This window comes from Aeromonas sp. QDB39 (genome assembly GCF_027707585.1).
GTDB lineage: Bacteria > Pseudomonadota > Gammaproteobacteria > Enterobacterales > Aeromonadaceae > Aeromonas > Aeromonas hydrophila.
In genome coordinates, this window is the sequence record NZ_JAPCIV010000002.1 from 178,837 (window position 1) to 236,507 (window position 57,671).

At 64.1% G+C, this 57,671-nt stretch carries 41 protein-coding genes and 1 tRNA gene (1 of these 42 running past the window's edge); 24 read left to right on the forward strand and 18 right to left on the reverse strand.

The features are described from left to right. Positions 1-112: 112 nt before the first annotated feature. Both nhaB and dsbB read left to right on the forward strand, forming a co-directional pair. Positions 113-1,693, forward strand: coding sequence for a Na(+)/H(+) antiporter NhaB (gene nhaB / locus PG899_RS02000; RefSeq protein ID WP_190284222.1), 1,581 nt, complete (start codon positions 113-115; stop codon positions 1,691-1,693). 85 nt (positions 1,694-1,778) lie between these two features. After that, positions 1,779-2,300, forward strand: coding sequence for a disulfide bond formation protein DsbB (gene dsbB / locus PG899_RS02005; protein WP_016350563.1), 522 nt, complete (start codon positions 1,779-1,781; stop codon positions 2,298-2,300). Positions 2,301-2,387: 87 nt separating this feature from the next. On the opposite strand, the gene PG899_RS02010 is transcribed toward dsbB, so the two are convergent. From PG899_RS02010 to uvrB, 3 genes are all read right to left on the reverse strand, one after another. Then, positions 2,388-3,041: a DedA family protein gene (locus PG899_RS02010; RefSeq protein WP_011706279.1), complete on the reverse strand. Its 654-nt coding sequence runs from the start codon at positions 3,039-3,041 to the stop codon at positions 2,388-2,390. 157 nt (positions 3,042-3,198) lie between these two features. Further along, positions 3,199-3,468 (reverse strand): YkvA family protein, encoded by a 270-nt coding sequence (locus tag PG899_RS02015; RefSeq protein WP_190284221.1) that lies wholly within the window; start codon positions 3,466-3,468, stop codon positions 3,199-3,201. Beyond that, a complete protein-coding gene (gene uvrB / locus PG899_RS02020; RefSeq protein WP_011706281.1) occupies positions 3,465-5,477 on the reverse strand; it encodes an excinuclease ABC subunit UvrB in 2,013 nt (670 codons plus the stop codon). The genes PG899_RS02015 and uvrB overlap by 4 nt, the downstream gene beginning before the upstream one ends. Positions 5,478-5,612: 135 nt before the next feature. Here uvrB and PG899_RS02025 point away from each other — a divergent pair. From PG899_RS02025 to PG899_RS02050, 6 genes are all read left to right on the forward strand, one after another. Next, a tRNA-Asn gene (locus tag PG899_RS02025) sits at positions 5,613-5,688 on the forward strand. A 775-nt stretch (positions 5,689-6,463) separates the two neighbouring features. Continuing rightward, complete coding sequence (locus PG899_RS02030) at positions 6,464-8,149, forward strand: aspartate:alanine antiporter (RefSeq protein ID WP_011706282.1); 1,686 nt, start codon at positions 6,464-6,466, stop codon at positions 8,147-8,149. Positions 8,150-8,351: 202 nt separating this feature from the next. Then, entirely contained in the window at positions 8,352-9,884 is a 1,533-nt protein-coding gene (locus PG899_RS02035) for a lytic transglycosylase F (protein WP_190284220.1), read from the forward strand. Between the two features lie 230 nt (positions 9,885-10,114). Continuing rightward, positions 10,115-11,080, forward strand: coding sequence for a tripartite tricarboxylate transporter substrate binding protein (locus tag PG899_RS02040; protein WP_190284219.1), 966 nt, complete (start codon positions 10,115-10,117; stop codon positions 11,078-11,080). A gap of 42 nt (positions 11,081-11,122) precedes the next feature. Then, positions 11,123-11,584, forward strand: coding sequence for a tripartite tricarboxylate transporter TctB family protein (locus PG899_RS02045; protein WP_190284218.1), 462 nt, complete (start codon positions 11,123-11,125; stop codon positions 11,582-11,584). Between the two features lie 9 nt (positions 11,585-11,593). Next, the gene (locus PG899_RS02050) at positions 11,594-13,126 is read left to right on the forward strand and encodes a tripartite tricarboxylate transporter permease (RefSeq protein ID WP_190284217.1); all 1,533 of its coding nucleotides are present in this window, start codon (positions 11,594-11,596) and stop codon (positions 13,124-13,126) included. A gap of 78 nt (positions 13,127-13,204) precedes the next feature. On the opposite strand, the gene PG899_RS02055 is transcribed toward PG899_RS02050, so the two are convergent. From PG899_RS02055 to PG899_RS02070, 4 genes are all read right to left on the reverse strand, one after another. After that, complete coding sequence (locus PG899_RS02055; protein WP_011706286.1) at positions 13,205-13,870, reverse strand: response regulator; 666 nt, start codon at positions 13,868-13,870, stop codon at positions 13,205-13,207. Continuing rightward, positions 13,871-15,454, reverse strand: coding sequence for an ATP-binding protein (locus PG899_RS02060; RefSeq protein WP_190284216.1), 1,584 nt, complete (start codon positions 15,452-15,454; stop codon positions 13,871-13,873). It lies immediately after the preceding gene. Continuing rightward, positions 15,451-16,662 carry an ROK family transcriptional regulator gene (locus PG899_RS02065; protein WP_024944477.1) on the reverse strand — a complete coding sequence of 404 codons (1,212 nt, stop codon included), beginning with the start codon at positions 16,660-16,662 and terminating at the stop codon, positions 15,451-15,453. Before PG899_RS02065 ends, PG899_RS02060 begins: the two co-directional genes overlap by 4 nt. Positions 16,663-16,793: 131 nt before the next feature. After that, complete coding sequence (locus tag PG899_RS02070; RefSeq protein ID WP_190284215.1) at positions 16,794-18,461, reverse strand: methyl-accepting chemotaxis protein; 1,668 nt, start codon at positions 18,459-18,461, stop codon at positions 16,794-16,796. A gap of 131 nt (positions 18,462-18,592) precedes the next feature. On the opposite strand from PG899_RS02070, the gene PG899_RS02075 reads away from it, so the two are divergent. The 13 genes from PG899_RS02075 (at position 18,593) to pbpG (ending at position 33,827) form a co-directional block, all read left to right on the forward strand. After that, positions 18,593-19,048 (forward strand): YchJ family protein, encoded by a 456-nt coding sequence (locus PG899_RS02075; RefSeq protein WP_190284214.1) that lies wholly within the window; start codon positions 18,593-18,595, stop codon positions 19,046-19,048. Positions 19,049-19,241: 193 nt separating this feature from the next. Beyond that, entirely contained in the window at positions 19,242-20,921 is a 1,680-nt protein-coding gene (gene glpA, locus PG899_RS02080; protein WP_139389436.1) for an anaerobic glycerol-3-phosphate dehydrogenase subunit A, read from the forward strand. Beyond that, complete coding sequence (gene glpB, locus PG899_RS02085) at positions 20,911-22,188, forward strand: glycerol-3-phosphate dehydrogenase subunit GlpB (protein WP_190284212.1); 1,278 nt, start codon at positions 20,911-20,913, stop codon at positions 22,186-22,188. The genes glpA and glpB overlap by 11 nt, the downstream gene beginning before the upstream one ends. 190 nt (positions 22,189-22,378) lie before the next feature. Then, positions 22,379-23,581: an anaerobic glycerol-3-phosphate dehydrogenase subunit GlpC gene (glpC, locus tag PG899_RS02090; protein ID WP_190284211.1), complete on the forward strand. Its 1,203-nt coding sequence runs from the start codon at positions 22,379-22,381 to the stop codon at positions 23,579-23,581. Positions 23,582-24,177: 596 nt separating this feature from the next. Beyond that, positions 24,178-25,623, forward strand: a complete 1,446-nt coding sequence (nrfA, locus tag PG899_RS02095) for an ammonia-forming nitrite reductase cytochrome c552 subunit (RefSeq protein WP_029301047.1) — start codon at positions 24,178-24,180, stop codon at positions 25,621-25,623. 51 nt (positions 25,624-25,674) lie between these two features. Next, entirely contained in the window at positions 25,675-26,274 is a 600-nt protein-coding gene (gene nrfB, locus PG899_RS02100) for a cytochrome c nitrite reductase pentaheme subunit (protein ID WP_139749794.1), read from the forward strand. Further along, positions 26,271-26,963, forward strand: a complete 693-nt coding sequence (gene nrfC, locus PG899_RS02105) for a cytochrome c nitrite reductase Fe-S protein (protein ID WP_016350544.1) — start codon at positions 26,271-26,273, stop codon at positions 26,961-26,963. Before nrfB ends, nrfC begins: the two co-directional genes overlap by 4 nt. 87 nt (positions 26,964-27,050) lie before the next feature. Continuing rightward, positions 27,051-28,004 carry a cytochrome c nitrite reductase subunit NrfD gene (nrfD, locus tag PG899_RS02110; RefSeq protein WP_190284210.1) on the forward strand — a complete coding sequence of 318 codons (954 nt, stop codon included), beginning with the start codon at positions 27,051-27,053 and terminating at the stop codon, positions 28,002-28,004. A gap of 162 nt (positions 28,005-28,166) precedes the next feature. Continuing rightward, positions 28,167-30,128 carry a heme lyase NrfEFG subunit NrfE gene (gene nrfE / locus PG899_RS02115; RefSeq protein WP_190284209.1) on the forward strand — a complete coding sequence of 654 codons (1,962 nt, stop codon included), beginning with the start codon at positions 28,167-28,169 and terminating at the stop codon, positions 30,126-30,128. After that, on the forward strand, positions 30,125-30,724 hold the full coding sequence (locus PG899_RS02120) for a DsbE family thiol:disulfide interchange protein (protein ID WP_190284208.1): 600 nt from the start codon (positions 30,125-30,127) through the stop codon (positions 30,722-30,724). Before nrfE ends, PG899_RS02120 begins: the two co-directional genes overlap by 4 nt. After that, entirely contained in the window at positions 30,721-31,911 is a 1,191-nt protein-coding gene (nrfF, locus tag PG899_RS02125) for a heme lyase NrfEFG subunit NrfF (protein ID WP_190284207.1), read from the forward strand. Before PG899_RS02120 ends, nrfF begins: the two co-directional genes overlap by 4 nt. A 137-nt stretch (positions 31,912-32,048) precedes the next feature. Further along, the gene (locus PG899_RS02130) at positions 32,049-32,504 is read left to right on the forward strand and encodes an NUDIX hydrolase (RefSeq protein ID WP_190284206.1); all 456 of its coding nucleotides are present in this window, start codon (positions 32,049-32,051) and stop codon (positions 32,502-32,504) included. A gap of 402 nt (positions 32,505-32,906) precedes the next feature. Next, entirely contained in the window at positions 32,907-33,827 is a 921-nt protein-coding gene (pbpG, locus tag PG899_RS02135; protein WP_190284205.1) for a D-alanyl-D-alanine endopeptidase, read from the forward strand. A 93-nt stretch (positions 33,828-33,920) separates the two neighbouring features. On the opposite strand, the gene amoH is transcribed toward pbpG, so the two are convergent. The 7 genes from amoH to amoC all read right to left on the reverse strand — a co-directional run bounded on the left by amoH (position 33,921) and on the right by amoC (position 49,534). Then, the gene (gene amoH / locus PG899_RS02140; protein WP_190284204.1) at positions 33,921-35,483 is read right to left on the reverse strand and encodes an amonabactin biosynthesis glycine adenylation protein AmoH; all 1,563 of its coding nucleotides are present in this window, start codon (positions 35,481-35,483) and stop codon (positions 33,921-33,923) included. Next, positions 35,480-41,758 (reverse strand): amonabactin biosynthesis non-ribosomal peptide synthetase AmoG, encoded by a 6,279-nt coding sequence (gene amoG / locus PG899_RS02145; protein WP_270696897.1) that lies wholly within the window; start codon positions 41,756-41,758, stop codon positions 35,480-35,482. The genes amoH and amoG overlap by 4 nt, the downstream gene beginning before the upstream one ends. A 14-nt stretch (positions 41,759-41,772) precedes the next feature. Continuing rightward, positions 41,773-42,522, reverse strand: coding sequence for an amonabactin biosynthesis protein AmoA (gene amoA, locus PG899_RS02150; RefSeq protein WP_190284202.1), 750 nt, complete (start codon positions 42,520-42,522; stop codon positions 41,773-41,775). A gap of 20 nt (positions 42,523-42,542) precedes the next feature. Then, positions 42,543-45,659 (reverse strand): amonabactin biosynthesis non-ribosomal peptide synthetase AmoF, encoded by a 3,117-nt coding sequence (amoF, locus tag PG899_RS02155; protein ID WP_190284201.1) that lies wholly within the window; start codon positions 45,657-45,659, stop codon positions 42,543-42,545. Beyond that, a complete protein-coding gene (gene amoB, locus PG899_RS02160; RefSeq protein WP_190284200.1) occupies positions 45,656-46,579 on the reverse strand; it encodes an amonabactin biosynthesis bifunctional protein AmoB in 924 nt (307 codons plus the stop codon). Before amoB ends, amoF begins: the two co-directional genes overlap by 4 nt. 23 nt (positions 46,580-46,602) lie before the next feature. Beyond that, positions 46,603-48,264: an amonabactin biosynthesis (2,3-dihydroxybenzoyl)adenylate synthase AmoE gene (amoE, locus tag PG899_RS02165; protein ID WP_190284199.1), complete on the reverse strand. Its 1,662-nt coding sequence runs from the start codon at positions 48,262-48,264 to the stop codon at positions 46,603-46,605. 76 nt (positions 48,265-48,340) lie between these two features. Further along, positions 48,341-49,534, reverse strand: a complete 1,194-nt coding sequence (gene amoC, locus PG899_RS02170; RefSeq protein WP_270696900.1) for an amonabactin biosynthesis isochorismate synthase AmoC — start codon at positions 49,532-49,534, stop codon at positions 48,341-48,343. Between the two features lie 325 nt (positions 49,535-49,859). On the opposite strand from amoC, the gene PG899_RS02175 reads away from it, so the two are divergent. Together PG899_RS02175 and PG899_RS02180 are read left to right on the forward strand one after the other, a co-directional pair. After that, complete coding sequence (locus tag PG899_RS02175) at positions 49,860-50,411, forward strand: lipoprotein (RefSeq protein ID WP_024944003.1); 552 nt, start codon at positions 49,860-49,862, stop codon at positions 50,409-50,411. A gap of 145 nt (positions 50,412-50,556) precedes the next feature. Continuing rightward, on the forward strand, positions 50,557-52,557 hold the full coding sequence (locus PG899_RS02180; RefSeq protein WP_043165837.1) for a hypothetical protein: 2,001 nt from the start codon (positions 50,557-50,559) through the stop codon (positions 52,555-52,557). Positions 52,558-52,634: 77 nt separating this feature from the next. On the opposite strand, the gene glgC is transcribed toward PG899_RS02180, so the two are convergent. Next, a complete protein-coding gene (gene glgC, locus PG899_RS02185) occupies positions 52,635-53,909 on the reverse strand; it encodes a glucose-1-phosphate adenylyltransferase (protein ID WP_270696902.1) in 1,275 nt (424 codons plus the stop codon). A 188-nt stretch (positions 53,910-54,097) separates the two neighbouring features. Between glgC and PG899_RS02190 the strand changes: the two genes are divergently transcribed. Beyond that, positions 54,098-55,738 carry an EAL domain-containing protein gene (locus PG899_RS02190; protein ID WP_043165838.1) on the forward strand — a complete coding sequence of 547 codons (1,641 nt, stop codon included), beginning with the start codon at positions 54,098-54,100 and terminating at the stop codon, positions 55,736-55,738. On the opposite strand, the gene PG899_RS02195 is transcribed toward PG899_RS02190, so the two are convergent. From PG899_RS02195 to PG899_RS02205, 3 genes are all read right to left on the reverse strand, one after another. Continuing rightward, a complete protein-coding gene (locus PG899_RS02195; protein WP_017408190.1) occupies positions 55,701-56,195 on the reverse strand; it encodes a hypothetical protein in 495 nt (164 codons plus the stop codon). The two genes, PG899_RS02190 and PG899_RS02195, sit on opposite strands and share 38 nt — an antisense overlap. A gap of 169 nt (positions 56,196-56,364) precedes the next feature. After that, positions 56,365-56,727 (reverse strand): DUF2750 domain-containing protein, encoded by a 363-nt coding sequence (locus PG899_RS02200; RefSeq protein WP_010674427.1) that lies wholly within the window; start codon positions 56,725-56,727, stop codon positions 56,365-56,367. Between the two features lie 187 nt (positions 56,728-56,914). Beyond that, positions 56,915-57,671 carry the 3' portion of an inosine/guanosine kinase gene (locus PG899_RS02205; RefSeq protein ID WP_042067042.1) on the reverse strand. It continues 548 nt past the right edge of the window, so only the last 757 of its 1,305 coding nucleotides appear in the window; the start codon falls outside the window, past its right edge — the gene reads right to left on this strand; it ends in the stop codon at positions 56,915-56,917.

Below are 57,671 nucleotides of genomic sequence, written 5' to 3' on the forward strand. Positions count from 1 at the left end.
GATTAAAATCATGAGGAATCAATCTGATAAGGGACAACATCCGGATGTTCTGGTCGAGCCTGTCTTGACTGCATAGACGCAGATACCAACCACAACACAGAGACCCACTATTATGCCAATCAGCTTAGGGCAAGCCTTTGCCAGGAACTTTCTGGGCAATGCGCCCCAGTGGTACAAGGCCGCTATTCTTCTATTCCTGCTGATCAACCCGATCGCCTTTTACCTTGATCCCTTCATCGCCGGCTGGCTGCTGGTCGTCGAGTTCATCTTCACGCTGGCCATGGCGCTCAAGTGCTATCCGCTGCAACCCGGTGGCCTGCTGGCCATCGAGGCGGTGTTGATCGGCATGACCTCGGCCGAGCAGGTCAAACATGAGCTGGTGGCCAATATCGAGGTACTGCTGCTGCTGGTCTTCATGGTGGCCGGTATCTATTTCATGAAGCAGCTGCTGCTCTATGTGTTTACCAAGCTGCTGATCCGGATCCACTCCAAGACCCTGCTTTCCTTGGCATTTTGTCTGGTCTCCGCCTTCCTGTCAGCTTTCCTCGACGCCCTCACCGTGATCGCCGTGGTGATCAGCGTCGCCACCGGCTTCTACGCCATCTATCACAAGGTCTCCTCCGGCAAGGAGTTCGGCAACCCGCACGATCACACCGATGATGACGCCGTCAACGAACTCAATCGCCAACATCTGGACGATTTTCGCGCCTTCCTGCGCAGCCTGATGATGCATGCCGCCATCGGTACCGCCCTCGGCGGTGTCTGCACCCTGGTAGGAGAACCGCAGAACCTGATCATCGGCGAACAGGCGGGCTGGAACTTCGGCGAGTTTGCCATTCGCATGTCTCCGGTCACGGTACCGGTGTTCATCTGTGGTCTGCTCACCTGTGTTCTGGTCGAAAAGTGCCGCTGGTTCGGCTACGGCGCCAAGCTGCCGGACGCGGTACGCCGCATCATGGAAGATTACAACCGCTATGAAGAGGCCGGACGTACCGCCCAGGACAAGGCCAAGCTCATAGTGCAAGCAGCGATCGCCCTCTGGCTGATCCTGGGGCTGGCCATGCACCTGGCGGCGGTGGGCCTCATCGGCCTGTCGGTCATCGTGCTGGCCACCTCACTCACCGGCATCACCGAGGAGCACTCCCTCGGCAAGGCATTCCAGGAGGCGCTGCCCTTTACCGCCCTGCTGGCCGTCTTCTTCAGCGTGGTCGCAGTCATCATCGATCAGCAGCTGTTCAAGCCGGTGATCCAGTGGGTGCTGGCCGCCGAGCCGGATGCCCAGCTCGCGCTCTTCTATCTGGCCAACGGCCTGCTCTCCATGGTCAGTGACAATGTCTTCGTCGGTACCGTCTACATCAACGAGGTGAAGACGGCGCTGCTCAACAACGCCATCAGCCGCGAACAGTTCGAACTGCTGGCCGTGGCCATCAACACCGGCACCAACCTGCCGTCGGTGGCCACTCCCAATGGCCAGGCCGCCTTCCTGTTCATGCTGACCTCGGCGCTGGCACCGCTGCTGCGCCTCTCCTACGGGCGCATGGTGTGGATGGCGCTGCCCTATACCCTGGTGCTGGGACTGGTGGGTTTCTTCTCGGTAGAGATGCTGCTCGGGCCGCTCACCGACTGGTTCTATCAGGCTGGCTGGTTGGTACTCGACAACGTCACGCCGACGGCGCTGCCCGCCCTGCATTGATGCCATAAGGGCCCATGCGGGCCCTTTCCTTTTGGCCCCTGCTCTGCTCTAATTCAGCCACTGTTTTTTCTGTGAGATCAACCAGATGATAGAGTTTCTGCGCCGTATTGCCGCCCATCGCCTGGCCTGGAGTCTGCTTGCAGCCTCTGCCCTGTTCCTCGAGTTGAGCGCCCTCTTCTTCCAGCATGTGCTGGGCCTGCATCCCTGCGTCATGTGCGTCTATGAGCGGATCGCCACGCTGGGAGTCCTCACCGCAGGGCTGCTCGGCATGGTGGCACCGCAGAAATGGTACGTGCGCTGGAGCGCTCTGCTGTTGTGGGGCTCCAGTGCCTTCTGGGGCCTGAAACTGGCGCTCAAGCATGTGGATTATCAGGTCAATCCCTCCCCCTTCAACGTCTGCGAAGGCTTTGTCGACTTCCCGAGCTGGGCGCCGCTGGATCAGTGGATCCCCTGGATGTTCTACCCGGATGGCGATTGCAGTGAGGTCACCTGGCAGTTCCTGAGCTTCTCCATGCCTCAGTGGCTGGTGGCCATCTTCGCCGCCTACCTGCTGGTGTTCGTCGTGGTGGCCATCGGTAATCTGGTCAAGGGTCGCTGCTGCAGCTAAGCCCGATAGCAGTACAAATAAAGAAGGGAGCCAGCGGCTCCCTTCTTTATTATGTCATTTTGCTTCATCAGCCAGGCAGCAGGGTGCTCAGGACGCCGCCTTGCTGGCGTTCATTCTGGCCTTCACCATGCCGATCACCATGGGCAGCAGCGAAATGCCGATGATGCCGAAGATGAGCAGGGTAAAGTTCTGACGCACCACCGGCAGATTGCCGAAGAAGTGGCCGGCATAGACGAATGAAAGGACCCACAACAGACCGCCCACCAGATTGAACGCCAGGAAGCGCGGGTAGGTCATGGCACCCATGCCCGCCACGAAGGGCGCGAAGGTGCGCACGATGGGCAGGAAGCGGGTGATGATGATGGTCTTGCCGCCATGCTTGGCGTAGAAGGCATGGGTCTTGTCCAGATAATCCCGCCGGAAGATCTTGGAGTCAGGATTGCGAAACAGCTGCTCGCCGAAGAAGTGACCTATGGTGTAGTTCACCACGTTGCCGAGCACCGCAGCGATGATCAGCACGGCGGCCAGGGTATGCACATCCAGCACACTGCCCACGGTGAGCGCACCGGCGGCAAACAGCAGGGAGTCACCCGGCAGGAAGGGGGTTACCACCAGTCCGGTCTCGCAGAAGATGATCAGAAACAGGATGGCGTAAACCCAGATCCCATAGTTTTCAAACAGCTCTTTCAAGTGCACGTCGACGTGCAGGATAAAATCAATCGCAAACAGGATCAGATCCATTTTCTCATACCCATAAAGTGAACGGCGTGGAGTCTACGCCAATGCATTGAGCGCCACAATCTCCCCCACCATGCTCTTTCTTATCACGCCCAAACACAACCAGCATGACACTTTTCATCAAATCAACGGGCGATGCAGCGGGCACGGCCAAGGCGGCCTACTCCCGTTCGGCGAGCACCGCCCTCACAGCACCGGGCAGGCATAACTCCCAACCCCACAACAGGAGCAGCAGCAGGGTCGCATCGTCGAGCCAGCCAACAAATGGCACCACATCGGGGATGAGATCCAGCGGGCTGATACCGTAGAGCAGGACCAGGATCACCAGTCCCCTGGCCCACCAGGGGGTATCAGGGTGGCGAAAACCCTGATAGAGGCGGCGCAAACGCCGCCAGATCAGCCAGCGTCGGGTGCCCGGCAAGGCGCTCAACTCTCGATCAACTCGTTGCGCAGCCGCTGGATCTGGTCCCGCAGCGCTGCCGCCTGCTCGAACTCCAGATCCCGTGCATGCTGGAACATCTGCTCTTCCATCCGCTTGATCTCCTTGCTGATCTCGCTGGCGGAGCGGGCATGGTACTCCCCTTGCGGCTCGGCGGCCTTGCGACTGCCCCGCCCGCTCTTGCCCGCACTGCGACTGCCACCCATATCCATCACATCGCCCACCGACTTGTTGAGCCCCGTCGGGGTGATGCCATGTTCTAAGTTGTGAGCATGCTGCAGAGCACGGCGCCGCTCGGTCTCTTCGATCGCCACCTGCATGGAGTTGGTGATGGTATCCCCGTAGAGAATGACCTTTCCGTTGAGGTTGCGCGCCGCCCGGCCGATGGTCTGGATGAGGGAGCGGGTGGAGCGCAGGAAACCCTCTTTATCCGCATCCAGGATCGCCACCAGCGAGACCTCCGGCATATCGAGCCCCTCTCGCAACAGGTTGATCCCCACCAGCACGTCGAACTTGCCGAGGCGCAGATCGCGAATGATCTCCACCCGTTCGACAGTGTCGATGTCGGAGTGCAGATAACGCACCCGCACCTCGTGATCCGCCAGGTATTCGGTCAGATCCTCCGCCATCCGCTTGGTGAGGGTGGTGACCAGCACCCGCTCCTCCACCGCCACCCGTTTGCGGATCTCGGAGAGCAGGTCGTCCACCTGGGTAGTGACCGGACGCACCTCGATCTCGGGGTCGAGCAGGCCGGTGGGGCGTACCACCTGCTGCACCACGTCGCCGCCGGACTTCTCCAGCTCGTAGGGGCCGGGGGTGGCCGAGACAAACACCGTCTGCGGCATCAGCGCCTCGAACTCGTCAAACTTGAGCGGCCGGTTATCGAGCGCCGAGGGGAGCCGGAAGCCGTACTCCACCAGAGTCTCCTTGCGGGATCTGTCCCCTTTGAACATGGCGCCGATCTGCGGCACCGTGACGTGGGATTCATCGATGATGAGCAGGCCGTCCCCTGGCAGATAGTCAAACAGGGTGGGCGGCGGCTCGCCGGGCGCGCGACCGGAGAGGTAACGGCTGTAGTTCTCGATGCCCGAGCAGTAGCCCAGCTCCTGCATCATCTCGATGTCGAACTGGGTACGCTGGCTGATACGTTGCTCCTCCACCAGCTTGCCCAGCGACAACAGCTGCTCACGGCGGCTCTTGAGCTCCTCCTTGATGTGCTCGATGGCCCCCAAAATAGTCTCGCGCGGGGTGGCGTAGTGGGTCTTGGGGTAGATGGTGTAGCGCACCACCGTCTGCTCGATGGCGCCGGTCAGCGGATCGAACAGAGAGAGTCGCTCCACCTCCTCGTCAAACAGCTCCACCCGCAGGGCCAGCTTGTCCGATTCGGCGGGGTAGATGTCGATCACTTCGCCCCGCACCCGGAAGGTGCCGCGCTGGAAGGCCATGTCGTTGCGGGTGTACTGCAGCTCGGCGAGACGGCGCAGGATATCCCGCTGATTGATCAGGTCCCCCACTTTCAGATGCAGCATCATGCTGAGGTAGGCTTGCGGATCCCCCAGACCGTAGATGGCCGACACCGAGGCGACGATCACCACGTCGCGGCGCTCCAGCAGTGCCTTGGTGGCCGACAGCCGCATCTGCTCGATGTGATCGTTGATGGAGGCATCCTTCTCGATGAAGGTGTCGGTGGTCGGCACATAGGCTTCCGGCTGGTAGTAGTCGTAGTAGGAGACGAAATACTCCACCGAGTTGTCTGGGAAGAACTCCTTCATCTCGCCATAGAGCTGGGCCGCCAGGGTCTTGTTGGGAGCCAGGATCATGGTGGGGCGATTGAGGGTGGCGATGACGTTGGCCATGGTGAAGGTCTTGCCCGAGCCGGTTACCCCGAGCAGGGTCTGATGGGCAAGGCCGGATTCGATGCCATCGAGCAGCTGGGCGATGGCCCTTGGCTGATCCCCGGCGGGTTGAAACTGGCTGGCCAGCTGGAATAACTTGCTCATGACGACTCCCGGCAAAAAAACGCAAGAGCAGAAGTGTACTCCGAGATGGGGTGGACTGGGTATCCACTCTGCCGGAAGAAGCGGCTATTGACCTCGAAATACGACCTCTGTATGATGCTCCTCCTTGCCTGATGTTCCCCCGTAGTTCAGTCGGTAGAACGGCGGACTGTTAATCCGTATGTCACTGGTTCAAGTCCAGTCGGGGGAGCCAATCTCCTCACCATCTCGGTGCAAGTTATCCACTTTAGTGCTTTCCTCTGCCAATTTTAATGCACAAGCCGCATCCCGCGGTGACGCCTCCCTTTTGATTCCGCATCCGCCCCGGCAGCGTTTTGTTCTGCTGCGCCTAACTATTTGATTTTTATAGAAACAATTTATCTCAGGTATTTTTTGAACAGTCCTTGCAGCCCAGTATTGGCGCGGGATACAGCCTGATCACCAAGTTTCATGAACAGGGTTATCCACAGATTCTGTGGGTAAGTAGAGCAAAGCCAATGACGGCCTAGGCTGGCAGGCCATTGCCAGCGACGGGCGATGTTTTTCCCTGTCGACCTGATTTTCTGCTGTTTTTGAGCGCCCCCCTGAATGGGTTGCCATCGCCGCCGACAGATGCCTTTTGCAGATATCTTTTCGCCATCCCGCACAACATGGGTCACTCCCTCTCGACACCCACCGATCAGCTCCCGGACTCATGCCCCCCCCTTCAGTCAGATGTGCTGAAAAACCAGGAAACCGCCCTGCCAAACAGCAGAGAATAAATTTTCAAGCAGAGCGGAAAGACGAGGATCACAGATAGCAGGAATCACTAATTGACAGCGGGGCTGGCAGAGGGAAATAGAGGTCATCACCAGACCCGCCCCGCAGTTTCCCTCACACAGGCGGGCTGCGTGGCGGGTTAGTGCCGATTAATCCTCCTTTGACGCTTCTTTATTGGTGAGGGATCCGGCACAATATCGGCCCCACTTTTTTCCTCGGTTTTTCCGGGCATGACCATAGATTTTGTGACACTGCTACATCAAAGCGACTCCCTGCTGCTGTTCGTGGTACTGGCCTTCGGCCTGCTGCTCGGTAAAGTCAGGTTCGGCAACTTCCAGATCGGCAACACCATCGGCGTGCTGTTTACCGCCCTGCTGTTCGGCCAGATGGGCTTCGAATTCACCGCCACTACGGAGAACGTCGGCTTCATGCTGTTCATCTTCTGCGTGGGGATCGAAGCGGGGCCGCACTTCTTCAGCGTCTTCCTGCGTGACGGCATCCACTACATCACCCTCACCCTGGTGATCCTGCTGACCGCCCTCTTCCTCACCGTGGGGCTGGCCAAGTTCTTCAACCTGGGGCCGGGCATGGCCGCCGGCATCCTGGCCGGCTCGCTCACCTCGACCCCAGCGCTGGTGGGCGCGCAGGATGCCCTGCGCAGCGGCCTGCTCAACCTGCCCCATCAGACCGACATGCAGTCGGTGCTCGACAACATGGGCATCGGCTATGCACTGACCTATCTGGTGGGGCTGGTCGGCCTGATGCTGGTGGTGCGCTACCTGCCTTCGCTGGCACGGCTCGACCTCAACACCGAGGCGCAGAAGATCGCCCGCGAGCGCGGCCTCTCCGACAACGAGAGCCGCAAGACCTACCTGCCCATCATCCGTGCCTACCGGGTCGGCCCGGAGCTGGCGGCCTGGATCGGTGGCCGTACCCTGCGCGAGACCGGCATCTACCCCCACACCGGCTGCTACGTGGAACGGATCCGCCGCAACGGCATCCTGGCGAGCCCGGATGGCGACGCCGTCATTCAGGAAGGGGACGAGATCGCCCTGGTGGGCTACCCCGAGAGCCACGAGAAGCTCGACGTCAACTACCGCAACGGCAAGGAGGTGTTCGACCGCAACCTGCTTGACCTGCAGATCGTCACCGAAGAGATAGTGGTGAAAAACGATGCGGTGGTGGGTCGCCATCTGGTGGAGCTCAACCTCACCGAGAAGGGCTGCTTCCTCAACCGGGTGGTGCGCTCCCAGATCGAGATGCCGTTTGATCGCAACATCATGCTGCAAAAGGGTGACGTGCTGCAGATCAGCGGCGAGAAGCAGCGGGTCAAGCTGCTGGCCAACAAGATCGGCTTCATCAGCATCCACAGCCAGACCACGGATCTGGTGGCCTTCACCACCTTCTTCGTGCTGGGGCTGCTGATAGGTTCCGTCTCCCTGGTGTTCGGCCAGCTGGAGTTTGGGCTGGGCAACGCCGTCGGCCTGCTGCTGGCGGGGATCCTGATGGGCTACCTGCGCGCCAACCACCCCACGGTCGGCTATGTGCCACCGGGCGCCCTGCGTCTGGCCAAGGATCTCGGTCTGGCGGTGTTCATGGTGAGCACCGGCCTCAAAGCCGGCGGCGGCATTCTGGATCACCTGAGCCAGGTCGGTGCCGTGGTGCTCTTCTCCGGCATGCTGGTGACCACCCTGCCGGTGCTGGTGGGCTACCTGTTCGGGGTCTGGGTGCTGAAGATGAACCCGGCTCTGCTGCTCGGCGCCATCACGGGGGCCCGCACCTGCGCCCCGGCCATGGACGTGGTGAACGAGGCGGCCAACAGCTCCATCCCGGCGCTCGGCTATGCCGGCACCTATGCGGTGGCCAACGTCATGCTGACTCTGGCGGGCTCCTTCATCATCGGCTTCTGGTTCTAGCGCCGACGATCTCGCACCAAGTACACCAACTCAAGGGGAGCCGTTATGGCTCCCCTTTTCGTTTATGGCTCCCAAACACCCATTCGTTCGCTCCCGCCGGATAGGGCCTATCGTGCTATGTGCCCCTCACCGACCAAACCCAATGAGCTAAAGCGCCCGCCCCATGCCGCTTACACTCAATGAAACACACGAGGGCATCGTCATGATACGGTTATGGATCCTTCTGGGCTGGCTGCTGTGCGGCCCGCTGCAGGCCGCCACGGCAGCGCAAACCTCCCCCGCAGAGGAAGCCGAGCCCGAGCCGGCCGCCCTGGCTTTTAGCAGCGACCAGCTGGCCCAGCCCCTGCTTGGCGATCTCGATGCCATGCTGGCACGGCGCACCATCCGGGTGCTCACCACCTACAACAAGACTGGCTATTTCATCTACAAGGGGGTGCAGCGGGGCGTCACCTACGACGCCTTCATCGAGGTGGAGAAGCGGCTCAACGAGCAGTTGCGCAAGCAAAAGAGCCTCAAGCGCCATCTCAAGCTGCACATGGTCTTCATCCCGGTAGCGCGCGAAGCCCTGCTGGAAGCCCTCATCGCGGGCAAGGGCGACATCGCCGCCGCCAATCTCACCATCACCGAGCGGCGCAAACTGCAGGGGGTGCTCTTTACCGATCCTCTGCTGGAGAACGTGCGGGAACTGCTCATCTCGGGACCGGCCTCTCCCAAGGTGGAGAGCGCCGCCGATCTGGGGGGCAAGACCGTCTACGTCAGGCCCTCCTCCAGCTACTTCGAGAGCCTCACGGCCTACAACCAGGCGCGCAAGGCGGCGGGAGAGCCGCTTGTCGACATCCAGCCGGCCCCGGAGGCGCTGGAGGATGAAGATCTGGTGGAGATGGTCAATGCCGGCCTGCTGCCCTTCATCGTCATGGATGAGCACAAGGCCCGGTTCTGGCAGAAGATCTTCCCCGCCATCCGCATCCATGAGCAGCCAGTGTTCCGCCAAGGGGGGGTCATCGCCTGGGCGGTGCGCAAGGAGAGTCCGCAGTTGCTGGCCATGCTCAATGAACAGATAGCCGCCCTGCGCGGCAAACACAGCGGTGACGCCATCCTGGCCCGCTATCTCAAGCAGAACAAGTTCGTCAAGAGCGCCGCCGCCGATGCCGAGCGCCAGAAGTTTCTGCAGGTGGTGGATCTGTTTCGCGAATATGGCGAGAAGTACGAGGTGGACTGGCTGCTGATGGCGGCCCAGGGCTATCAGGAGTCGGCCCTCAATCACAAGGCGCGCAGCCACGTCGGCGCCATCGGCATCATGCAGATCATGCCCGCCACCGGCAAGGGGCTCAAAGTGGGCGACATCCGCCAGCTCGAGCCCAACATCCACGGCGGTGTCAAATACATGCGCTGGATGATCGACCACTACTATGCAGACGAGCCCATGACGGCCCTCGACAAGGCACTCTTCTCGTTCGCCTCCTACAACGCCGGCCCCGCCCGGGTGGCGCGGCTGCGCACCGAGGCCAAGAAACGGGGGCTGGATCCCAACGTCTGGTTTCACAACGTCGAGTATGTGGCGGCGGAGAAAATAGGGCCGGAAACCGTCACCTACGTCGGCAACATCTACAAGTACTACATCGCCTACAAGCTGGTGATGGAGCAGTTGCAGCGCAGGCAACAGGCGACCGAGGCCATCAAGCAGCAGGGCTCCGGTGGCGACAAGGTCTCCGCCGCTCCCGCATCACAGGGATAAGCCAGCCCGTCATCCGCGAGGCTCCCCGTCAGACGGGGAGCCTCGCGCCTTTTCAGCCGTCACCGTAGTACCATTCTGGCGACCTTCAGCCCCGTCATGACCCTGCCTCACCCTGCCGTGACCAGAATGCACACAATGACCACAACAGCCTTAATAGCCATTACGGTCAGATTGTTTGCCGACCAGTCACGATTAATTAACCTTCCCGCAACAATCACAAGAAGTACACCATGTTGCAAGGAACCCTCAAACGCACGTTGCTCTGCTGCCTGCTGGGCGCCAGCCTCGGCGCCCAGGCCAAGATCGACGAAATCCACTTCCTCATTCCGGGCGGCGCCGGCGGCGGCTGGGACAACACCGCCCGCGGCACCGGCGAGGCGCTGACCAAATCCGGCCTCATCACCACCGCCTCCTACCAGAACATCTCGGCCGGTGGCGGCGCCAAGGCCATCGCTCACCTCATCGAGACGTCGGCCCAGTCCGACAAGACCCTGATGGTCAACTCTACCCCCATCATCGTCAAATCCCTCTCCAAGGAGCTGCCGCAATCGTTCCGGGATCTCACCCCGGTGGCCGCCATCATCGCCGACTACCAGGCGCTGGCCGTGCCGCTGGACTCCCCCTATCAGAGCTGGCCCCAGCTGCTGGCCGCCTATCAGGAGAACCCCGCCAAGGTGAAGATTGCCGGCGGCTCCGCCCATGGCAGCCTGGATCATCTGGTGGCGGCCATGACCTTCAAGAATGCCGGGGCCGATGCCGGCAAGCTGCGCTACGTGGCCTATGATGCCGGCGGCAGCGCCATGGCGGCGGTGCTGGCAGGGGAAACCCAGGTGCTCTCCACCGGCTTTGGCGAGGCGATGGAGGCGGTCAAGTCGGGCCAGATGCGGATCCTAGGCATGACGGCACCGACCCGGATGCCGGATGCGAGCGAGGTGCCCACCTTCAGCGAGCAGGGCAACCCCACGGTCTTTGCCAACTGGCGCGGCTATTTCGCCTCCCCCGCCGTCAGCGCCGACAAGTCGGCCGAATTCGCCGCCCTGCTCAAGCAGATGTATGACAAGCCGGAGTGGGAGACGGTCCGTGCCCGCAACAACTGGACCAATCTCTATCAGGCCGGCCCCGAGTTCACCGCCTTTCTGATCCAGCAGGAGCAGCAGATAGGCGGCCTGATGCGCGAACTCGGCTTCATCAAGTAATCCCACTGTCGGCGGGCCTGGCCCGCCCATCGGAGTCATCCCATGCATTTGACCAAGGAGCGACTCGGGGGGCTGCTGTTTTTGCTGCTCTCCCTCGCCTACGGCTATCACGCCACCCAGATCCCCGGCTACCCCGGGGATGAATATGAACCCTTCACCGCCAGCACCCTGCCCTATGCCCTGGCCGGCGCCGGCGCCCTGCTCTCCCTGCTGCTGATCTGCTTTCCGGGCGGCGAGCATCTGCAACGAGAAACCGGCAACTGGCGGCTGGTGTTCGCCCTGTTGCTGCTGATGCTGGCCTACGGCCTGGCCCTTGGCTGGCTCGGCTTTCTGGTCGCCACCACCCTGTTTCTCATCGGCGGGATCCGGCTGATGGGCGAGCAGAGCCTCGCCTTCGCCTGCAAGGTGAGCCTGCCGTTCACCCTCATCTTCTGGGCCCTGCTCACCAAGGGGCTCAACGTCTACCTCGAGCCAGGCCGGCTGTTCACCCAGTTGCTGGGATAAGGAGAACCCATGTTAGACGGTATTTTGCAAGGACTGGGCACCGCCATGATGCCCATCAACATCTTCATGGTGATCGTCGGCTGTTTCGTCGGCACCTTCATCGGCATGCTGCCGGGCCTTGGGCCCGTCACCGCCATCGCCCTGATGATCCCCATCACCTACGGGCTGGATCCCGCCTCCGGCATCATTTTGATGGCCGGGGTCTATTACGGCTCCATGTTCGGCGGCTCCACTTCCTCCATCCTGATCAACACCCCGGGCTGCTCCGCCAGCATGATCACCGCCATCGACGGCTATCCGCTGGCCTGCAAGGGGCAGGCGGGCAAGGCGCTGGCCATCGCCGCCTATGCCTCCTTCACCGGCGGCACCCTGTCCGCCATCTTCCTGATGGTGGCGGCGCCGCTGCTGGCCAAGGTCTCCCTCTCGTTCCAGTCGGCGGACTACTTCGCCTTGATGGTGCTGGGGCTCTCGGCGGTGGCGGCCTTTGCCGGCAAGGGCCAGGTGCTCAAGGCGCTGATCATGGCGCTGTTCGGCATCATGCTCTCCACCGTCGGCATCGACCGCAGTGTCGGGGTAGACAGGTTCACCTTCGGTCTGCCGGACTTGCGCGACGGCTTCTCCTTCCTGCTGCTGGCCATGGCCACCTTCGCCCTGGCGGAGATCCTGATGACGGTGCTGCGCCCGGGCAAGGACACCAGCAAGGAGGAGGCGCGCAAGATCCAGCAGCTCGGATCTCTCAAGCTGAGCAGGGACGAGGTCAAAGAGATAGCGCCCCCCATCGCCCGCTCCTCGGTGATGGGTTTTCTCATCGGCGTGCTGCCGGGGGCTGGCGCCACCATCGCCTCCTTCATGGCCTATGGCGCCGAGCGCAACTTCGCCAGCAAGCGCAGGCAGGAGGAGTTCGGCAAGGGCAGCCTGACCGGCATCGCCGCGCCGGAGGCGGCCAACAACGCTGCCTCCAGCGGGGCCTTCGTGCCGCTGCTGACCCTGGGGATCCCGGGCTCCGGCACCACGGCGCTGATGCTGGGGGCCCTCATCGCCTACGGCATCCAGCCGGGCCCGCGCCTGTTCATGGAGCACCCGGACGTGTTCTGGTCGGTGATCATCTCCATGTACCTGGGCAACGTGGTGCTGCTGATCCTCAACCTGCCGCTCATCCCCTATCTGGCCAAGATCCTGCAGGTGCCGCGCCCCGTGCTCATCCCCATGGTGCTGCTGTTTTCGCTCATCGGGGTCTATCTGGTCTCCTTCAACACCATGGACATCTATGTGATGGCGCTGGTGGCGCTGATCGCCATCGGCCTGCGCCTGCTGGACTTCCCGATGGCGCCCATGCTGCTCGGCTTCATTCTGGGGGGCATGCTGGAGGACAACCTGCGCCGGGCCTTGGTGATCAACGACGGCTCCCTGAGCTTCCTGTGGGAGCGCCCCATCACCCTCGCCTTCACTCTGGTCACCCTGGTGATGCTGCTGTTGCCGGTGTGGCAGTGGTGGCAGGCGCGCCGCGCACCGGCCGCCAAGCTGCAATCCGAGCCGAGCTGAGTTGGCGGATCTCACTCAGCAAAAGAGCGCCGACAGGCGCTCTTTTTTATTGGCAAGACGAGATGGGTGGCAATTCGCTCAGGGCTGGCGATAACGTCGCTCCGGCCGGCCCACTGTGCCGTACTCCAACTCCGGGCTCGCCAGTTGCTGGCCCACCAGAAATTCCAGATAGCGGCGCGCCGTGGTGCGGCTCACCCCGACCCGGCCGCCTATCTCCTCGGCACTGGCCCCCTGCGACCCCAGCGCCGCCAGCACCCGCTGCAGGGTAAGCCCGTCAATCCCCTTGGGCAGGCCGCCCGCCGCCACCTGCTGCAACGGTGTCCCCAGCAGGGCATCCACCGCCTGCTGATCGATGTCGGCCAGCGCCGCCAGGGCGGCGCGGTTCTGGCAATATTTGTCGAGGGTGTCGCGCAGCCGCTCGAACACCACGGGTTTGAGGATGAAATCCACCACCCCGAGCCGCATCGCCTCCTGCAGGGCGCCGGCCTCCCGCGCCGCGGTGAGCAGTATCACGTCGAGGGAAGCCCCCGCCTGGCGCAGCTCCCGCAGCAGGGCAAAGCCCTCGCCATCGGGCAGCCAGACGTCCAGCAACACCAGATCGGGTTTGAGGATCTCTATCTGCTCCCTGGCATCGAACAGGGTGAGCGCCACTCCCAGCACCTCGAACCCCGCCAGCCGCTGTACAAAGCGGCGGTGGATCTCGGCAATGGCCGGGTCATCCTCGACGATCAGGATCTTGATCACTCACACCTCCTTGGGAATGTAACAGACGACGCAACTTCCCTGCGCCGTGGCTTCGATGGTGATGGTCCCCTGCAGGGCATCCAGGGTCTTGCGCACCAGCGCGAGGCCGATGCCGTGATCCGGCTCCGCCTTGCTGCTGACCCCCCGCTCGAACAGGCGATCCGCCAGCGCGGGATCGATCCCCCCCGCCCCGTCTTCCACCTCCAGGATCAGATCCTGGCCGAGATCGCTCAGCGCCACCCGTACCGGCTGGTAGGGGGCACCGTGGCGACGGGTCGCCTCGAAGGCATTGTCGATGAGATTGCCCAGTACCGTCACCAGCTGGGAGCCGCTGACGCGAAGGGGAATGTCGTGCAGGCGGGAATCCGGGTCCACCTCCAGCACCAGCCCCAGCTCGTGCGCCCTGTGGTATTTGCCGAGCAGCAGGCCGGCCACCTTGGGCTTGGCGATGGCGCGCAGCAGGAAGCTGAGCAGGCTCTGCTCGGTGGCCGCCTCCCGCCCGATGAAGGCAAGCGCCTCGCGGGTGGCCCCGAGCTCGATGAGCCCGGCGATGGTGCCGAGCTGGTTGTGGTGTTCGTGGGTCTGCACCCGCAACAGATCGCTGTAGGCCTGCACCTGGGAGAGCTGGGCACTCAGTTCGGCCAGCTCGTCCTTGCGCCGAAAGCTCGACACTGCACCGATCAGCTTGCCATCGCGCACCAGCGGCAGCCGGTTGACGATGAGGGACTGGCCGTTGAGCACTATCTCCTCGTCAAACTGCGGGCGCGGATCCTGAATCAGGGAGAGCATGCGACTCTCCGGCAGCAGCCGGGTGACAGGCTGGCCGATGGCGGCCCGGGCCGTCTGTTCGTCAAGGCGCAGCAGGCGGATGCCATTGGGATTGAGGGAGGTGAGCCAGCCCTGCTCGTCGATGGTGAGGATCCCCTCGCGCACGCTGCGCAGGGTGCAGTCCAGTTCGGCATAGAGGCGGCCGATCTGCTCGGGTTCGAAGCCAAGGATGGCCCGTTTGTAACGGCGGGCCAGCCAGGCGGCGGCCAGGCTGTTGAGCAGCACGATGAGCAGGGTCATGGCGAGGCCGAAACGCAGGAACCCCTGCAGATCCGCCTCGATATCCCGCACCAGATAACCGACCGAGACCACCCCGATGATCTGGCCAAGCTCATCGCGGATGGGGCTCTTGCCGCGCACCGAGACCCCGAGTGACCCTTGCGCGCGGGAGATGTAGGCTTCCCCCTGCAGCGCCCGCTTCGGATCATCCCCCATCATGGGTTGGCCGATGCGATCCGCATTGGGGTGCACCAGCCGGCGCGCGTCTTTATCGCCGATGACGATGTAGCTGGCACCCACCTCGGCGCGGATCCGCTCCACCAGCACGTTGAGGCGGGCGGTATCGGCCCGCTTCACCCCGGCCAGCACGCCAGGCTCGCGGGCCACCAGCCGCGCCACATCGAGGGCTTGATCCCCCACCTCGCGGTAGCGCTGTTCGGACACATAGTAATAACTGGCCCCGCTCAGCAGCACCAGCTGCAGCAGACTGACCAGACAGAGCATGAGGAGGATGCGTCCTTGCAACCCCAACTTCATGCCTCCTTGTCGCCTCGCAACAAGTCGAGCAGCAGGCTGCCGTCGCGCAGGGCCTTGTGCACCTGCACCGAGGTGGGCTTGGTGGGATCTTCGTAGAAGTGGGTGGATTCAATCTGCAGCCGCACCAGGTATTCGGCCGGCAACTGGCTTGCCAGCGACTGGTGCAGCATGGGAAACAGCAGCCGATCGGCGCGGGTGATTTCCCCCCCCAGCAGCAGCTTGCCCGGATTGAGCAGGCAGATGAGGTTGGAGAGCACCCGGGAGAGCCGCCCCGCCGCCTGATGGAGGATGTCCTGACAGAGGCTGTTGCCCGCCAGCGCCAGCTCGCACAGCTCGCGGATGGTGACGCTCTCGGGCAGATCGTACTCCTGCATCCGCTCGCGCAGATCCCGGTACTGGGCTTCGAGCGCCTGATTGGTCACCAGGGTGCAGGCACAGCCAAAGCCGCCGCAATAACAGCGCTGACCGTAGGGTTCGAGCTGCAGGTGACTGAGATCGCCGAGCAGGGCCGACTCGCTCTCGATGAGCTGGCCGTTGACCACCATGCCGACCCCGATGTCGTTGTGCACGAACACCAGCACTGCATCGGCGCAGTTCTTGGCGGCGCCCCACTCGCGCTCGGCCTGGATCCAGGTGCGCACGTCGCCACTCACCAGCACGGGCACCGCGAAGGCCTCCTGCAGGGTGGGGCCAAGCGGCCAGTTGCGCAGATCGTAGAAGGGGAAGTGCTTGACCATGCCGGAGTGGCGCTCCACCTGCCCCGGCAGACAGAGGGCGATGCAGGCGAGGCGCAGCGCCTTCTTGGGCAAGAAGCCCTCGATGGCCCGCACCAGACTGGCCAGCAGGTCGGCGCGCTCCCCTTCGCTGAAGACATGGCGATGACGGGCAAGCGAGCGACCGGCCAGATCGAACAGCGCCATGTCCACATAACCGCGACCAAGGCGCATAGAGAGAAACTGGAAGCGGCGCTCGTTGATGCGCAGCAAGGTCTGGCGGCGACCGCGCCCCACCGAGCTCTCGCCACAGGTGACCACCAGACCGCCGTCGAGCAGCTCGCGGGTGATCTTGGTGATGCTGGCAGGCGAGAGGCCGGTCAAGCGGGAGAGATCGGTACGGGACAGCTCCTTGTGCTCCTCCAGGCTGGCATAGACCAGGCCATAGTTGAGCTGACGGATCAAATCGATACTGCCTTTCACGATCTCATTCATAGGGTACGGGGCAAGGGCTGACACAGAGGGGGGCAATTTTCACATATTATTGGTCAATCCCCAAATAAAGTGCGGCCCGAACCGGGGTTCAGGCCGCATCTTGTGAGGGACATCCCCCTCTTGTCACCCCATCAGTAGCGGAACTGGGAAACCAGCTTGCGCAGTTTGTCGCCGGTGCTGGCGAGATCGCGGGTGGTGCTGTTGGACTCGACCGCCGCGTCGGTCAGCTCGCTGACGATCTGCTGAATGGCCACCAGGTTCTTGTTGATCTCCTCGGAGACCGCGTGCTGCTCCTCGGCGGCGGTGGCTATCTGGATGTTCATGTCGTTGATGGTGCTGACCGCCATCACCATGCTGTCGAGGGAGGTGGCGATGTGGCTCGCCTCCTGCACCGTCTCCTGACTGCGCTCCTCGCTCGCCTGCATCACGTCCACCGCCTGTTTCACCCCGCCCTGCAGGCGCTGCAGCATCTCGTTGATCTCCTTGGTGCTCTGCTGGGTGCGACCGGCGAGCGAGCGGACTTCGTCCGCCACCACCGCAAAGCCGCGTCCCTGCTCGCCAGCCCGGGCCGCCTCGATGGCGGCGTTGAGCGCCAGCAGGTTGGTCTGCTCGGCAATACCGCGAATGACCTCCACCACGGACCCTATCTTGGCGGTCTCCTGCGCCAGCTGCTCGATGACGCCGGAGGCGGTGTGCACCTCGCCCACCAGCCGGTTGATGCTGTTGATGGCGGTGCCCACCACGCCGCGAGCCGCATCGGATTCGCGCGCCGCGTCGCTGGTGGCGGTGGCCGCGTTGGAGGCACTGGCCGCCACTTCCTGGGCGGTGGAGCTCATCTCGGTCACCGCGGTGACCACCTGATCGGTCTCCCGGCTGTGGCCGTGCATCTGATGGTCATAGTGCTCGCTCAGGTGGTGCAGTTTCTCCACCGCGCTGAACAGGTGATTGCTGGTCTCCCCCACCTGGCTCACCACCGACTGGATCCTCGTCACGAAGCGGTTGAAGGCGGTGGCCAGCTGACCAATCTCATCATGGCTCTGTACCTTGAGGCGCTGGGTCAGATCCCCCTCCCCGTCGGCGATGTCGTTGAGGGCCGAGACCGCATCCGCCAGCGGCCGGGTGACCCGGTTGCCGATCACCACGGTGGCGGCCAGGGTCACCCCCAGGATCACCAGGATCAGCAGCACGCTGCTCTGCAGCGAATCGCGCATGTTGCTCTCGCGCTCGGTGCGCAGCACCGCCAGCTCGTTGTCGATGTCGTCGATATAAAAACCGGTGCCGATGACCCACTGGTACTTGTCGAGCACCAGGTTGAAGGAGAGCTTGGGCGCATCCCGGCCGATGGAGGGCTTGGCGGTCCAGTATTCGGAGAAGCCGTCCCCCTGGCGCGCCGCCTTGACGATCTCCTGGATCAGCAGCTTGCCCTTGGCATCCTTGTCCTGCCAGCGGTTCTTGCCTTCCATCTCGGGGCGGGTGGGCAGCAGTATGGTGTTGCCCTGAAAGTCGTAGACGAAGAAGTAGCCGTCACTGCTGTAGCGCAGCGGCCGCAGCAGCTCGGTCACCTGCTTGCGCGCTTCCGGGGTGTCTGGCTGGTTGTAGGCCGTGTCGACGGCCGTCTTGGCCAGCATCAGGTAGCTGCTGAGCAACGCCTTGCGATCCTTGATGGCATTTTCTCGTGCCACCACCAGATCGGCTTCCAGGTCACTCTTTGAAATCATGTAGTTGCTGAGATTGACCACCAGGGCCATCAGGAGCACGGGGACGGCTCCCAACAACAGAATTTTCTGCTTTAGCGTCATCTTTCACATCCTTGCAGCTATTTTTATGGGCGTTCCGTTCCTACCAGACCAGTATAGGATGCTGGTCGACGGGGACCCGCTTTCGCTACAATCCCCGCCCTCTATATCTATCGACTCTGATGGCCAGACACATGAACAAATGTCCTTGCGGTTCAACTCTTTCTCTCGAATTGTGCTGTGGATCACTGCATCGGGGCGCCGCCGCCCAGACCCCGGAGCAGCTGATGCGCTCGCGCTACAGCGCCTTCGTGCTGGGATTGGGGGAGTACCTGGTGCACAGCTGGCATCCCGACTATCTAGGGGATCTGACTGCGGAGCAGCTCGCCCAGACCGACACCCAATGGGACGGGCTCGAGATCATCGCCAGCCAGGGCGGCCCCGCTGACACCCTTGGCATGGTGGAGTTCAAGGCCTGGTTCATGGAAGGTGAAGAGCGCCACTGCCTGCATGAGCGCTCCCGCTTCGTGCGCCATCAGGGGCGCTGGGTCTACACCGACGGCGAGCAGGATCCGGCGCCGCTGCGGGTGGGGCGCAATGACCCCTGCCCCTGCGGCAGCGGCAAGAAGTTCAAGAAGTGCTGCGGCTGAGCGCTGTGACTCGTGTCGACAGAGGGGGCCCAGCGGCCCCCTCTGCTGTTGCTGGAGTGTGACAACAATCACGATTTGCTCATTAACACCCCTTAACTTGAGCGTTTGCGAACATTAACTTGGCCCATATCAAACATTTTCGCCCAGAGACAGGCCACACTGGCACCATCTGGAAGAGATGAGACGGGCAAGAATGAAAAGAATAACCACACAAGTCGTCATCATAGGGGGTGGCGCCACCGGAGCCGGCATCATGCGCGATTGCGCACTGCGCGGCATCGACTGCATCCTGCTTGAGCGGGACGACATCGCCGCCGGCACCACGGGTCGCAACCACGGCCTGCTCCACTCCGGCGCCCGCTACGCGGTGACGGATCAGGAGTCCGCCCGCGAGTGCATTCAGGAGAACCGCATCCTCAAGCGGATCGCCAGCCACTGTGTCGAGGACACCGGCGGCCTCTTCATTACCCTGCCGGAAGATGACATCAATTTTCAAACTACCTTCATGGACGCCTGCGCCCTGGCGGGCATCGACGCCCGCCAGCTGGATCCCGCCGATGCGCTGCGCCTCGAACCCAACGTCAACCCGGCGCTGATCGGCGCCATCCAGGTGCCGGACGGCACGGTCGATCCCTTCCGCCTGGCCGCCGCCAACGTGCTGGATGCCAAGGAGCACGGCGCCCGCATCTTCACCCACAGCAAGGTGCTGGGGCTTTTGCGCACTCAGGATCGGGTGCACGGGGTCAAGGCCATCAACACCCGCACCGGTGAAGCGTTCGAGGTGGAGTGCCAGGAGGTGATCAACGCCGCCGGCATCTGGGGCCAGCAGATCTGCGAGTACGCCGATCTCGGCATCCGCATGTTCCCGGCCAAGGGCTCCCTGCTCATCATGGATTACCGCATCAACCAGCTGGTGCTCAACCGCGCCCGCAAACCGGCGGACGCGGACATCCTGGTGCCGGGCGATACCATCTCCCTCATCGGCACCACGTCGAGTCGCATCGATTACCACAAGATTGACCAGCTCACCGTCGAGCCGGAAGAGGTGGAGGTGCTGCTGCGCGAGGGGATCAAGCTCGCCCCCATCATGGCCCGCACCCGTCTGCTGCGCGCCTACGCTGGCGTGCGCCCGCTGGTGGCGGTAGATGGCGACGAGTCCGGCCGCAACATCAGCCGGGGCATAGTGCTGCTGGATCATGCCGAACGTGACGGCCTCAAGGGGTTCAACACCATCACCGGCGGCAAGCTGATGACCTACCGGCTGATGGCCGAATGGGCCACCGATCTGCTGGCCAAGAAGCTGGGCAACAGCAAGCCCTGCCGCACCGCCGAACTGAGCCTGCCCGGCTCGCGGGATCCGGAGAAGGTCTCCGCCCCCGGCCTCTCGGTGCCGGCCGAAGGCTCGGCCCAGTACCGCCACGGCGAGCGGGTCATCGCCTTCTTCCGCGACAACCCCAAGGCCAACGCCCTCATCTGCGAGTGCGAAATGGTCACCGCAGGTGAAATCGAATACGCCCTGCGCGAGCTGGATGTGGACAACCTGGTGGATCTGCGCCGCCGCACCCGCCTCGGCATGGGCCCCTGTCAGGGGGAGCTGTGCGCCTATCGCGCCGCCGGTCTGATGCAGGAGTACGGCAAGGCCGACGGCCGTCAGGCCTGCGTCATGCTGCGCCAGTTCCTGGAAGAGCGCTACAAGGGCACCCGGCCGGTGCTGTGGGGCGATGCCCTGCGCGAAGCCGAATTTACCTACTGGATCTACGAGGGGCTGTTCGGCCTTGGCGAGTGGACGGCCCCCCACCTGGTGGCCGAGCCGCCCTTCCCGCTCGACGCCAGCACCGCAAATCCCACCAAGGAGCGCAGCCATGAAATTTGACAGCATCGTTATCGGCGGCGGCATGGCGGGCCTCTCGGCGGCCCTGCGCCTGGCCGAGGCCGGCCAGAAGACCCTGCTGATGGCCTCTGGCCAGAGCGCCCTGCACTTCTCCTCCGGCTCGGTCGATCTGCTGGAGAGCGAGGGGGATCCCCGCGCCGCCCTGCCCGCCTTCATGGCCGCCAACCCCGAGCATCCCTACAACAAGGTGGGGCTGACCCATATCGCGGCGAGCCTCGATGATCTGCAGCGCCACTGCGCCGCGCAGGGATTGCCGCTGTTTCGCCAGGAGCGCAATCACCAGCGGCTGACCCCCATCGGCACCCTCAAAGCCACCTGGCTCTCCCCCGACACCTGCGCCTGCGTGACCGATGCGCCGGCCCCCGACGCCATCCTGCTGGCCACCCTGGAGGGATTTCGCGACTTTCACCCCGAGCTCGCGGCCGCCAACCTGGCGACCCACACCCGCTTCGCCCACTGCCGCATCCTGACCGGGGAGCTCCGCCTGCCCCAGCTGGCCGAGTTCAGCCGTAATCCCCACGAGTTCCGCTCCGCCGACATCGCCCGCCTGTTCGACAAGCAGGGCAATGGCCAGCGTGACCTGCTGACGGATCTGGCCCGCGAGATCAGCCGCCTGGTGCAGGAGAGCGGTGAGCCGCGCTGCCATCACCTGGTGCTGCCCGCCTGCCTGTCGCTGGGGCTGGTCGGCCCGCGCCTGGCGGAGCTGGAGCAGCGCACCGGCTGCATCATCAAGGAGGTGGCCACCATGCCGCCGTCACTGATCGGCATGCGGATGCAGGAGGCGCTCAAGCGCCGCTTCATGGCCCTTGGCGGCACCTTCCTCACCAGCGAGCGGGTGCTGGGCGCCCGCTATGACGGTGACCGGGTGATTGGCGTACACAGCCAGAATGGCGACGATCAGCTGTTCGAGGCAGACCACTTCGTGCTCGCCTCCGGCAGCTTCTTCAGCCGCGGGCTGGAGTCGCGCCTGCGCGGCATTCGCGAGCCGATCTTCAACGCCGATGTGCTGAGCTTGCCCGAGCGGGACGCCTGGGCCGGCCGCCGCCTGTTCGACCACCACCCCTTCATGGGCTTCGGGGTCAAGACCGACGACAAGCTCAGGGTGCTGCGTGGCGGCAAGCCGCTCACCAACCTCTACGGCGCCGGCAGCGTGCTGGCGCACTATGACCCCATTAAAGAAGGTTCCGGCTCCGGCGTGGCCGTTGCCACCGGCTGGCAAGCCGCTGGCCATATTCTGGCGGAGGGCTGAGATGAATCACATATTCCCACTCCAACGACACGGTGTGCTGGCGCACTACGATGCCCAATCCAAGGAGGGATCAGGCTCCGGCGTGGCAGTTGCCACCGGCTGGCAGGCTGCCGGTCACATTTTGAGTTCAGCCCAATGATGATTTTGTCCCATATCCCGTGCCTTCACGCTCAACGGGAGGAGAACTGACATGCTACTGGATCATGCCAACCAAACCTTCGATCAGTGCATCAAATGCACCGTCTGTACCGCCTACTGCCCGGTGGCCAAGGCCAACCCGGCCTACCCCGGCCCCAAGCAGGCGGGCCCGGATGGGGAGCGGCTGCGCATCAAGAGCCCGGAGCTCTTTGACAGCGCCCTCAAGTACTGCACCAACTGCAAGCGCTGCGAAGTGGCCTGCCCGAGCGGGGTGCGCATCGGCGACATCATCGCCAAGGCCAAGCACCAGTACAGCGGCTTCAAACCGGGGATCCGCGAGTTCGTGCTCTCCCATACCGATCTGATGGGCAGCATGTCCACCCTGATGGCCCCGGTGGTCAACTTCACCACCGGCCTCAAGCCGATGAAGCTGGTGCTGGACAAGGCGCTGGGGGTCTCCTCCCACCGCGACCTGCCCAAATACTCCCAGGGCACCTTCCGCGGCTGGTACAAGAAGCAGAAAGCGAGTCAGGCCCGCTTCGAGCGCCAGATCGCCTACTTCCACGGCTGCTACGTCAACTACAACCACCCACAACTTGGCAAGGAGCTGGTGCAGGTGCTCAACGCCATGAACATCGGCGTCCAGCTGCTGGAACGGGAGAAGTGCTGCGGCGTGCCGCTGATTGCCAACGGCTTCATGGACAAGGCCAAGCAGCAGGCGGCCTTCAACATCAAGCAGCTGGAGAACACCCTGCTCGGCAACGAGATGCCGCTGCTGGCCACCTCCTCCACCTGCGGCTTCACCCTGCGCGACGAATATCCCCACCTGCTGGAGCAGGACAACCACAAGGTGCGCGATCGCATCTCGCTGGTGACCCGCTTCCTGTGGAACGAGTTCTACAAGGGCAACAAACCGGCGATGAAGCCGCTCAATCTGCACATCGCCTACCACACCCCCTGCCACATGGAGAAGATGGGGGGCGTCATCTATACCCTCGAGCTGCTGCGCGCCATCCCGGGCCTCAAGGTGACCGTGCTGGACTCCCAGTGCTGCGGCATCGCCGGCACCTACGGCTTCAAGTCGGAGAACTACCAGACCAGCCAGGCCATCGGCGAGGGGCTGTTTGATCAGATAAACCGGCTCAAGCCCGATCTGGTCATCACCGACTGCGAAACCTGCAAATGGCAGATCGAGATGAGCACGCCCTTCCCTTGTGAACACCCCATCCACCTGCTGGCCCGGGCCCTGGCCTGATCCCCTTGCAATATCGGGTCAGATCGCCCTGGCAAAGGGGCCGATAAGCAAACACTAGGTAGAAAAAGAGCCAGCAATTGCCGGCTCTTTTTACTGGATCATCGTTCGAATAGACCATGGTATCCATGGACAGCCCCCTGATTGAATCCGGCAATCAGGGGATCATCATGGCTCCCTTTCCTGAATTTAATAATGCATATCTATTCACAGAAAATTTTCTATCCCTAAATGAATACAGCTCGCGCCATTTGACGCACATTCCCTTGTGGGACGCGGGCTGGCGGGCCATGGCCGCCACAGTGCGTGGAGCACCGCATTAACAATGATGCAATAAGTTGAGTTTCCTCATAATTTAACCGGGATCTCATTTCCGCTCGTTGCCTGCTCCGACAATTGATCTAGCGCAATCCCGCTCCCGATAAATCATCATTCGTTTTACCCATTTGGTAATATCCAGCTCGAGCAATCGCATAAATACATGGGTTTTATTCACTAATAACAATTAATCGGCCTGCCTGCTCCTGCCTAGTGCGGGGGCTGATGCCCACATCCAGGATGGAACGGTCAGGCTTGGCAATGAGATCGATTTGGGAGTGATGATCGTGAGTTCACACAACAGACAGACCAGGCTGGGCCTCGCCGCCCTGCTGCTTACCACCTGCCTTGGCACCAGCGGCTGGGCACAGGCGGCCGACGAGGCACAAAGCAAGGGCAAGATCGAGGCGCGCAGCGAGCTGTTCGCCAAGGATCACGCCGATCAGTTCACCAGCTGGAAAGGCACCAGCGAGAGCAAGGAGCGCACCGACGCCCTGGCGGAAGATCCGCAGATGGTGGTGCTCTGGGCCGGTTACCCCTTCTCCAAGGATTACAACAAGCCGCGCGGCCACTTCTATGCGCTGACCGACGTGCGGGAAACCCTGCGTACCGGCGCTCCCAAGACCGCCGAAGACGGCCCGCTGCCCATGGCCTGCTGGAGCTGCAAAGGCCCGGACGTGGCCCGCGTCATCGATGAGAAGGGTGAGGATGGCTACTTCAAGGGGATGTGGGCAAAAGGCGGCCCCGAGATCGTCAACACCATCGGCTGCGCCGACTGCCACGACACCGCCTCGAAAGAGTTCAAGGAGGGCAAGCCTGCCCTGCACCTCTCCCGTCCCTATGCCGACCGGGCCATGACCGCCATCGGCAAGCCGTTCAAGGAGCAGGGGCGCTTCGATCAGCAATCCCAGGTGTGTGGCCAGTGCCACGTGGAGTACTACTTCAGCGGCCCCACCAAGGCGGTGAAATTCCCCTGGGACAAGGGCACCACAGTGGAGCAGATGGAGCAGTATTACGATGAAATAGGCTTTGCCGACTGGACCCATGCCCTCTCCAAGACCCCCATGCTCAAAGCCCAGCACCCCGAGTACGAGACCTGGCGCGCCGGCATTCACGGCCAGAACAACGTCGCCTGCGTCGACTGCCACATGCCCAAGGTGCAGAACGAGCAGGGCAAGGTCTACACCGATCACAAGGTAGGCAACCCCTTCGATCGCTTCGACCAGACCTGCCGCAACTGCCACACCCAGAGCAAGGAGATGCTGCAAGGGGTGGTCAAGCAGCGCAAAGATGCCGTCACCGAGATCAAGCTCAAAGTCGAGAAGCAGCTGGTGCACGCCCACTTTGAAGCCAAGGCCGCCTGGGATGCCGGCGCCACCGAGGCCGAGATGAAGGACATTCTGCAGGACATCCGTCACGCCCAATGGCGCTGGGACTTCTCCATCGCCTCCCACGGGGTGCAGATGCACGCTCCGGAAGTGGCGCTGCGCATGCTGGGAACCGCCCTGGACAAGGCCGCCGACGCCCGCACCAAGCTGGCACGCCTGCTGGCCGCCAAGGGGATCAGCCACGAGATCGCCATTCCTGACATCTCCAGCAAGGAGAAGGCCCAGGCCGCTCTTGGCATGGACATGAAGCAGATGAACAGCGACAAGGCCCAGTTCCTCAAGACCACAGTCCCCGCCTGGGATGCCGAGGCCAAAGCGGCCGGACGGCTCGCACAATGACGAGGCATGCGGGCCCGCGGTGTCGGGCCCGCAGCCGGATGGAGGCTTCCTATGGGTGATTTAACGATGGATTTCTTACGACTGATGCTGATGGCAGCCATGCTGCTGACCAGCCTGCAGGGCCAGGCCGCCGATGCGGCTGGCGCGCCTGCGGCCCTCCCTGCCACACATGAGGTGGAGTTTTTGCGCAATCCCGATGCCGCCTGTACCGACTGCCACAAGGAGCAGGCATACGGCATGCACGGCAAGCACGGCCAGGCGACCAACCCCAACAACCTGGCACCGGTCACCTGCACCAACTGCCATGGTCAGCCCTCCCCCAAACACCGGGAAGGGGTCAAGGATGTGATGCGCTTTAGCGACAGCTTCAAGGACAAACAGAGTACCGAGAGCTACCCCATCGCCGAGCAGAACGGGGTCTGCATGAGCTGTCACGAACCCAAACCGCTGCGCGAGGCGCTCTGGGCCCACGACGTGCACGCCACCAAGCTCACCTGCACCAGCTGCCACCAGCTGCACCCGGCCAAGGAGCCCATGGTGGCTATTCCGGAGAAGTCCCGCATCAAGCTCTGCGTCGACTGCCACAGCAAGCAGCATGAGGCCGTCAAGGCGGCCAAGGCGAACACCACCTCGGGCAAGGAGGCACAATGAGCTGCTCTCGCCGTCACTTCATGGCGGGGATGAGCGCGGGGGCCCTCATCATGATGACGGGGGCTGCTCGTGCCAACACCCGCTCCCTTGCCACCACCCTCGCCCACAGCCAGACCATCGACGGGGTCCGCTACGGCATGATCCACGACGAGACGGCCTGCATCGGCTGTACCGCCTGCATGGATGCCTGCCGGGAGGTGAATCAGGTGCCAGAGGGGGTCTCGCGCCTCGAGATCATCCGCTCCGGCCCCATCGGCACCTTCCCTGATGCCGAGTACCACTTCTTTCGCAAGTCCTGCCAGCACTGCGACAACGCACCCTGCGTGCACGTCTGCCCGACCGGTGCCTCCCATATCCGCAAGGAGGATGGCATCGTCGACGTCAACCCGGATCTCTGCGTCGGCTGCATGTACTGTCTGGCCGCCTGCCCCTATCAGGTGCGCTTTATCAACCCTGTGACCAAGGTTGCCGACAAGTGCGACTTTTGCCGCAAGACCAACCTTGCGGCGGGCAAGGAGCCGGCGTGCGTGGAATCCTGCCCCACCAAGGCGCTGGTGTTCGGCAATCTGGATGACCCGGACAGTCCCATCGCCAAACGGCTGGTGAAGGAGACCACCTATCGCTACAAGCAGGCTCTCGGCACCTCTCCCAAGATGTACCGCGTGCCCAAAGGGGAGATAAAGTCATGACGATGCAAGAGGCGTTTCACTTCCCCTCCCTCGTGTGGGGATTTGTCCGATCGCCATCTACCGCAGTAACAGAAGGAGGAATGGATCATGTTGCATGACGCATTTCACTTCTCCTCGCTGGTGTGGGACTGGCCCATCGCCATCTATCTCTTTCTGCTCGGCATCTCCGCCGGGGCCACCACCCTCTCGGTGCTGCTGCGCCGCAAGGGGGCCGGCAGCGAGAGCGGCATCATCAAGGCGACCGCCATTCTAGCGCCGGTGAGCGTGGTGCTGGGGTTACTGATCCTCATCTTCCACCTGGCCCGCCCCTGGACCTTCTGGAAGCTGATGTTCCACTATCAGTTCGACTCCGTGATGTCGATGGGGGTCATGCTGTTCCAGGTCTACATGGCGCTGCTGTTCGCCTGGCTGGCGGTGGTGTTTCGGACCGAGATCGAGACCTTGCGCCGTCACCTGCTGCAAGAGAAGTTCGCCTTTGTGGATGATCTCATCGCTTGGCTTGCCCGCATCGAGCGGCTGCTGGCGCCGCTCTTGCTGCTGCTCGCCGTGCTCTTGGGGGCCTACACCGGCTTTCTGCTGTCGGCGCTCAAGACCTATCCGCTGTTGAACAACCCAGTGTTGCCGGTGCTGTTCCTCATCTCCGGCGTCAGCTCCGGCATCGCTTCCACCATCTTGCTGGCGGTCACTCTGTTCAAGGAGAACCATCACAGCCAGGGGGTGAGCTTCGTGCACCGCTTCGAGCGGCCGGTACTGGCAGTGGAGGTGTTGCTGCTGGTTTGCTTCTTTACCGGCCTCTACTTCGGTGGCGGCCAGAAGGAGGCCGCCATGTGGGCCGCCATCGGCAGCGGCTTCTGGGCTCAGGTGTTCTGGCTCGGGGTGGTGGGCATCGGCATGTTGCTGCCCCAGTTGCTGGCCCTGCTGGCCCCCGCACCGCTGCGGGCCAAAAACGGCTATCTGGTGCTGGTCTGCAGCCTGACTTTGGTGGGGATCCTGCTGCTGCGCTACTTCGTGCTCTACGCCGGCCAGATGACAGTAGTTTAAAGGTATGATCACCAGCGCCAGCCACCCTCGGGTGACTGGCGCTTATTTGTTGCGATGAGTTGTTGCGATTGGTTGTTGCCAGAAATGTGGATGTTATTCCCCAGCGCCGGTACGGTGCAGACGCTGCGGCATAACATAGACAAATGATTGACTGGAGGTTGTGTGCTGGCGGAGCTCGGCTATCTCTCACTGTTGCTGGCGACCGGGCTCGCCCTGCTGCAAGGGCTGCTGCCCTGGCTGGGATTGCGGCTCGCCTCACGCCCGCTGCTCGGCTGCGCAACACCGCTGGCCCTCCTGGTCGCGCTCCTGCTGTTGGCCGCCCTGCTGCTGCTCGCCAGCTGTTTTGGCCTCGATGACTTCACCCTGGTCTATGTGGCCCAGCACGCCAACAGCGCCCTGCCCCTTGGCTTCAAGCTGGCGGCCGTGTGGGGCGGCCACGAGGGCTCCATGCTCTTTTTTGTCTTTGCGCTGGGGCTGTGGGGCGCCCTGGTGGCCCTTTGCTCCAAGCGGGTCGATCCGCTGATCACAATCCGGGTATTGGCCATCATGGGGCTGATCGTCGGGCTGTTCGGCCTCTATACCCTGGTCTTCTCCAGCCCGTTTGACCGCCAGTTCCCGGGGCCGCTGGAGGGGCGCGATCTCAACCCCATGCTGCAAGATATCGGCCTCATCATCCACCCGCCCCTGCTCTATCTCGGTTACGTCGGCTTTGCGGTCAACTTCGCCTTCGCCATGGCGGCGCTGCACTCGGGCCGGCTCGATGGCGCCGTGGCCCACTGGAGCCGCCCCTGGGCGCTCGGCTCCTGGGTGTTTCTCACCGCCGGCATTGTGCTGGGCTCCTGGTGGGCCTATTACGAGCTCGGCTGGGGCGGCTGGTGGTTCTGGGATCCGGTGGAAAATGCCTCCCTCTTGCCCTGGCTGCTCGGCACCGCCCTGCTGCACGCCCTGGTGGTGTGCGAGAAGCGCGGCGCTTACGGCCACGCCGTGTTGCTGCTCTCCATCTTCACCTTTTCGCTGAGCCTGCTCGGCACTTTCGTGGTGCGCTCCGGCGTGCTCACCTCGGTGCACGCCTTTGCGGTGGACCCCAGCCGCGGCCTCACCCTCTTGTTGCTGCTCGGCTTGTTATTGACCTGCGCACTCACCCTGTTTGCCCTGCGGGCGGACATTCGCGCCCCCTATGCCCGCTTTGGCTTGCTGTCAAAAGAGGGGCTGCTCGGCGCCGCCATCCTGCTGCTCAGCGTGGCCTGCGCCAGCGTGCTGCTCGGCACCTTCTACCCCATGGTGTTCCAGTCGCTCCATCTGGGCTCTCTCTCGGTGGGCGCCCCCTATTTCAATACCATCTTCGTGCCGCTGGCCCTCTGCCTGATGGCGCTGATGACCCAGCTGCCGCGCCTGCGCTGGCAGCATCTGGCAACCCAGCGCCGCATCAAGGTGCTGCTCCCATGCCTGTTCGGCCTGCTGGGGGGCGCCTTGCTGAGCCTCGCCTATCCCGAGCCGCTGCGAGGCGGTTGGCTGGGGCTCGCGGCCAACGTGCTCAGCCTCTGGCTGATGGCCAGCCTGCTGCTCCCGCTCTTGCAACCGACATCGCTGCGTGAGCTCACCCTCAATCGGTTCGGCAGCCTGCTGGCCCACCTCGGGGTGACGGTGTGCGCCCTCGGCATTGCGCAGGTGAGTCACCACAGTCAGGAGGGGGGCGCGGTACTCGCCGCAGGCCAGCCCTATCGACTCGGCGCCTTCGAGTTTCGCTATGAGGGGAGCGAGCCGATCATCGGCCCCAACTACACCGCCGAGCGCATCACTCTCGGCGTGCATAAGAACGGTAAAGAGGTCGCCAGGCTCACCCCGGAGCGACGCCACTACAGCGTGCGCACCATGAACATGAACGAGCCCGGCATCGCGTGGGGGCTGTTTGGCGATCTCTACGTGGTGCTCGGCGAGAAGATGGGTCCCGGCGCCTATGCCATGCGGCTGCACTACAAGCCGCTGGTGCGCTGGATCTGGCTCGGTGGCCTGTTGATGATGGCGGGCGGCGCCCTGCGCCTGCTCGCCCGCCGGCCGCTGCTGGCTAGCCATCCAGCCCCAGCTGCCGCCCCCTACCCTCGGCTTGAACAGGAGTCCTTATGAACGCCCGTTTGCGCCTGTTCGTGCCGCTCGTGCTCACTCTGGGGCTCGGTACCCTGCTCTGGCTCGGCCTTGGCAACAACCCCTACAGCCAGGATGAGGCCGTCGCTGGGCGCACCCTGCCCGCCTGGCAGAGTGACGATCTGCTTGGTGGCGCTCCCATCCACACCGCGGCGCTCAAGGGGGAGCCCTTCGTGCTCAACGTCTGGGCCAGCTGGTGCCCCAACTGCCGCGCCGAGCATCCGCTGCTGGGTGAGCTGGCCAGCGCCGTGCCCCTCTATGGCCTCAACTATCGGGACAAGGGGGATGCCGCCCGCGCCTGGCTCACCGAGGCGGGCAACCCCTATCGCGCCGTGCTGGCCGACCCCGACGGCCGACTCGCACTGGAGCTCGGCGTCTACGGCACACCGGAGACCTATCTCTTTGACAGCGACGGTACCCTGCTGACCCGCCATACCGGCCTGCTCACCCGGGAGATCTGGCTACGCCAGTTTGCCCCCCTGCTTGCAAAGGCCCGCAGCAACATCGCTAGCCAGCCCGAAATGGAAAGAGAAGTGGAGAGAGAAGTAGAGAGACAAGTGCAGGAGAGCAAGCCATGAGCCGTCTCGGCCACGCCCTGATAGCGCCACTCTTGCTGGCCTTGAGCCTCGGGGCCCTTGCCAGCGGGGTCGACACCTATGAGTTTCGCCACCCCGAGCGGCAGACCCGCGCTCAGGAGCTGGCCCGCGCCCTGCGCTGCCCCCAGTGTCAGAACCAGAACCTGGTGGAGTCCAACTCCCCCATCGCCCGGGATCTGCGGCTCGAGGTCTACCGCTGGGTGGATGAGGGGCAGTCTGATGAGCAAGTGATCGCCCGCATGACGGAGCGCTTCGGCGATTTCGTGCGCTACGATCCCCCCTTCAAGCGCAGCACGGTGCTGCTGTGGGGCGGCCCCGCCCTCTTGCTGTTGTTGGCGCTCAATCGCCTGCGCAGGAGCCTGCATCGCCGGCAACCGGCGCGGGTGCCGCTTATTGGCGACAGAGCCGAGGGGGCGCTCGCCCACGACCCCAGGGCCGAGCTGAACCGGCTGATCATGGCCGAGCAGCAGGCGGGGCTTGCCCCCCACAGCCGCCTCTACCGGGAGCTGGAACTGGCCCGCCTCGCCAACGCCACCCCAACCGCCGAGCAAACTCTGCGCGACCGGCTGGCCAAGGACCGCACCGCCCATCCGCAGCTTAGGCTGCGCACCTGGATACTGCTTGGGGGCCTGTTGCTGGCGCTGATGGCTGGTATTTATGCCGGCACCGGCCGCTATCAGGCGTGGCAGGCTTATCAGTCGCGCCCCGATCCGCTGGCGGGATTGAGCCCGCGGGATCTGCAGGACAAGGAGCTGGGCGCCCTGCACCAGCGTCTGCAAGCCAACCCCGCCGATCTCGACGGCTGGGCGGCGCTCGGCCAGCTCTATCTCTATCGGGACGAGTATGCCAACGCCCTGCTCGCCTACCAGCGCCTCGCCCTGCAAGAAGGGGGGGCCAGCGCGGCGACCCAGGCCGCCCAGGCCACCGTGCTCTACTACCAGGCAGGCCAGCAGCTCACCCCGGAGGCGCTGCGTCTGCTTGATAGCGCGCTCAAGCAGGACAAGGGCGAGGTGAGCTCCCTGATGCTGCTCGCCTCCGATCACTTCCTGCACGGCCGCTACTCCCAGGCCATCGCCCTCTGGCAGCAGTTGCTGGACGAAGAGCGCCCCCGCATCAACCGGACCGCGCTGATCGAGGCGATCCAGACCGCCCGCATGATGGGAGGCTGACCGCACGTATGATGGGGGCTGAATGCCCCTGTCACGTTTGGCCCGCACAAGCACCGCCGGCAGGAAAATCACTTGCCAACCTCCCGTCGGCGGCCGAACAATAGGCGTCTATTGAACCTGTTTCTGGAGCAGCTCCCATGATCCCCATTCGCTGTCACACCGTCTCCGGCGTCGCGCTCTCCACCGTCCAGGGCGAGACCCGGTTGCTGATGATGAAACGGGTCAAGGGCGGCTTCTGGTGTCATGTGGCGGGCACGGTCGAGACGGGGGAAACCGGTTGGCAAACCATAGTGCGCGAATTTCGCGAGGAGACCGGCATCGTCGTGCAGGAACTCTACAACGGCCAGTATCTGGAGCAGCTTTACGAGCACGCCACCAACACCGTCTGTCTGGTGCCGGTGTTCGTGGTCTACTGCCCGCCAACGCAGGCGGTGACCCTCAACCACGAGCACACCGAGTACCGCTGGTGCAACCTGGCCGAGGCCAAGGCACTGGCAGGCTTCCCCGGCCAGCAGGCACTCTATGATCACCTCTGGCACTACTTTGTCGAAAACAGCCCCTCGGTGCTGATGAGGGTGGCCATGACACCATAGCGGATACATGCCAAGAGCCCTACCCTTATCCCCTTGATCCTGTGATGATCCACATCCGGCCATGGCGGCCATCAGCACATGTTGCCGCCCCTGATCAGGCCATTTTCAGCAGAGATGATCACCCAGAATGAGCGAGAGGAAGGAAACAAGCAGCAGAGAGAGTTAAAAAAGTCACTATCTGGCGGCCAGGGGGCGCCGCCAGCCGCGCGCCGCGACCAGGTTCCCCACTCCTGCCCACCCCATTATTACTCGTATGAAGCCACCCATAGCCGCCATTACCGTTATTTCAAGGTGCGCCATCCCATAAAATTGAAATATCGGGCCATTAGACGTTGTGAAGCGTCAATTACCGTCATATAACTTAGCCAAATATCCCTGTCAGCCGTACGGTAGCGTCAAATCATGATTACTCGCCCTTTTCTTACCCTGTTGCTCGGTGCCTTCCTTGTTCCCGTCAGCATGGAGAGCGCCCAGGCCAATCCGTTTTCAGCCCAGCCCCACTCCCCCAACAGCTTTCTGGAGCAGCGCAACGATCTGGCGCTGAGCTCAGCCGCCTTCGTGGTGGCCAACCCGCGCACCGGTGAAGTGCTGTCGGAGCGCAACGCCAACCGGGTGATGCCGATAGCCTCCATCACCAAGTTGATGACGGCGCTGGTGGTGCTCGATGCCAACCAGCGTCTCTCCGAAATGCTGACCGTCACCATGGCCGACGTGGACAGACTCAAGGGCACCGGGTCGCGGCTGGCGGTGGGCTCGCGCCTGAGCCGGGCCGACATGCTGCACATCGCCCTGATGTCGTCGGAAAACCGCGCCGCCTCGGCGCTGGCCAGAAACTACCCGGGTGGCCAGCGCGCCTTCATCGAGGCCATGAACGCCAAGGCCCGCATGCTCGGCATGTGGAGCACCCAGTTCTCCGACAGTACCGGCCTCACCCCTCGCAACGTCTCCAGCGCCCACGATCTCGCCAAGCTGGTGGCGGCGGCATCCACCTATCCGCTCATTCGCCAGTACTCCTCCACCGAGGAGCGCATGGTGCGCAACGGCAAGCGTCAGCTGCACTACCTCAACTCCAACCGGCTGGTGCGCGAAGGGAGCTGGCCCATCTCCCTCTCCAAGACCGGCTATATCCGCGAGGCGGGTCGCTGCCTGGTGATGGCCACCCAGATCAACCGCGAGCCGGTGATCATGGTGCTGCTCAATGCCGATACCCCCAACGCCCGGGTGGCCGATGCCAAGCGGATCAAATCCTGGCTGGAGAGCTCCGGTCGCATGAGCCTGACCGCCCAGTCCACTCCCCAGACCAAGCTGTTCAGCAGCCAGTAACGCTCCCGGCTATCATCGTCAAAAAAGCCCCCGCACCTAGGTGCGGGGGCTTTTGTTATTTTGTTTCGGGTTTATGGCCTTCCGACATATCTCTTACTCGTTTAACGGCAGCGCCTTTCTGTCCAATTTTCCGCTGCCGGTCTTGGGCAGGGCATCCAGCAGGATGAGCCGCGCCGGCACCATGTAGTGCGGCAGCGTCGCCTGCAGCCCCTTGCGCAGGGCGAGGCGATTGAGGGTCACCCCGCTTTTCGCCTCCACGTAGCCCACCAGCATGGCCTCGTCCCCCTCGCCCACCAGACGCACCGCCGCCTCCTGCACCCCGGCCTGACGGCGCAGCCCCGCCTCCACCTCGCCGAGCTCGATGCGAAAACCGCGCAGCTTGACCTGATCGTCGCGTCGTCCCAGATAGAGGAAGCTGTCCGCCCCCAGCCGCCGCACCCGATCGCCGGTGCGATAGAGGCGATGGGTGGCAAGGCGCAGGAAGGCTGCGCTGGTCAAGGCCGGCTTGCGCCAGTACCCCTCGCACAGGGCCGGGCTCTCGATGCAGAGCTCGCCGCACTCCCCCTCTGCCACCGGCTGCCCCGCCTCGTCCAGCACCCAGTGACGATAGCCGGGCAGGCTGTGGCTGATGGTGATCTGGCCATCAGTCGGTGGCCAGATCACCTCGCTCACCAGCGACCAGACGGTGGCCTCGGTGGGCCCGTAGCAGTTCCACAGCCGCCGGGTGCGGGCACAGAGCTGCTCGGCCAGTCCTGGGTCCAGCGCCTCGCCGCCGCACAGGGCGGTGAGGGTATTGCGTCCCTGCCAGCCGGCCTTGAGCAGCATGCGCCAGCAGGCCGGGGTGGCCTGCAGCCAGTTGATGGAGGGGTCGGCCTCGAGCAGGGCCAGCATCCCCAGCGGATCCTTGTTGTGCTCGCCGCCGGCCACCGTCAACCGGCCACCGCCCCAGAGCGGCCCCAGCATCTCCAGCAGGGAGATGTCGAAGGCCGGGGTGGTGATAAAGAGCCAGTGGCAGCTCGGTGAAAGCCCGAGCCGTTCGCGGATCCCGTCGAGGAAGCAGAGCAGGGCCCGCCGGCTGATGACCACCCCCTTGGGCTCGCCGGTGGAGCCCGAGGTGAACATCATGTAGGCGGCCAGGGCGTCATCCACCTGGGGCCAGGAGACGGCCCCTGCCGCTGCCGGCCCGTCGAGGGTGCGCAGTGGACAGCCGAAGGCGGGGGCCGGCCTGTCGCCGTCGCAGATCACCGCCGACAAGCGCGCCTGACGGGCGATCCCCTGCAGCCGCTCCACCGGAAAGTCCGGCTCAAGGGGCACGAAGGTGAGGCCAAGCCGCAGGCAGGCCAGCAGGCTGGCCACCAGATCGGGGCTGCGGGAGAGATAGAGGCCAACCCGCTCCCCCACCGCCAGTCCCTGCAGACGGGCGGCAATCTGGCCCACCCGATCATTGAGCGCGCCGTAACTGAGCCACTGCCCTGCGGTTGCACCGTCCCGGCTCTCTGCCATTTCCACACTCATGCCCACCCCCATACAAATGGCGGGGGCCAGCGGGGTGGCGGCCAGACATGCCGCCAGCCGCGCATCCAGGTTGGCCGCCCACTCACGGGGGGCAGGCCGGGTTTGCACGAGCGGAGCCTCATGCTTGATGGTCACTGTCATAGCGCGGCCTCCGTTTGGCGCACCAGCCAGTGCCGATAGAGCCGGCTGGGGGATGGATGGGCCTTAAGGGTCTGCAGGGTAAGCGGCGCCCGCTCCTGGCCAAACGCCTCGTTGAGGGCCGCCAGCAGGGCGAGCTGCTGCACCGAATCCACCCCGAGTTCACACAAGGTCTGCTGCCAGATGCCGGGTACGCCGCACTGGCGCTCCCACAGGGCCACCAGCACGCGGGCCTCGGCCGGTGGCTGAGCCAGGCCGGGTTCAGCCCTGGTGGTGGCCACCTGCGCCTTCGCCGGGGACGGTGCCGCCGCCAGTTCGGCCGGTTGGCTCAGATCCGCCTGCGCCAGCCAGTCGAGCTCGGCCAGCCAGTCAGCCAGCACCGCCTCGGCCCGGGCCTCGGGGATCTGCTCGCCGTCGAACTCGAGGCGCAACTGGAGCGTCTCGCCCCGGCTGCTGACCACGAGCGACAGAGGAAGCTCCACCTTCTCCACCACGGCGCCAAAGCGCGGCACCAGCTGGTGAGGTTCGGGGGCGGCAGGGGCCGCCGGCATGGGGTAGTTCTCGAACACAAACAGGCTCTGGAACAGACGCGCCCGGCCTTTGGTCAGTGCCGCCAGCGACTGGGTGCCGTGCTCATTGAGCGCCATCAGGTCGGTCTGCAACCGGGCGATATGCTCGGCCAGGGTCAGCTCGGTGCGCCACGCCAGCGCCAGCGGCAGGCTGTTGATATAGAGCCCGACGCTCGCGGTGATCCCCTCGATGGGATAGTCCCGCCCCGGGGTCACGTTGCCCACCAGGGTGACGGCATCGCCAGAGCGGCGTGCCAGCAGACGGTGCCAGGCATATTGGGCCAACAGGCCCGCGGTCACGCCAAGGTCGCGGACACGGTGGGCGAGCAAGGTCGCCACCTCAGCCGGCAACGACGTGGCGCACACCGCCGGTCGCTGCTGGGTATGGCGCCCGCTTGAGCCTGCGTCCAGCGTCACCCCGAACAGGCAGGCGAGATCGTTAGGCTTGGCCAGCAGCTCGCCCCGCCCCTGCCAGTAGGCGTCGGCGCTGCGGGTTTGGCTGGCGATATGGCGGCCAAATTCGAGCCAGGCGGTATCCGGCTCGCGCTGCGGCAGCAGGCCGTTCATCAGCGCCTGATAGCCGCGATGCAAGGAACCCAGCAACACGGGGCCGCTCCAGCCATCCAGCACGCCGTGATGGGCGCTGAAGATCACCTTGTGGTGATCGGGGGCCAATTTGAAACAGGCAAGGCGCAGCAGGGGCGCCTGCTCCAGCGGGATCGGACGGGCCAGATCCTGCTCGCGGTAGGCCTGGATCCGTGCCTCTGCATTTTCCACTTCAGACAAATCCTCATAGTGGAATGGCAACTCGGCGCGCTTGAGGATGCGCTGCAGCGCGACCCCGTCAGCCAGAACCAGTTCGCTGCGAAGGGCCGGCCAGCGAGCGATCTGCCCCTGCCAGGCCTGACGGTAGACCGCCACGTCCAGCGGCTGGTGATAGTCCATCTCGGTCTGCAGGTGATAGGCGTGATCCCGAGGCAGCAACGCCCTGTGATGGAACATGCTCTGCTGAAGCGAGGTCATGGGCAGCAGGGTCTCTACCTCACGCCCGCTCAGCACCCGATCGAGCGCGGCTTGCGAGAGGCCAAGCCCCGGGAAGTCGCTCGGGGTATGACGTGGGGCCTTCAGGTTGCAGCAGTGTTCCACCAGCGCCGTCAGGTTGTCCGCCAGCCGCGCCATCAGGGCGTCGCTCGCCTGCTGGTTGAGGGCGCCCACCTGGCGCAGGGTGAGGCGGCCATCAAACACGCCCCCGTGCAGACTGACCAGCTCGCGCGGCAGGTTGTCAGGGGACGTGGGGGCCCCCGGCGCCAGCGGCAGGGGTTGCCAGGGTTGAGCGGCCTCGCCCTGATGGCTGACCCCCAGGTAGTTGAAGACCACCAGGGCTTCGGGCAGTGCCCAGCCACGAGGGTGGTGCAGGCGCAGGGCGTTGAAGCCCACCCCCTTGTCCGGCACGGCGCGCAGCTGCTCCTTGGTGGCGCACACCAGTGCATCCCACTCCTTGGCATCTGCCAGCGCCAACGGGTAGGTGCTGGTGAACCAGCCGAGGGTACGGCTCACGTCGAGTTCCGCATCGATGGCCTCACGACCGTGTCCTTCCAGCATCACGCAGTGACGGCTGCCGTAACCCTGCTCGCTCAGGGTACGAGTCAGTGCCGCCAGCAGCAGGTCGGGCACCCGGGTGAAGTAGGCCTGGTTGGCGGTGTCGATGAGACGAGCCGTGGTCTCCTGACTCAGTTGCAGCAGGCTGGCGGCGGCGCGGCCATCGGCGGCGCGCGCCGCTTCCAGCAGGTGACCCTGGCTGCCTTCCCCCTGAGCCAGCCAGAAGCCAAGCTGTTCCTCTTCCCGTTTGGCGTAGGCCGCCAGCCCCTCACCCCACTGGCGATAGCTGCTGCCCTTAGCGGGCAGCGGCTCGCCCCTGCTCACCCGTGCCAGATCCTCGGCCAGGATGCGCCAGGAGACCGCATCGATCACCAGGTGATGGAAGGCGAGGAAGAGTCCCTCCACCGTCTCGCGATCGCCCTCCCGTTCACCTTCCAGAGAGAGATTGCGCAGGCGGGCCCAGGCCAGGGTGTGGCCGCTGGCAGGGTCGAAATCTCCCTGCAGCTCGGTCAGGCGGGCCTGCAGCTCGGTCTCATCAAGATTGGCGGCATCCAGGGTCGGCAGCGGCGGCAATGGCAGTTCGGCCAGATAGCGCTGGCCGGTCGGGGTCACCGCCAGGCGCAGGGCATCGTGGTGCTGGCGCAACGCATCCAGCCAGCCGCGCAGGGCCTCATCGTCCACCCCGACCGGCAGGCGCAGGATCACCCCCTGGTTCCAGTGACCGGACTTGGCAAAGCCCTGCTCGAAGAACCAGTGCTGAATGGGGTGGAGCGGGAACTCGCCGGTCAGGCTGCCCTGCTCGCTCCTGTGGCTGACTGCCTGCTGCTGGCCGAGCTGGCGGCAGAGGCGGCGCACCGTCTTGGCTTCGAACACGTCCTTCACGCTGCAGTGCAGTCCCGCATCCCGCAGCCGGGTGGTGAGCTGGATGCTGAGGATGGAGTCACCGCCTAAGCGGAAGAAGTCATCCTCCACCCCGAGCGGTTGCTTGAGCACCCCTTGCCAGATGGCCAGCACTGTCTGCTCCAGTTCGTTTTGCGGCTCGCCCTTGCTCTGCTGCCAGACGATGGCGGGCAGACGGCGCAAGTCCAGCTTGCCGTTGGGGGTGAGCGGCATCTCGGGCAACCAGCAGAGGCGCGCCGGCACCATGTATTCGGGCAGGCACTCGCCGGCCCGCTGCAGCAGGGCATCACCATCGGGCTCCCTTGCCCCGGCCTGCAAACAGGCGTAAGCCAGCAGGCGCCCCTCCTGTACCACCACCTTGATCTGGCGAATGGCCGGGCACAATTCGGCAAGCCGGGTCTCTATCTCCCCCGGCTCGATGCGATAGCCGCGCAGCTTGATCTGCTCGTCTATCCGGCCCAGATACTGGATGTTGCCATCACGGCGCAGCAGGGCCCGATCGCCGGTGCGATAGAGGCGATGGGTACGTTCCTCATTCGTTGCATCAAAGGCCAGCTCGATAAAGGCCTCCTGGGTACGTTCCGGCAGATTGAGGTAGCCGCGGGCCAGCCCCAGCCCCGCCAGGCAGAGCTCGCCGGGCACCCCCACCGGGCAGAGGTTGCCCGCCTCGTCCAGGATCAGTGCCTTCAGGTTGTTGACCGGTCGACCGATTGTGATGGGCACCCCCGGGGTGAGCCGTGCGCAGAGCGCGGTGACGGTGCACTCGGTCGGGCCGTACATGTTGAACAGCGCCACCCGCTCCCCCCAGCGCTCCACCAGGCTGCTCGGGCACGCCTCGCCGCCAAAACCGATGGCCTTGAGGGAACCGAGATCCGTCGGTGGCAGCAGGTTCGCCAGCAGGGCGGTCGGCAAAATCATATGGCTGGCACCCCGAGCGATCGCGGCACTGATCACCCCCTCGCCCGGCTCGCCGAAGTGCAGGGCCGCGCCGCAGTAGAGCGGCAGCAGGGTGGTCATGTTGCCGGCATCGAACGAGAGGGACATGCAGTTGAACATGGCGCCATTCTGATCAAGGGCGATGCGCTCGCCGTGATCCGCCATCAGATTGACCAGGCTGCCCTGCTCCACCATGACCCCCTTGGGCAGGCCGGTGCTGCCGGAGGTGTAGATGATCTGGGCCAGCATGGCGGCGTCCCGGGGTAGTGCGGGCGTGCTGGTTGGCATCTTGTCCAGCGCCAGCTGGTGCAGGTTGTGGTAACCGGCATCTGTGCCCTTGATGGCCTCGGCAAGCCGGGCATCCGGCTCTCCCCCGAGCACCAGCGCAATACTGGCGTCGCTCAGGATATGGGCCAGCCGCTCGGCAGGATAGGCAGGGTCGAGGGGCACATAGGCAGCCCCCGCCTTCCAGCAGGCGAGCAGGGCGATGACGAAGGCGACATCGCGTCTGGCCTGGATGCCGATGGCGGCGCCCGGGGTAACGCCGCAGGATTGCAGCCAGTGAGCCAACTGGTTGGCACGCACCTCCAGCTCGCCATAGGTCAACGATTGCTCGCCGTCGCTCACCGCCAGCGCGTCCGGCAACTGAATAGCCCGCCGCTCGATATGGCAGAGCAGGGTATCGCGGCTCGGGTAGTCCGGCGGCAAGTCGGCAAGCTGTGCGGCCAGCGCCGCCTGGTCGGTGCCCGCCTCCAGCGGCAGTTGCCAGATGTCGGTCTCGGGGGCCGCCACCACGGCGCGCATCAGGTGCAGCAGGCGATCGGCAAGCGCCTGGATGGTCTCTCGCTCGAACAGGGCGGTGGCAAACAGCCAGTCCACCCTGACGGAGTCCATCAGCTCGGTCACCTTGACCGAGATGTCGGTCTTGGCCGGCAGCACCGGCGAGGTCTCCTCCACCAGCTGGCAGCCGGGGATGAGATCGTTGAAGTCCACCTTGGCCTGATAGACCAGCATGATCTGGAAGATGGGGTTGATGGCGGTGGTGCGATCGGCGCCGATGGCCTCGGCCAGCGCCTCGAAGCGGTAGAGCTGGTGATCGAAGGCCGCCAGATCCTCCTCCCGGCACTGCTGCAGATAGTCGACAAAGCTGGGCCGCCCCTCCAGCTGGGTTCTCAGCACCAGGGTATTGACGAAAAAGCCCACCAGCGACTCGATCTCGTGGCGCTCGCGATAGGCGAGCGGGGTGCCGATCACCACCTCCTTCTCGCCGCTCTGGCGCACCATCAGCAGGGCAAACAGGGCGTGCAGACCGATGAAGTTGGAGGTGCTGTGGCGCTGGCAGAGGCGCTTGAAGCTCTCCCACAGATCGTTGTCGATGGTGGAGAAGACCAGCTCGCCGCCGCTGTCCTGATGGGCCGGGCGCGGCTTGTCGAGCGGCAGACCGTGGACCTCGGGGCTGCCACCGAGCCGATCGACCCAGAACGGCTTGAACTCGGCGTGATAATCGAGAAAACGGTCCGAGTTGAACCAGCGGGCATAGTCGATGTAGGTGAGCGGCAGCTCGCTCACCTGCAGGGGGTCGCGATTCTGGTGGGCAAGAAAGGCGCGCTTGAGATCCGCGAACATGTTCTTGACCGACCAGCCGTCGGAGATGATGTGGTGCTGGGTGATCAGCAGCACGTGCTCGCGGCTGCCGAGCCGGATCAGGTGCACCCGGCTCAGATCCCCCTGGGTCAGGGAGAAGGGGCGGCCGATCTCCTCGCGCACCCGGCGGGCCACATAGGCTTCGCGCTCGGCAATGGGCTCTGCGCTCACGTCCTCAATCTGCAGCGTGAAGGGCATGTGGGGCAGGATCTCCTGCGCGCCCCTGCCCGCCTCGTCCTTGATGAAGCGGGTACGCATGCTGGGGTGGCGGGCAAACAGGTGGTCGAAGGCAAACTCCAGCGCCGCAGTGTCCAGCTCTCCCTTGACGCGAAAATAGACCGGCATGTTGTAGAGGTGGGAGGCCTCCTCGTACTGCTCGATAAACCAGAGCCCGCTCTGGGACGAGGAGAGCGGCCCCTGCCGGGCGCCCTCGGCGGCGATAGGTTCTTCGAAGGCGGCACGGGCCGCCAGGCAGCGCACCAGCTCATCCTTGTGGGCCTTGATGGTGGCACCGATGGCCGGCGTCACCGCCTCCTTGCTCGACTGGGAGATAAGCTGGCCCTTGTCGTTCAGCGCCAGCTTCACTCCCTGCCGTTCCAGCTGTTTCAACAGCAAAATCATATTGTTCATCTGTTTCTCAAGCCTCAGGCACTCAGGGTGGCGCCGCCGTCGACGACCAGATCCTGCAGCGTGATGTGGCTGGCCAGATCCGAGGCCAGGAAGAGGACGGTATGGGCGATCTCCGCCGGGGTGGCTACCTTGCGCAAGGGGATGCCGAGCTTGAACTGCTCCGGCAACCCGGCAATGGTGCGGGCCATGGCCTCCTCGCTTGGCAGCATGCCGCGCAGCATGGGGGTATCCGTCGAGCCCGGCGACACCAGGTTGGCGCGCACGCCGAAGGGGGCCAGCTCCAGCCCCACCGTCTGGGTCAGGCTGGTGACCGCCGCCTTGGAGGCGCAATAGGCTGCCATCTGCATGCGCGGCACATGGGCGGCGTTGGAGCCGATGGTGACGATGGCACCGCGCCGCTGCCCCTTGAAGTGGGGCACCAGGGCCCGCAGCAGATAGAAGACGCCGCTGGCGTTGACCGTCATGCAGTCGTGCCAGTCGTCATCGCTCAGAGTCTCGGTGGAGCCGAGGCGCAGCACCCCGGCCCCGTTCACCAGCACATCGAGCCCACCGTCCGCCAGCAACGCTGCGCAGCATGCGTTGACCGCCTTCGAGTCGCCAATATCGAGCAGCCGGGTGGCATAGGGGTAGTCGGCTTCGGGAAACGCCAGATCCAGCCCCACCACACAGGCGCCGGCCGCCACGAACTGCGTCGCCACCTCGCGGCCGATGCCGCGCCCGGCTCCGGTCACCCAGACCCGCTTGCCACTGAAATCAAAGGCCATTGCTTGTTGCTCCTTGCTCATCACCACACCATCTCCACGCTCTCTTCGTCCTCGGCAAGCAGGCCGTCGAGGAAACGGCAGAAGTCATCCAGCCGAGGGTGATCGAACACGTCGGAAACCTTGACCTGCACCCCGAACTCGGCGCCGAGCCGGTTGACTATCTGGATGGTCTGCAGGGACTGGCCCCCCAGTTCGAAGAAGTTGTCGGCGGGCGCCATGGTGGCCAGCCCCAGGATCTGCTGCCAGATGGCGCCGACCCGATTCTCGGTCTCGCTGCCCAGGGTCAGGGCTTCGCCGCCCGCCTGGTAGGCGGCCAGCAGGGCCTTGCGATCCAGCTTGTTGGAGCCGGTGCGGGGCAGCTGGTCATAGTAGCGATAGTCGGTGGGGATCATGGCGGCAGGCAGCACCTTGGCCAGCTGCGCCTTGATGACCCGGCTGTCGCGCTCCGGCCCCGCCACGAAGGCCACCAGCCGGCGCACGCTGCCGATGCTCACCCCCTGCACGCAGGCCTCGTCCACCCCCGGCAGGGCCAGCAGCTGGGCCTCCACCTCGCCGGGCTGAATGCGATAGCCGCTTATCTTGAATTCGTTGTCGCGCCGGCCGAGGTAGACCAGCCGGCCGGCCACCAAGCGCACCCGATCGCCGGTGCGATAGACGGGCAGCTCCTCCTCGCCGATCCGCAGGGAGCCAAAGCTCCCTTGCACGCCCCCCACGTAGCCGTTGGCCAGCTGCGGGCCGAGCAGCACCAGCTCTCCCTCGCTGGCAGGTTGCTCCCCCGCCCCCAGGATAAGCGCCTGCATGCCGGGCAGCGGCAGGCCGATGGGCAACTGGGCCTGGCTCGGGTCTTCTTGCTGCAGCTCCTGGGTGGTCACCACCACTGTGGTTTCGGTGGGGCCGTAGGTGTTGAAGAGGCGCACATCGGAGCGGCCCTGACGCTGCCACTGGGCCAGCTGCTCGGGGTAGACCGCCTCGCCGCCGATGATGACGGTGGTAAGCCCGGCAGGAATGTGGGCCTGACCCGCCGTCAGCGCCACTACCCACTCGTTCCAGAACGCGGTGGGCAGGTCGAGGTGGGTGATCCCCATCTGCTCCACCCCGGCCGCAAAGGCGGGCATGGATTCGAGCAGGGCGTCGGTGCGCAGCACCAGAGTCGCGCCGGCGCTCAAGGTGGCGAACACCTCCTCGATGCTGGCGTCGAAGTTGAAGGGGGCGAATTGCAACATCCGCGCGTCTTCATCCAGGTGATAACGGCAGCGGGCGGCGGCGGCGAAGTGATCCAGCGCGCCGTGGCTGACCGCCACCCCCTTGGGCAGACCGGTGGAGCCCGAGGTGAACATCAGGTAGGCGACGGCGCGGCCGGCGGCCGGCTGGTTCAAGCGGTTATCGCTCACCAGATCCCCCGCCAGCAGATCCCCAACCAAGAGAGTACGCCCCTCAAACAGGCTGGCCAGCTTGTGGCGGTACTCGGCCTGGGTGATCAGGGTCTTGACCTCCCCCAGCCGCAGAATATGGCCCTGGCGCTCCAGCGGCTGCTCGGGATCGAGCGGCACGTAGACTGCGCCCGCCAGCAGCACCGCCAGCTGGGCGAAGATGGCCTGGGGGCTGCGCGCCAGCATGACACCGACCCTGTCTCCCGGCTGAACACCGGCGGCCTGCAGGGCGGCTGCCATCTGTTCAGATCTGGCCAGCAGCGCCTCGTAGCTGAAGCGGGCCTCTCCCTGCTCCGTACTCTGAATCAAGGCGATCTTGTCCGGGGTCTGGGCGGCGAAGTGGCAGAGCGCCTCCAGCACCGGCCGTGTCTTGATCACTTCATGAGCGGGGCCGGCGATCAGGGCGCTGGCCCGCTGCTCGGCCAGCCAGTCGGCCTTGAGCGCCCCTAGGGTCTGGGTAGGCTCGGCCAGCCAGCGACCCAGCAAGGCGAACAGGGTATCGGCGATGGCCGCCAGATCGGCCTGCTGGTAGCAACCCGGGTTGGCGTCCAGATCCAGTCTGGGCTGGCCATCGACGCCAACCTGCACCTCGATGGTGAGATCTTCCACCGGGCCGGCGCTGATGTTGAGAATATGGGCAGATAGCGGCCCGAAGCGGCGAGCGTGATCAAACGGCATGATGTTGACCAGCGGGCCGAACAGGCGCTTGTCGCCACCCACCAGACCGAGGTCGCGGCGCAGCAGCTCGTAGCGGTAGTGCTGATGCTTGCGCACCCCGCGCTTGGCCTTGGCCACGGCGTCGGCGGCAACCACCAGACTCAGCCCCTCATCGAGCGCCAGTGCCAGCGGAGTGATGTTCATCTGCATGCAGGGCACGGTCAGGGAGGCCGAGCCGATGCGGTTCATCATCATCAGGCCAAACAGGGTCTTCTCCTGACCGCTCGACAGCGACAGCTGGGCAGACAGGCCGGCCAGCAGCAGATCGGGCCAGCCCAGCTTGTGCTCGTCGGCAAAGCCGGTCAGGGATTGCCACAGCACCGCCGGCAGCGGGCGGCTCTCGCGGATAAACTCGGCAGCGATGGGGGCGCGGGCTTCGCTGAAAGATTTCACCTCGGGCCAGCCTTGTAGTTGCTCCTGCCAGAAGGCGCGAGCGGCGGCGTTCTTGCCGCTCTGCTCGCGGCTCGCCTCTTCCGCCAGCACCTCAGCCAACGAGCCGAAGGGCGATGGGGAGTTCATCTCACCGGCCAGCCCCTCTGCATACAGCTCGGCGATGCGCTGGAACAGCAAGGTGGTGCCAAAGCCGTCGAGGGCGATGTGGTGCACGCAGCTGTAGAGATAATCGCGGCCGGGGCCGCGCAGCAGGGCGAAGCGGCAGGGCGCCTCTTGGGTCAGCTCGAACGGGCGGCGCAGATCGGCCCAGGCCCAGGCGCGGGCCAGCGTCTCGTCATCGCGCTCGAGGGAGACCTCTTCATAGGCCAGGGGCAGCTCATGCGAGACGAAGCAGACCGCCTCCTGATCGTCTTCGAAGTGGCCTTTGAGTGCCTCGCACTCCCCCACCGCCTTGGCAAGGGCTGCGACCAGCACGGCCGCCTCGACCTTGCCATCGAAGGCGATGCACTCGGCGGTGTTGAACATCGCCTTGTCGTCGTTGAGCAGATGTCCGGACCAGAGCCCCTGCTGGGGGATCGTCAAGGGGAAGCGGTTCATGGGGTCACCTCCAGCGCCTGGGCTGCCAACTTGGCCTCGATGAGGCACCACCAACCGTTGAGGGTCGGCAGCTTGGCGAGATCCACGAAGCCGAGCTCCACCCCGGCGGCGCGCCACTCGGTGAGCAGGGCCATGATCCGCACCGAATCCAGACCGTAGTCGATGAGGTTCTCGTCGGGGTCAAACTCCCCTTCATCCTCGTCGATATGACTCAGCAGCCGCGCCTTGAGCCCCTCGTAGGTCAGCAACGGATTAGTGGGCAACGAATTGCTCTGGGTGGCAGAAGCGGAAGCCGGGGCAAGGGCCAGCACCTCCTCGCAGCGGATCACCTTGCCGCAGCGGGTCGCCACGTAGTCCAGCGCCATCTGGTGATCGGCCAGGGAGAAGTCCGCCACCCCGTCTGCCAGAAAGAAGGGCTGGATGTCGCGCATGAAGGCGTCGCAGGCGGTCATCATGCAGCCGATATGGCCGTAGATGCCGCCGATGATCAGCTGATCCCGCCCCAGCGCTTTGAGCATCTGCTCCAGCTCGGAGCGCTGGAAGGCGCTGTAGCGCCACTTGACCAGCACTGTGTCGTCCCGCTCTGGGCGCAGTGCTGCCACCACCTGCTGCTGCTCGGGCCGCTTGTTGAGACCCGGGCCCCACATGTCGTTGAGCAGGGCGCGATCTTCAGGGGATTGATCCTTGGGCTGGGCGGTGTAGAAGACCGGGATGCCGAGGGCCTTGCACTGCTTGCGCACGGCGGCCAGGCGCTCGGTCAGGGCCGCAATCAACGGGCTGTTTTCGCCATAGAAGGCGGTGAAGTATTCCTGCATGTCGTGGATCAGCAGTGCGGCGCGTTTGGGTTCCAGAGACCAGTCGACCTTGTTGGCCTTCCACTGGCTGGGCATGGCGTAATTGTTCAGGGTTGGGATAGCCATAACGTCATGATTCCTTTTTAGTTTTATGCTGTTGTCAGGGACTGGTTGGCGGCGATGGCGTGCGCAATGCGCGCCCGCAGCCCCTGCTTGTCAATCTTGCCCACCGCCGTCATGGGCAGGGCGTCCAGGGTTTCGAAACGGTCGGGCAGCTTGAAGTCCGCCACCCCGCGCTCACGCAGAAACTTGCGCAAGGCCAGCGGCTTCAAGGCGGGATCCGTGCTGACGATGAAGGCGCAGCTCTTTTCCCCCATGGCGCTGTCGGGCATGGAGACCAGGGCCGCATGGGTGATGGCCGGGTGGTGCAGCAGCTGGTTTTCCACCTCTTCCGCCGCGATCTTCTCGCCGCCTCGGTTGATCTGATCCTTCTGCCGCCCGACCACGGTGAGGTAACCATCGGCATCCTGTACCACCAGATCGCCGGAGCAGTAGAAACCCTCGGCATCGAACACCCGGGCGTTGTGGGCCGGGCTCTGGTAGTAACCGCGGAAGGTATAGGGGCCGCGGGTGTGCAGGGCGCCAGGCTCGCCGGGGGCGACCGGATTACCCGCTTCATCGAGGATGCGCACCTCGTCGTCCGGGCTCATGGGGCGGCCCTGGGTGTGGATCACCTTCTCGTCGGGGTCGTCCAGCCGGGTGTAGTTGACCAGCCCTTCCGCCATGCCGAACACCTGCTGCAGCCGGCAGCCGAGCAGCGGCCCTATCTTGCTGGCCACCGCCTCCCCCAGCTTGGCGCCGCCCACTTGCAGCAAGTCGAGGCTCTCGAGCTGAGTGCGCGCGGTGGGATCCGCTTCCGCGGCCTGCAGCCAGAGCGAGACCGCCGGCGGCACCAGCGAGGTGAGATTGACCCGGTGGCGGGCGATCAGCGGAAAACAGCTGATGGGGCTGGGATCGGGTGCGAGCACCACGGTGCCGCCCGCCTCGAACACCCCCAGGGCGCCCGGGGAGCTCAGGGGGAAGTTGTGGGGCGCCGGCAAGGCACACAGATAGCGGGTGTGGGGCCCCAATTCACAGATTTCATTGCTGCGGCGCACGCTGTACAGGTAATCGTCATGGGTGCGGGGAATAAGCTTGGGAGTGCCGGTGCTGCCGCCGGAGAGCTGGAAGAAGGCCACCTCGTCCGCCGGGGTCGGGCCAGATTTCACCGGCTCACTCTCAGCCCCCTTCGTCAACCAGTGAGTCAACCCCAGCGCCCCACCATCACCATCCAGCAGCACCAGCTCGGCGCCTATGGTTGTCAGCAGCTCGCTCTCGCGCCCCTTGCTCGCAAACAGCGGATGGGTCAGCGAGCCGATAAAGAGGCGCGGTGTGATCTGCTCGGCATAAGAGAGGAGCTCCAACCGGTTGTGGCTAAAGAGCGCGTTGACCGGCGCTATGCCGGCCTTGAGCAGGGCGAAGAACACCAGATAGAACTCAGCCACGTTGGGGAGCTGCACCAGTGCTGTATCCCCCGCCCCCAGGCCGTGGTGAGCCAGATTCGCGGCCAGCCGGCTCGAGGCGGCGTCCAGCTCGCCATAGCTGAAGCGGCGCTCGCCGCAGAGAATGGCCTCGGCGTCGGGGGCCAGCTCGCACTGGCGCGCCAGCATGGCAGTCAGCGGCTCGCCGCGCCAATAGCCCTTGGCGCGGTAGCGCTCCGACAACGCGTCAGGCCAGCGGGTATAGGGCAGGAAGCGGTTGGACTGGGTCATTGCGCCACCTCCGGACTCAGGCCCAGGGCTTTCAGATTCGGCAGCCCGCTCGGCCAGCCCAGATATTGACGCTGGGTCATTGCGCTACCTCCAAATCCAGGCCCAGGGCCTTGAGCATGGTGCCCAGCTTGGTGCCGGTCTCGGCCCACTCCATGGCTGGGTCCGAGTCCGCGACGATGCCGGCGCCGGCGAACAGCTCGACCTGATGGCCGTCGAGCACGCCGCAGCGGATCACCACGGCCCACTCGCCGTTGCCCTGGCTGTCGCACCAGCCGACGATGCCGCTGAACAGGGCGCGCCGGAAGGGCTCCTGCTCGCGGATGAACTGGCGCGCCAGATCGGTGGGATAGCCGCACAGGGCCGGGGTGGGATGAAGCTGGCAGGCAAGTGACAATACCGACGCCTCGCCACCATTGAGCCGCCCGGCGATGGGGGTGCCCAGATGCCAGAGGGTATCCGTGCTCATCAGGGAAGGATGAGAGGGGATCGCCAGCTCGCGGCAGTGGGGCGTCAGCACCCGGCGGATCTCGTCGATCACCAGGCGGTGCTCATGCTGATCCTTGCGAGAAGCCAGCAGATCCCGGGCCACCATTTCGTCCTGCGCTGGCTCGCTCGCCCGACGGGCGGAGCCCGCCAGCGGGTGGGTGAACACCTCTCCCCCGCTGACTCGCAGCAGCAGCTCGGGGCTGGAGCCAAGCAGGCGACGGTCCTGGCCGAGCGGCAGGGAGAAGTGGAAGGCGTGGGGATTCTGGGCCATCAAACGGGCCATCACCTGCTTAGGGTCGGCGGGCTGGTGCAGGGTAAGAGTGAGTTTGCGCGACAACACCACCTTGGCGAGCTTGCCTTGGGCAAACGCATCCAGCGCCGCGCTGACCGAGGCCTGGAATTCGCTGGCCGGCGGGGTGCTCTGCACCGAGATGACCCGGTTGGCCTCGACAGCCTGCTCTGTCATCGCTGCTGTCGCCGGCGCCTGTGCCAGCGGGACAGGGCGATCGCCCCGCTCATAGTGACCGGGCACATAGAGGCAGGAGGCCTCCGCCGGGTCGAACGCGAAGGCACCGATAAGCAGGGGGTTGGCCTGGCCGGCGGCACTGGCGGCTGCCAGCGCGTCGGCGATCTGTTGTTCTAGCAAAGGCCATTCACAGGCGGGGGTGGTGATAGGCAGGCCCAGATCAGTGGCACTGAGCGTACCCTGACCCGAGGTAAACAAGAATTCGGGCGAAGACGCAGCCTGGGCAGGCGCGCTATTTTCCATCACAAGAGTATCCACGTTACACCCTCAAATATGATTCAAAATGATAATGATTATCAGTTTGTATTTGTGCGGCGGTAAAATACTCGCTTTGAAATCCCCCGGTCAATGGGATTTTTATGCCGATAAAACTGGAACTTATCTGTGGATATGGCGGGTGCCACGGCTGCTGCGGCCCACCGTGCAGGTCCGGCCAGCCTTGTCCGTATGAGCACCGCAGCCAACCCCCCATATGAGGCTGCGACAAAAACCGCGGGCTCGCCGCCCGCGCTGGCAGCGAACGCCATTTCCCCCTAAGATGGCGCCATCTTTATGACCATTGCCTCAACCCACAGGATCCTCGATGTTAAAGCACCTGCTTCTGCTCCCCCTCAGCCTGCTGCTGGCCGCCTGTTCACTCACCCAGTACAACGTCAGCGAAGGGGAGATCAACCAATACCTCAAAGAGAGGGTCGCCTTCGAAAAGCAGCTGGGGATCCCCGGCATCATGTCGAGCAAGATCCGCCTCGATGAGATGCAAAGCCGCATCGGTCGCCGCCAGGCCGACCGGGTCGAACTGGATGCCGCCGGCGATCTGCAGGTGGCGAGCCCCCTTGGCAGCCAGCAGATGAAGATCCGCCTCTCCCTGAGCGCCCGCCCCGACTACGTGGCCGAGCAGGGCGCCATCTACCTGCGCGATCTCGAGCTCATCTCGGTCAAGACCGAGCCGGCCGACGTGGGCACCGCCCTCACCCCGCTGCTGCCCACCTTCAACCAGTCGCTCTCGCTGTTCCTCTCCCAGACCCCCGTCTACCGGCTTGACGGCAGTCGCAAGAACGAAGCCAGGATCAAGGATAAAGTCGAAGCCCTCAAGGTGGAGCCCGGCCGACTGGTCATCCCCTTCAAGCTGCTCTGATCCCCAACCGCGCCCCTCTTCTCTTCAACTCCAGGGGCGCGGTTTTTTCTTCTCAAGCTCCCCCCTTTGCCTCATAATGCACACCATTCTCATTTAGATTCATGAGAAGCGTCATAATAAAATCAAACATATGGTGAGAAGGGACATGAGAAAAACCGTACTGGTCCAGGCGATCGCCTGCGCGATCCTGAGCGGCGCCGCACACGCCGCTGTCAAGGTAGAAGACAAGACATTCAACACCGCCGCCAACATGCTGGCCTACACCGAGTTCGAACTCTCCGGCGAGCCGCTGGCCGAGGCCCTCGGTCTGGATCTGGATGTGCTGGACGCCAACCGCGCCGATGAGCCGACCCCGTTCGACTTCGCCGCCGGCATCGAATCCTACGAATACTCCGAAGAGGCGATGTACGCCCTCAACTATCAATCCGGCATGGGCCCCCATCTGGTTAACGGTCCGCAAAACCAGGCTCGCGGCGGCACCATGGCCTCCCTCGGCCAGCGGGTGCTGGCCATGGCCGATGCGGTCGGCTTCCCGGCCGATGAAGTGCCGCAGGGCATGTATCCCCTCTCCCTGCCCTACTCCTCCGCCAATCCGGAGTTCGCGCAAGCCGTCAACGCCACCCCGGTCAACGGCGACCAGATCACCATCAAGACCGCCAAGGGCAACGAAAAGAGTGTCAAGACCCAGGTGCCGGCCTACTTCCGCGACTACGCTACCCTGCGCTGGAGCGGCAGTGACAACCTGCTGGTGCCGGCGGCCGTGGGCGGCATCCTGCTCAAAGAGGTGATGTGGTCCCAGGACTTCCTCGGCGGCATGCACGTGGCCGAGACCGATGAGGAGGTGGAAGCCGCGTCCGCCACCATGGATCAGGACGGCAAGCACAAGCTGGGGGTCTCTGCCGCCGACGGTTTCAACGGCATGATGCTGACCGAGCAGTCCATCGACAAGCTGGCCATCCTGCAGGGTCAGCTCGGCTTTGACGGCAAGCAGCTGGGTGCCAAGATCACCCCGCAGTACGATCCGGCCAAGGGTATCGTCTACTTCCCCCATCAGGTGAAAGTGACCGAGACCGGCAAGAACGACGTCGGCGCCATCGGCAAGCTCGAGGTGGTGGACGGCTCAGCCCAACTGCGCGACGCCTGGATGATGCTGTGGCCGCTCTCCGAGTTCTACGCCTTCACCGATCAGCGCAGCGCCAACACCAACCAGAACCCGGCCTTCCACGCCGTGTTCGACGGTGCCCCGTTCGCCGCCACACCGGCTGCCAACAAGGGCAGCGATGCCGCCAAGCTGGTAGCGGGTGACGATGCCTTCTCCCTGGCGCTGAACCTCTCCGGCATGGTGTTCAAGAACCTCAATGCCCTGCACTTCGAACCCAAGGCCGGCACCCTGGTCGACAGCTGGCAGGCCGGCAAACAGGGCAAGCACGTCACCACCTTTGACGCCGCCTACAGCCTGGTCGCCCTGCAGATCTTCCAGCGCGCCCAGGATGCGCTGCCGGTCGGCTACGCCGCCGGTGACAATGGCGAACTGAACCTGAAAACCGCTCAGGGCCAGCAGGCGCTGGTGCTTATTCGCCAGCAGGCCGACTTCATCCTCGCCAATCTCAAGGGCAAAAATGGGCTGGTGCACGATGGGGTCACCCTGGGTGGCAAGCTCGATGCCGGCCAGTCCATCGACGCGCAGTTTGCCGCCATCCGCGGCCTGACCGCCGCCTTCCTGGCGACCTCGGATGCCAAGTACCGCACGGCGGCGCGCGAGCTGTTCATCGCCGCCGACAAGGCCTACTTCAACCAGAAGGCCGGTACCTGGCTCGCCGGCAAGCAGGGCGAATACACCCCCTGGACCCAGGCCGCCATCTCCGGCGCCCTGCGCTCCGCCATGCTGAACCTGCGCAACGAAGGCGGCGAGAAAGCCCCGGCGCTGGAGCTGGCCCAGCTGACCCAGCGCTATGTGAGCTGGTTCCGTGGCACCGTCAACGGCGGCATGCAGATGGCCGAGTGGATCGGCGACTCCGGCGAGAACGTCATCGAAGGGGCCGGTGGTGACACCGACGAAGATGGCGTCCCGCAAGTGACCGCCGCCGGTGGCAAGCACGGCACCGCCATGGTGATGGCCGCCAAGGCGCTGATCACCGAAAAATAATCAGCCACTCGCTGAATAGAAAAAGGGAGCCATATCGGCTCCCTTTTTAGTTGTGGCGTCTGGCGTTGGGCATGACCTCACCCCAGCTTGGCCAGCATCTCCTTGGTCACCAGCACGATGCCCTGCTCGGAGCGATAGAAGCGGCGGCTGTCCTCGTCCGCGTTCTCCCCCACCACCAGCCCGTCGTGCAGCTTGCAGCCCTTGTCCACCACCACCCGCCGCAACCGGCAACCCGAGCCAATCTCGACGCCGGGGAAAATGATGGCCTGATCCAAGGTGCAGAAGGAGTGCACCCGCACATGGGTGAACAGCACGGAGTTGAGCACGAAGGAGCCGCTGACGATCGAGCCCCCCGCGAACATGGAGTTGATGGTCATGCCGTGCTGGCCGTTTCTGTCCTGTACGAACTTGGCCGGCGGCGTCATGGTCTGGCTGGTCCAGATGGGCCAGTTCTCGTCATAGATGTCGAGTTCGGGCACCACGGAGGCGAGATCCATGTTGGCCTCCCAGAACGAATCCAGGGTACCCACGTCACGCCAGTAGGGTTTCTGCCCCTCCTTGGCCCCCACGCAGGACATGGTGAACGGGTGGGCAAACGCCTTGCCCTCCCCCACGATGCGCGGGATCACGTCCATGCCGAAATCGTGTTTGGACTCCTGGTTGTGAATGTCCTCTTCCAGCAGCTGATAGAGGTACTCCGCCTCGAAGATGTAGATGCCCATGGAGGCCAGGGAGACATTCTCGTTGCCCGGCATGGCGGGCGGGTTGGCCGGCTTCTCCACGAAGGCGCGGATCTTGCGCTGCTCGTCGATGTCCATCACCCCGAAGGCGGAGGCCTCCGCACGTGGCACCTCGATGCAGGCCACCGTCACCTTGGCGCCGAGGCGCACGTGATCGAGCAGCATGGCGGCATAGTCCATCTTGTAGATGTGATCCCCCGCCAGCACCACTATGTATTTGGGGCCGTAGTCGCGAATGATGTCGACGTTCTGATAGATGGCGTCGGCGGTGCCGCGATACCAGTGCACCTCGTCCACTCGTTGCTGGGCGGGCAACAAGTCGATGAACTCGTTCATCTGGTAGCGCAGGAAGGACCAGCCCGATTGCAGGTGGCGCAACAGACTGTGGGACTTGTACTGGGTCACCACCCCCACCCGGCGAATGCCCGAGTTGATGCAGTTGGAGAGCACGAAGTCGATGATGCGGAACTTGCCGCCAAAATGGACGGCAGGCTTGGCGCGGTTGTCGGTCAACTGCTTCAGGCGACTGCCCCGTCCCCCCGCGAGCACCAAGGCCATACTCTGGTTCAATAGTTGCCGTGCTTTGGCAGTATTTACGGGTTCTAACAACATAATTACCTCTGCCTTGTTTTGGTCCATTTTCGATTCATCTTCGCCTGTTTCCGGCGCCATGAAAGTGGTTTCACTCACATTTAACTGATTTCAATTGGCCCTTTTCCAGGAGTTGAGCGGGATCTCATGCTTTGCGGCGCGAGCTTGGTTAGAATTTCAACATCAACGACATCATCAAGGATGACACCATGTTGAACAAGCTCGGGAGCAACCAGCTGCTGGTGATCGCTCTCCTCTGTGCTCCCCTGCTGCTGTTGCAGGGGCTCTGGCTCGCCTTCACCAGCACGCTGCTGACCCTGCTTATCATCCTCGCCACCAGCCTGCTCGGCTTTGGCTTGCTGAGCATGCTGACCCTGCGCCTCCAGCAGGTGGAGCGCAGTCACCAGGAGCAGGTGTGGTGCCGGGCACTGCAACTGCGTGACCCCACCTGTCTGACCACCCCCGAGGCCCAGGCCGCCCTGCAGCAGCTGCTCGCCCACTTCAACGAGGCCGAGCGCGACGCCCACCGCCAGATCAGCGAGCTGCACAATCAGGCAACCCAGGACGAACTGACCCAGCTGCAAAACCGCCATGCCTTTCGCCGCGACATGACCGAGCTGCTGCAGCGGGATCAGGACACCCAGACCGCCACCCTGGTGCTGATCCGCGCCACCGAGCTTGGCAAGCTCAACGCCCAGCGCGGTTTTCAGTCAGGGGATGCCTACATCAAGGATATCGCCAATATCATCACCAGGGTGGTGAGCCGCTTCCCCGGCCATCAGGTCTACCGCATCTCGGGGGCCGACTTCGCGGTGCTGGTGCAGCCGGTCGCCAATATCCCGCCCCCCCTGCTCGGGCGGGATCTGAAGATCGCCTTCGATCACTATCAGCAGCAGCATGAACTGGAGAGCGCCGCCTACTCCGGGCTGACCCGGCTCAGCAGCGGCCAGAAGATAGAGGCCATTCTGGCCAGGGCGGATCTGGCGCTGGCACGCGCCCAGACCGAGACGGTCAACGGCTGGGCCATCCAGCAGGATGACAGCGTGGTGGAGCTGCAGGGGCAGCATCACTGGAAGCTGGTACTGACCGAGCTGCTGGAGCAGGAGCGGATCAGCTTCACCTACCAGCCGATCCAGCCCATGCACCGCAGCATGCTGGCCTACAACGAGATCTACACCCGCTTCAGCAGTGCCGACGGCACTGTGCTGCCCACCGACACCCTGTTCGCCATGGCCCAGCGGCTGGACATGGTGATGCGGCTGGAACAGATGCTGGTAACCCACGTCATGCGCCAGTACCGGGCCTTTGGCTCGAATCAGAGCCGCTGGGGCATCAACCTCTCCAGCAACCTGCTGCAAAACAGCGCCTTTCTGATCTGGCTTGACCGACAGTTGCTCAACGACCCCAACACCAGCGCCAACCTGGTGTTCGAACTGGATGAAGAACATCTGGAACGCAACCTGACCGGGGCCAAGCGGGTATTCGAGCTGCTCAGACGCAACGGCAGCCGCTCCGCCATCTGCAACTTCGGCAAGGGGATAGGGTCATTCAACCTGTTTCGCGAGCTCAAGCCCGACTACATCAAGCTGGATCCAGCCCTCATCACCGGGCTGGAGCAGGATCTGACCAACCAGCAGTTCGTGCGGATGATCGTCGACGTGTCACACCGGATGGGTTGTCAGGTGATTGCGGAAGGGGTGGAGCAGCTGGGTCAGAAGCAGCTGCTGCAGGGCATGTATGTGGACGGGCTGCAGGGCTATCTCATCGCCAAGCCCCAGCAGTTGCGGCCGGATATCAGCCAGCTCGGGCTGTTTACTGAGGATGCTTCAACTTCAACAGAGTCAGAATGATGTCGTTGAGCTGGCGATAACGCTCCAGCTCCTTCTGATCGTAGCGGGTCGCCAGGGTGGTGGGATTGTGGCGATTCTTGAGGTAACGGTTGATCTGCAGCCGGTTGAAACCGGCTACCTGATAGACCTGCCCGAGCAGAGCATTGAGCTCTTCGTGTTCAAGACCGGCCTTGGCGAGGTAATCCTCCTGGGCCGGGCTCTCCAGCTGGCAGCTCTGCTTGGCGATGCGGCCGGTCTCCTGCAGGTAGCTGAGCCACTGCTCCAGGTAGAGCGGCTTGCAGCCCGCCAGCAGATTGAAGAAGCCCACCGCATCGCAGCGGCAGTCGGTCAGCAGCAGTACCGCCAGTTGATCGTCATCGCAGCGGAAGGTGACGGGGCCGCTCTGCCCCCAGTCCAGCGCCTGAACCCGGATCTCGGCTCGCGCCCCTGCAACGCCGGTGACGTCGAATACAAACATGGCTCCTCCCGCTCGGCAAAAGGTTGATGATGGACCATCCCTCTGGCGGGTGCAAAGCCAAATCGCCTTTTCATTCAGTATTCTGCAAGCCGGCCATAAAAAAACCGACATCCGTAATGGATATCGGTTCTCGTCAGACGGGCCCAGGCCCGGCTCAATGCAGTGTGGTTCAGGCGTCCAGTTCCACCAGCGCCTTGGCCAGCTCGATGGGCTCGAGCTCCTGCCCTTCCAGATCGGCGTTCCAGTTCGGGCCGACCAGCACGTCGTCTTCGTCCAGATCGTTGATCCAGATGTCGAGGAATTCTTCCAGCTCGATCACTTCCGGCTCGTAGTCGGCCCACTCGTCCACGCAGTGCAGGCGGGCATCCCCTTCGGCAGACCAGAGCGGCATCACGTCGGCATCTTCGAACTCGGCAGAGCGGCAGACGACCCAGTCTTCACCGTAACGCAAGCCCCATACCTGACCCGACTCGCGGACTTCTTCGATGAACAGTTGGAAATTGGCGTCAAGATTGTCAGTTAACTTACTCATGGGGCTCTCTCTCTATCGGGTGCTGCGGCCACGGCAGTGCCGAGTGGCAATGCGGTGGCCAAATGGTGTCGCAAAAGTGACATGGACTCAAGCATCTTGGGGTTTATCACACAAAAAACTGCCCGCGGCCGGGTTTTACCTGACAAAACGCCTCCCGAAGGAGGCGTTTTCAGCGCAAGGGGCGGGATCAACGCTCCCAGTACACCTCTTCCAGGCTGTCTTCCTTCTCCGGCAGACCGCGCGACAGGCGCGGGCTGCTCTGGGCCAGCACCTCGTAGCTCACCCGGTTGGCGTACTTGCACACCTGGGAGAGCGAGGAGTAGGTGAGGAACTCGGCCACGTGCTTGGCGGAGTTGGGCACGGCGCTGCGGTGATAGGCGTTGGCCACCATGTCGTGCAGCACGGCGGACAGTGCCCCGTCCCCTGCCCCGTTGGTGTTTTTGATCTTCTCCGGCCCGCCCATGTAGGGGGAGATGTGGGAGTAGATGCGCTTGGGCACGCGGCAGCCGCTGCGGGTCATGGGGCGGCTGAACTCGTACATGTTGAACTCGGGGATGACACCGGGCAGCAGCGGCAGCGTGGTTTCGCGCTTGAAGTCCTCTTCGGTGTAGGCAGCCATGTAGAGCCCCACCGGCCCTGCGGTGCAGAGCACCATGTCGGCCCAGTCCAGCGCCTTGTCGGCGGCGGCCAGCGGATCGGAGAAGCCGGTCAGGGCTTCGCCCTCTTCCTCGTTCATGGCGAGCACGGTGACGTTCTCGCTGATGAAATCGCGCCACCACTGGGGGTCGGACTCGATGACGAAGCGGGTACCCAGGGTCAGCACCACCGGCACGCCTGCTTCGCGGGCATAACGCACCGCGGTCATGGCCGCGTCCTTCATCGGGGTGCCATCTTCACCACGCACCAGGTAGGCGGTGATGACCAGGGCGGAGGACTCCTTGATG

Excerpts from the sequence above, each read along its gene's own strand:
- uvrB (WP_011706281.1), bottom strand. The coding sequence starts at position 5,477 with ATGAGCAAGTTATTCCAGCTGGCCAGCCAGTTTCAACCCGCCGGGGAT.
- glgC (WP_270696902.1), bottom strand. The coding sequence starts at position 53,909 with ATGTTGTTAGAACCCGTAAATACTGCCAAAGCACGGCAACTATTGAAC.
- amoF (WP_190284201.1), bottom strand. The coding sequence starts at position 45,659 with ATGAACCGCTTCCCCTTGACGATCCCCCAGCAGGGGCTCTGGTCCGGA.
- nrfD (WP_190284210.1), top strand. The coding sequence starts at position 27,051 with ATGTTGCATGACGCATTTCACTTCTCCTCGCTGGTGTGGGACTGGCCC.
- PG899_RS02175 (WP_024944003.1), top strand. The coding sequence starts at position 49,860 with ATGTTAAAGCACCTGCTTCTGCTCCCCCTCAGCCTGCTGCTGGCCGCC.
- PG899_RS02035 (WP_190284220.1), top strand. The coding sequence starts at position 8,352 with ATGATACGGTTATGGATCCTTCTGGGCTGGCTGCTGTGCGGCCCGCTG.
- pbpG (WP_190284205.1), top strand. The coding sequence starts at position 32,907 with ATGATTACTCGCCCTTTTCTTACCCTGTTGCTCGGTGCCTTCCTTGTT.
- PG899_RS02200 (WP_010674427.1), bottom strand. The coding sequence starts at position 56,727 with ATGAGTAAGTTAACTGACAATCTTGACGCCAATTTCCAACTGTTCATC.
- amoH (WP_190284204.1), bottom strand. The coding sequence starts at position 35,483 with ATGACAGTGACCATCAAGCATGAGGCTCCGCTCGTGCAAACCCGGCCT.
- PG899_RS02190 (WP_043165838.1), top strand. The coding sequence starts at position 54,098 with ATGTTGAACAAGCTCGGGAGCAACCAGCTGCTGGTGATCGCTCTCCTC.
- nrfB (WP_139749794.1), top strand. The coding sequence starts at position 25,675 with ATGGGTGATTTAACGATGGATTTCTTACGACTGATGCTGATGGCAGCC.
- PG899_RS02195 (WP_017408190.1), bottom strand. The coding sequence starts at position 56,195 with ATGTTTGTATTCGACGTCACCGGCGTTGCAGGGGCGCGAGCCGAGATC.
- amoA (WP_190284202.1), bottom strand. The coding sequence starts at position 42,522 with ATGGCCTTTGATTTCAGTGGCAAGCGGGTCTGGGTGACCGGAGCCGGG.
- nrfC (WP_016350544.1), top strand. The coding sequence starts at position 26,271 with ATGAGCTGCTCTCGCCGTCACTTCATGGCGGGGATGAGCGCGGGGGCC.
- PG899_RS02120 (WP_190284208.1), top strand. The coding sequence starts at position 30,125 with ATGAACGCCCGTTTGCGCCTGTTCGTGCCGCTCGTGCTCACTCTGGGG.
- amoE (WP_190284199.1), bottom strand. The coding sequence starts at position 48,264 with ATGACCCAGTCCAACCGCTTCCTGCCCTATACCCGCTGGCCTGACGCG.
- PG899_RS02075 (WP_190284214.1), top strand. The coding sequence starts at position 18,593 with ATGAACAAATGTCCTTGCGGTTCAACTCTTTCTCTCGAATTGTGCTGT.
- nrfA (WP_029301047.1), top strand. The coding sequence starts at position 24,178 with ATGATCGTGAGTTCACACAACAGACAGACCAGGCTGGGCCTCGCCGCC.
- glpC (WP_190284211.1), top strand. The coding sequence starts at position 22,379 with ATGCTACTGGATCATGCCAACCAAACCTTCGATCAGTGCATCAAATGC.
- PG899_RS02030 (WP_011706282.1), top strand. The coding sequence starts at position 6,464 with ATGACCATAGATTTTGTGACACTGCTACATCAAAGCGACTCCCTGCTG.
- amoB (WP_190284200.1), bottom strand. The coding sequence starts at position 46,579 with ATGGCTATCCCAACCCTGAACAATTACGCCATGCCCAGCCAGTGGAAG.
- dsbB (WP_016350563.1), top strand. The coding sequence starts at position 1,779 with ATGATAGAGTTTCTGCGCCGTATTGCCGCCCATCGCCTGGCCTGGAGT.
- PG899_RS02130 (WP_190284206.1), top strand. The coding sequence starts at position 32,049 with ATGATCCCCATTCGCTGTCACACCGTCTCCGGCGTCGCGCTCTCCACC.
- glpB (WP_190284212.1), top strand. The coding sequence starts at position 20,911 with ATGAAATTTGACAGCATCGTTATCGGCGGCGGCATGGCGGGCCTCTCG.
- PG899_RS02050 (WP_190284217.1), top strand. The coding sequence starts at position 11,594 with ATGTTAGACGGTATTTTGCAAGGACTGGGCACCGCCATGATGCCCATC.
- PG899_RS02045 (WP_190284218.1), top strand. The coding sequence starts at position 11,123 with ATGCATTTGACCAAGGAGCGACTCGGGGGGCTGCTGTTTTTGCTGCTC.
- PG899_RS02010 (WP_011706279.1), bottom strand. The coding sequence starts at position 3,041 with ATGGATCTGATCCTGTTTGCGATTGATTTTATCCTGCACGTCGACGTG.
- amoG (WP_270696897.1), bottom strand. The coding sequence starts at position 41,758 with ATGAACAATATGATTTTGCTGTTGAAACAGCTGGAACGGCAGGGAGTG.
- PG899_RS02065 (WP_024944477.1), bottom strand. The coding sequence starts at position 16,662 with ATGAATGAGATCGTGAAAGGCAGTATCGATTTGATCCGTCAGCTCAAC.
- PG899_RS02180 (WP_043165837.1), top strand. The coding sequence starts at position 50,557 with ATGAGAAAAACCGTACTGGTCCAGGCGATCGCCTGCGCGATCCTGAGC.
- nhaB (WP_190284222.1), top strand. The coding sequence starts at position 113 with ATGCCAATCAGCTTAGGGCAAGCCTTTGCCAGGAACTTTCTGGGCAAT.
- PG899_RS02060 (WP_190284216.1), bottom strand. The coding sequence starts at position 15,454 with ATGAAGTTGGGGTTGCAAGGACGCATCCTCCTCATGCTCTGTCTGGTC.
- glpA (WP_139389436.1), top strand. The coding sequence starts at position 19,242 with ATGAAAAGAATAACCACACAAGTCGTCATCATAGGGGGTGGCGCCACC.
- PG899_RS02070 (WP_190284215.1), bottom strand. The coding sequence starts at position 18,461 with ATGACGCTAAAGCAGAAAATTCTGTTGTTGGGAGCCGTCCCCGTGCTC.
- PG899_RS02040 (WP_190284219.1), top strand. The coding sequence starts at position 10,115 with ATGTTGCAAGGAACCCTCAAACGCACGTTGCTCTGCTGCCTGCTGGGC.
- nrfF (WP_190284207.1), top strand. The coding sequence starts at position 30,721 with ATGAGCCGTCTCGGCCACGCCCTGATAGCGCCACTCTTGCTGGCCTTG.